The following is a 55,944-nucleotide window of genomic DNA, read 5'->3' on the forward strand; positions in this document are numbered from 1 at the left end:
ACCTGCTCCGCTCTCGCACCGAGCTTGCGTGCCGACGGAAGACCAGCCTCGCCTAGCTAGCGGAACGGCGGTAACAGCTTCTCTTCCTCTTCGCTACTGCTCGGAGTGGTAGTAGGCGGCCTAGTTCCGCAGCGGGCTCCGGCACAAGCGGCGGAAGCAGCTAGGGTTATGGTAGCGCGAGACCACCCCGGGCCTGGCCCCGGGTCACGAGGACCGGCTCCAGCTAGGAGCGTAGCCGCCGGCCAAGGTATAGGCCAAAGCGTACCTCCTGCCGTGGCTCGTGCCGTCGTGCCCTCGGAAGCTCCTCATGCTAGGCGGCGTAGCCGAACGCTACTCAACCTGGACCCTGAGCCTGGGGCTTCTTTGTAGGGCACACCTCCAGTCGAACGCGCGGTAGCTCCTGCCGTGGCTTGACTGTAAACAGGTACGGGCGGACGGGCTACTCCGCAGCGCACTGTCGGTACTCCTACCGACCTTGCCGCGTGAGCTATTCGAGCGCCGGAAGAAGCGATCCGGCGGATGATGGTGAGGCTCGTCATCGCTTCTCCTTCTCTTCGACAATGGCGGCAAGGCGATCGATCCGCTCCGACCAGAAGGCAGCCGTGCGTTCGAGCCACGCTCTCGCCTCGTCCATCGATTGCGGGGCAAGCGAGACCATGACGGTCCGCCCGGTCTTATGCCGATGGATCAGACCGGCCCTGGAGAGCACGTCGAGATGCTTCATCACCGTCGGCAGGGCGATGGGTAAGGGCGCGGCAAGCTCGGAAACGGAAAGCTCCGGGGTTTGCGCGAGCCTTTGCAGCATGGCGCGTCGGGACGGATCCGATAGCGCGGCATATGTCTGGTCGAGCGGCATAGTGACAAAACTTCGCTAAGTGGTAAAGTGTTCCGCCGCATCCTTCACAGGAGTGATGGAGGCTGGTCAAGAGCCCGCTTCAAGAGGGAAAGGGAAGACGCAATGGCAAAGAACACGATCTGCCTCTGGTACGACAAGGATGCCGAGGCCGCTGCCCGCTTCTATGCCGAAACTTTTCCCGACAGCACAGTCGGAGCCGTGCATCGTGCGCCTGGTAACTACCCATCCGGCAAAGAGGGCGACGTGCTGGTGGTCGAATTCACCGTGGCGGGGGTTGCCTGCATCGGCCTCAACGGCGGACCCGCGTTCCAGCACAACGAAGCCTTCTCGTTCCAGATCGCCACCGACGATCAGGAGGAGACCGACCGCTACTGGAACGCCATCGTCGGCAACGGCGGCCAGGAGAGCGAGTGCGGTTGGTGCAAGGACAAGTGGGGCGTGTCCTGGCAAATCACGCCGCGCGTCCTGACCGAGGCGATGGCGGCAGGAGGCGCGGAGGCCAAGCGCGCGTTCGACGCGATGATGACAATGAAGAAGATTGACGTGGCCGCGATCGAAGCGGCACGACAAGGCTGAGGCTCAGTGCAGATGGCGGCAAGATAGCCGCCAGCTTCTGTCCGGTCATGGCACTCGTGAGACGTAAGCGCTTGGTCCGCTTCCGCGCTCAAGAGCCGACGTTCGTTGAGCGTCCGGAAGGTGAAAGGTTGACCCAAAGCTGACTCTGAACGGCCTCTACCCCCAAGGACGTTTATAGGAGTTCTAAGGGACCGAAGCCTCGCGAGCCAGAATTGGTTCGGACCGAGACAGACGACAGATCCATCGAATGTAGGATGCCGTTCCAGTCGTTGCTCCGTCGCCTCGCCGTATGACCCGTGCTTGAGCTGCGCACCAGGACCGACTGGCCCCAAGACCGTACGATTTGCAGCACACGCGCACGACCTTCGAATTGATGGTCGGCGCACTAGCTCAGGATGTTGACGGCCCGTGCCGCCACGAGGGCAACGGTCAACAGCGAGATGCTGGCCTCGACCATCATCAGGAGCTTGGCGCGCTGGGAGAGCGGTAACGTGTCGGTTGGCGAGAACGCAGTCGCATTCGTGAAGGACAGAAACAGATAATCGATGAATCCGGGCGAGAAGCGGGCTCTGTCCTCCGTTCCCAGGGTCATCTGCGGGAACAGGAAATCCGCGGTCTTCGTCGAATGGAGGCCCCGCATCGACGGACCACCGCGGTCGATGCTCCAAAACCACAGCGCAAAGGCGATGACGTTCGTGCTCCAGATGTTGAGCGCATCGAGCAGCAGGGTCGGGCCGCTGTCATCCTTCCCTGCAAGCAGGTGTCTCACAAGCTCGACGAGAGCACCAAGGTTCATCAGGGTTACGACGACTGTCAGAGCCAGGGCCAGCGTCCTGACCACACGGCGGTACCGTCCGACGGCGGCCCAATGGTGTTCGCTCGACGCGCGACGGGCCTGATCCTGGTTCTAGGCCGTTGCGATCGACAATGGCACGAGCAGCGCGATCTCGACACTGGGTGCCAGCCAGCGCGGTCCCAGGGAGAGATCGTTGATGAAGAGGAGTTGCAGGCTGGCCACGAGCGCGACGGCTCCCCGGGCCAGCCAGAAGTCGAAGGCCTGGGTATGAACCACTTCAAGGTGCCGGGACATGATCTGGACCTCGTGCGGCCGGCTGCGGCAAGGGAAGCTGCCAACCCGAAGCGGAACACACCCCGTTCAGTAGCACGGCCCATAGGGATAGTAGCCGCACAGACCATCGTCGCCGTATCCAAGGCCAGGGTTCGCCGCCTCGGCGGCTCCCATGGCGGTGCCGGCGGCAATGCCAGCCGCCGTGGCACCCGCCCCATACCAGGCCCCCCGATAGACCGGGGCATGCCACTAGGTGCCGCGCACGACGTTGACGTCGCCAACCCGCGCATAGCCGAAGCGGTCACCGCCAAAGCGATCGAAGCCACCGCCGCGGAAGCCGCCGCCGGCGAACCCGCCACGGAAGCCGCCGAAGCCGCCGCCAAAGCCGCCAAAGTGGTCGATGAACAGCGCAGCCGGTCCGCTCGATCCGGCCAGGTTTCCTTCCAGCACCGCAACGTCGAAGGTGAGGTTGGAGCCCTCGAGCTTCGGCGCTTTCAGCGTCACCACGGCGTCGCTGACCTTCGAGCCATCACCGCCCAGGACAGACACGGTGGCGTTGGGCGGATCCTTGGCGAAGTTGTCCTTGCCTTCGTCCCATTGCATGATGAACTGTTCGGTCATCACGTGACCCGCCGCCCGCACGGGCCGATCGGCGAACACGATCGAATTCGGTGACACGCCGGTCAAGGTCAGCTTGCCGCCTTCCAGCTTCGCGCCCGCCGCGTTGAGGACGGCAAGCGACGGGACCGGACCCGTGGGCGTGACCCGACCGATGGCCTTCCTGATGGGCACTTGCGGGTTGGCCGTCACGTCCTGGGACAGCGCGACGCTTGGCGCGAACAAGAGGCTGACGATGAGGATGAGATCGGACGCGTGGTGCTTCACGGACATGGTTCATCTCCTTGATTAGGACCGACGTCGAACACGAAGCCGATCGGATGGGGCTCTTGCGGCATCCAGGCTCTCGGCAAGGACGCCAGGTACGCTTGGGCACGCTATACGCACGAGCAGGCACTGCTTGACCGGATGCACCATCCGCCTGATCAGCCAGGGCAATCTCGGTGCCGTCGATCCCGCATCAATCAAGCTTCTCGACCCGGGCGGCCATATTGGGGATGAGGCGCATCCGGTAGGATGCGTTGCCACATCTCAGGTTCCACACGGTCTCATTCGGCTTCGAAAGCTGGGCGTCCCGTTGCGCCGTCACAGGCTCATCGCAGCGATGACCCTGCAACCGCAGTTGTGCCGCCAGGGTTTCCGGCGGCGTCGCCTGCGCCCAAGCCATGCGACCGCCGGAGACGAGGAGTGCAACGGCAAATGCTCCGACCAGGATGCCATGCCACGCCATGAAATGACCTCATTGGTTGCCCGCGCCCTGTCGGCGGGACCCTATTCGAACGGGAAGATGCGCTTCCAGTCGTTCTTCATGCTGATCACCGACCATCCATCCTTCCTGGCCTCGCCATAGAGCGAGGCCGTGAGGGCGCCGACCCTGGTGTCGGGCAGGCCCGCGGCCGGGCCGTAGGCGTATTCGCGGGTGGCGTCGTCGTGCAGGACCAGCATCTTGAGCCGGGCGCCAGCACCCGCATCGGTCCATTCCAGCATCTCGCGGTCGCCATTCGAGTTGCCGAATGCCGCATGGGGCCGGCGGCCGATCATCAGGTGAATGCCTTCGGGCTTGCCGGCATTGTTGTCGTTGAGCAGCAGCTTCGGCTCCTTGGTCAGGAACGGCTTGCCGTCCTTGCCATAGCCGAACTTCGTGGCGCCCGCAGTGCCGACCACCTGCTCGGGCGGGATGCCGTAGACGCGCTCCGAATAGATGCGCACGAAATCCTGGCCGCCGCCGGTCACGATGTAGGTCTTGTAGCCATTGGCGCGCAGGTAGCGCAGAACTTCGAGCATCGGTTGATACACCAGCTCGGTGTAGGGACGCTGCCAACGCGGATGCCGGGCCGTTTCGAGCCACTTCATGGCTTCGGCGTTGAATTCCTCCACCGTCATGCCGGTCAGCGTCGCGGCGAGAATCTTTTCGAGGTCCCGCATCGAGAGTTTCGCCATTGCTGCCCGATTGCCCGAGAGAACGGTCTTGAAGGGCTCGGCATTCCTGAGTTCCGGCCGCTTCGCCACCACCGCCGGGACGCGATCCAGGCAGTAGACCACCTGCGAGTACATCGGCTGTTCGACCCACAGCGTTCCATCCTGGTCGAAGGTTGCGATGCGCTCCTCCGGACGGACGTAGCTCTGGCTGGACGGGTCGGTGGTGGCCCGCACGAAGTCGAGGATGGCCTGCTTCGCGGCTCCATCGTTCCACGACGGCAATGGGCCATCGGCGGCCGGTGCCTGCGCCGCCGCAGGGAAGGATTGGAGCAGCCCGGACAGGGCAGGCAGCAGGGCGAATGTCGAGAGCAAGACGCGGCGGTTGATCCCGGACGATGCGATCGGATCCATGTTCAATCCCTTTCAGATACGCGCATTATCATTGCGTCCAAGGACGGCGCCGAAACGGGGGAACCGAGAAGCCAAGGTCTTGCGTGGCCTCGGATGCAGTCAGAACCGACGTTGCTCTAGGGTCCCTCGTAGTAGGTCGCATCGTCCTGTAAAAGCTCGGTCTTTGGAGACAGTACAGCCTCCTTCTTCGTGCCCGGCAAAACTTCGAACCAATTGTCGAACTTGACCATGGTGGAACCAAGCTGCGTGAGCACCTGGGGATTGCCTTCCAGTTTGGCTTTACCCGCAGCGACTTTGTCTGCCAGCCTCGCCGTCCCTATCATCACGTCCTCGAGCTCGCGGCGATCGATTGTGATCGTGAGATCGGCATCGCTGGCCTGATAACCGGTGATCGTTGTCAGCGTGGCATTGCTCATCTCGGTTACAAACCGCTCGCCGTTATCGGGCGTCGAGATGTTGATCTTGAACTTCATGCCCTCGGCCTTGCGGCTATCCATCTGGATGCCGAGGTAATTGAGGAACAGCTCGGTGCTGGTTCCGCGCACGAAATCAGGACTGCCGGCTTTTGCAGCCTTTACGGCGATGACACCATCACGGAGTTCCTTGGCCCCTGCCAGGAAGCTGTTGCGGAGGCTCGGGCTCTCGAACTGATAGCCCATCTGCTCGTAGGTGTCCGCGAGGAGGTCTTTTGCGTCTTGGTTGCCTGGGTCCGCGTAGACCAGCTTGTTGAGAATTTCCATTGCGAGGCGATATTCGCCCTGATTGTACAGTTCCTGGCCCTTTGCCATCACCTTCCCGGCGCCGCCCATCATCTCGATGTAAAGCGGCGCAGAATCTTCCGGCGACAGCGGAACCAGTGTTGCTGGGTTCAGGTCCCAGAAGCCGAGATAGCGTTGGATCACGGCACGGCTGTTGTGCAGGTAGGAGCCGTGATAACCGCGGTCGTACCATAGCTCCTGCAAACTTTTAGGCGGCTCGTAGACATTGTGGATCTGGTTGATCGTCACGCCACTGTTGGCCAAGTGCAGCACCTGATTGTTCAGGTTCGCATACATGTCGCGTTGTCCGCGCATCACCTCGGCGATCCGCTCCTTTCCCCAACGCGGCCAACTGTGCGATGCAAACAACACTTCGGCCTGATCCCCAAACTCATAGAGCGCGACGTTAATGTAATGCGACCAGGCCAGTGCATCACGAACCGGCGCTCCCCGCAGGGTCAAGATGTTGTGCAGGCTGCTGACGATGTTCTCGGCAGCCCAGAATGCCTTGTGATCCGGAAACCAGGTATTCATCTCCGCGGGCGCTTCAGTCCCCGGAGTGTTCTGAAAAACCATCCGCACGCCGTCGATTGTCAGCTCCTCGATCGGCTGTTCGATGCTCTTGGTTGGGGGCAGGATGCCGACATCGCCACTCGCAGCGGCCTTGCCGATCGATGCATCCACCTGGCCGTAAGGGCTTGGCGGCACAAGGTCACCGTACGTATAGCTCTTGCGACGGGTCATCGCGTTGCCGGCATAGAGGTTCTCGGCGATTGCCTCGTTGAGGAACCCCTTGGGGGCAATGATTTGCACCCTCCCGGCTGCCAGTGCGGCGTCATCCACGACACCTCGGATACCGCCGAAATGGTCGGCATGGGAATGCGATATGATCACTGCCACGACGGGGCGCTCGCCGAGCCTCTCGTTGATGAACCTGAGAGCAGCACGCGATGTCTCTTTGACCGTCAGCGGATCAATCACGATCCAGCCGGTATTACCCCGGACAAACGAGATGTTTGCGAGGTCGAACCCGCGCACCTGGTAGATGCCCGGCACGACCTCGTACAGGCCATATTCCATATTGAGCAGTGCCTGACGCTGCAAGGATGGATGGATGCTGTCGTAATCCTTCCCGGCCAGGAGGAAGGCCCAGTTATCAATATCCCAGGCGACCCCGCCCTCGTCGTTCATGATCTTGCGGTAGGATGGTGCAGCGATAAAGCCACGTTTCGCTTCTTGGAAGTCCTGCTTGTCGGCAAGCGGCAAAATCCGTCGCTGCTGTTGTTGGGCCTCGACCGTGTATCGCGAGGGCATCTTTCCCTTGGGACTAAAATGTTGCGGCTCCTGCGCGACCGATGCCCCTGCGAGTGCTCCAGCGAGAAGTGCACCAAGCACAAGAGACAAACGCCTTAACGATCCAGTCATGTTCAGCCCTCCGATTCTCGATCCCCTGCGGACGCCGGGGCCGCAAGACCTCGGCGTCTTTGGTCGAAGCCGACAAGCGGCCCGTCAAACGTCCTCGGCTACTTGACGTTGACCTTGAAGCTGAGCACGGACGTGCCGGGCTTCTGGTCGATGCTCTGTCCCATCGCGTCCCGCAGGTCTAATTGATGCGACCTGCGGGTCGTCCTGGCTTGCGGCTTCGTCTCAGGTCACTGGCCCGGGGTCGCCGCCGGCCTCTTGAGCTGTTCCATCACCTGCTCGAGGTTGTAGCTCGCCGGGTCCTGCATCGGCGGGAACTTCCGGTAGGTTTCCAGTTCTCTCAGCCAGAGCGCCTGGCCGATCGGCAGGAGGTTCCAGTCATAGATGTAGGCCGTGGCCGGTCCTGCGAGGGCGCCCGCCATGCCAAAGAGCGTCTTCGCCTGCTGCCCGATCGACGTCTCGAAGGGATCGCGCTTGATGTTGACGACCTGGCTCCAGTGGTAGGGGACGACGCCGGTGAGGAACCCGGTCGGCGCATCGGACACCATCGCGAAGTAGATCTTCCAGTTCTTGTAGCGCACCGCGGATGGGTCTTTGCCGGAGTAATAGAAGAAGGTGTCGCGGGCCGACTTGTCCGATCGGCCTTCCAGGTAGGCGCGCTGATTGACGCCATCGAGCGTCGTCCTGACGATCCCGGGATACTCGCCCCGCTCGATCTGGGCCTTCAGCTCGTTGCCCTTGGCGCCGCCAGCGATGTCGACGAACGTGGGCAACCAGTCGAGGGACGCGAAGATGTCGTTCTTGACCGTTCCCGGCTCGATGTGCCCCGGCCAGCGCACGACCAGCGGGGCGCGCATGCCGCCCTCCCAGGTCGACAGCTTGCCGCCCTTGAAGGGGGTGGTGCCGCCGTCGGGGAAGGTGATCGTCTCGGCACCGTTGTCGGTGGTGAACACGACGATCGTGTTGTCGAGTTCGCCCATCTCCTCGAGCTTCTTCAACACGTAGCCGATGTTGTCATCCATCTGCTTCATGCCGGCTTCATTGACGCCCCAGTCCTTGCCGCCGGGCTCGCCCACCATGGCCATGTACTTGTCCGGCAACACGGTCGTGACGTGCATGCGCGCGGGGTTGTACCAGGCGAAGAACGGCTTCTTGGTCTTCTCGGGGTCGTTGCGGTCGAGGAAGTCGATGAGCTTGGCCGAGATCTCCTCGTCCACGGTCTTCGAGCGCTCGAGCGTCAGCGGCCCTTCATCCTTGCAGGTCTGGTTCGCCGCGGTTCCGTCGGACGACCTGCACCAGAGCACTGGACGCGGCGGCGTCAGGCACGGGGTGGTCGCGGGATCGACCGCCGCGGGATTCAGCGGCAGCCCGGGGATCGGCGTGCTGCGGCAGACCGGCGCGACCGTCTGCTCGGTCGGCGTCTTGTTGATGTCGGGGAAGCTCACCCCCTGCATGGCGTCGAGGTGGTAGAGGTAGCCCCAGTATTCCTGGAACCCGTGCGCCGTCGGCAGCGCATCGGTGTGGTCGCCGAGGTGGTTCTTGCCGAACTCGCCGGTGGTGTAGCCGAGATCGAGCAGGAACTTGGCGAGGGCGGGCGTGCCGGGCCGCAGGTAGGACGGGCTGCCGGGCAGTTGCGGCGGGATCATGCCGGTCCTGAGCGGATGCATGCCGGTGAAGAAGGCGTTGCGCCCCGCCGTGCAGCTCTGCTCGGCATAGTAGGTCATGAACTTCGCACCTTCCCGGCCGATGCGGTCGATGTTCGGCGTTTCGCCGACCATCAGGCCCTGGTGGTAGATGCTCGGCTGCATCCAGCCGATGTCGTCGCCCATGATGAACAGGATGTTGGGCTTCTGCGTCGGGGCCTGCGCGACGGCCGGAGCCGCCATCGTCGCCGAGACCAGGGCCGTGGCCCCGATCAGGGCAGCCTTGGCCCGCATGCGCCGGAGGCGGCATCGTCCGCCGGGCGCTTGTGAGGATGCACGATCACTGTTCATGGGATCTTCCTCTCTCTGATGATGCAGCGGAAGCCGACATGGCTCGTCGAGGTGTCGACCGGCTGCGGGTGACGCGCTGCCGGACGGTAGCGGCGACAGTAGTTGGGCGCGCACAGGTGCGAGCCGCCCTTGAGCACCCGGCGTGGAATTCGGATCCCGGGCTCGCAGGGCGCGTAGCTCTGGTCCTCGCGGCCGCCGCGCGGGTTCTCGGGAATGCAGCAGGCCTTCGGGGCATCGGCCGGGTGTTTCGGCGTGTAGAAGTCGCTGGTCCATTCCCAGACATTGCCGATCATGTCGTAGAGGCCGTAGCCGTTGGGCGGGAAGGCGGTGACGGGCGAGGTGCGCTCGAAGCCGTCGAGACGCGTGTTCTGGAATGGAAAGGCGCCCTGCCAGGTGTTGGCCATCTGGCGTCCGTCCGGTGTGAGCTCGTCGCCCCAGGCAAACTCCGCCTGGTCCCGTCCACCGCGCGCCGCGAATTCCCATTCGGCCTCGGTTGGCAGGTCCTTGCCCGCCCAGCGGGCATAGGCCGCCGCATCGGCATAGGCGACGTGTACGACCGGATGCTCGTCCAGGCCCTTGATCGACGAGCCCGGGCCATAGGGACGGCGCCAGTTCACCCTGGGCTTGAACGCCCACCATTGGCTGAAGTGATGGAGATCGACCGGATAATCCGGCGGGCTGAACACGAGCGAGCCGGCATGGAGTAGGTGCGGCAGGGCGCCGGGATACTCCTTCGGGTCGGGCGCGATCTCCGCGACCGTGACGTGCCCGGTGGCGCGGACGAAGTCGCGGAATTGGCGGTTCGTGACCGGTGCCCTATCGATCCGGAAGCCGTCGACGGTGACGCGATGAACCGGCGCCTCTTCGGGATAGTGCCGGTCCGAGCCCATCCGGAACGTGCCGCCGGAAATCCGGATCATGTCGGCATAGGGATGATCCGTTCGCTCGTGGCTCTGATGGTGTCGGAGTGTGGCTTGCGACATGAGCACTGCTCCCGCCTGGCGAGCCCGCAGTATCATCCAGCGCGCAGTCATCGAGCTATTAGGGTCAACCCTGAAACTGATGGATGAAGACCCTGATTCCTGCTTCCCATCGGCAATGCCGGCCGGACGCCAAACCAGGAGGGGACGGATGGTCACCTAGTGGGCTCATGCCGATGCCAAGTCGCCAGGAAGCGGCTCAGGGTTTGGCGGGCCGGGCATTGCCGCTTGCCAGGCGCTTGCGGATGCCGTGGCCGTCAGGCCCGGCCAAGGCAGATAAGGAGACCCTCTCCTGAGAATTCAGGGTCTGCCTCCGGCAGATTCAGGGTTATGCCCAGGTGGGTCCGGCTGCGGGGCGGTGTATCCTGCCGTGGCACCCGGGCATACCGGATCGGCCGCTAACCGGGCGCGCGGGAGGGAATCTCGCGATGACGCGCATCCTGATCGCCGACGATCATGACGTGGTCCGCTCCGGCGTCCGCACCATCCTGGAATCCCATGAGGGCTGGGAGGTGGTCGGCGAGGCTCGGGACGGCAAGCAGGCCATCGATCAGGCCCTGGCCATCCGGCCTGACGTCGTGATCCTCGACTATGCGCTGCCGCTGGTGAACGGGGTCGAGGCGACCCGCCAGATCCGGGGGCGTCTCCCCGGCGTCGAGGTGCTGATCTTCACCATGCACGACACCGACAGCTTGGTCAGGGATGTCCTCGAGGCGGGCGCCCGCGGCTTCCTGCTCAAGTCCGACGCCAGGCAGTTCCTGATCTCGGCGGTGGAGAGCCTGGCCGCCCACAAGCCGTTCTTCACCGGCAAGGTCTCGCAGACCCTGCTCGAGACTTATCTGGCGAAGGGCTGCACACATGAGTCGGCGCTGAGCGCGCGTGAGAAGGCCGTGGTGCAACTGATCGCCGAGGGCAAGACCAACAAGCAGATCGCGGACATTCTCAGCATCAGCACCAAGACCGTCGAGACCCACCGCGCCCTGGCCCTGCGCAAGCTCAACCTCGACACGACCGCGGCCCTGATCCGCTACGCGATCCGCAACGGACTGATTGAAGCGTGATCATGGGCGAAGGACTTCCCAGCTTCTGCTTCAGCCGCCAGCAGCAGCAGGCGAAATTAGGATTGTAAAGTCGGCCTGAATCGCAAACTCCATGCAGCCCTGTTCATAGGTCCGGATCTGGCACACTTGAGACGTTAGGCTGAGGGCAGCAATCCTCACGTAACCGGACGTTCCGAAGGAGCCAGGAATTTCAGTGCGTGACCCACAGCGGACCTTCCAAAGTGCGCGTGGGGGCAATGAATAGGAAACCTCTCGATTGGACCACAGCCGACATGCTGCTGGATCAGCCAAACTAGCTATGTAGTCCAAGCTTGATGCTGACTATCACAGGCGTGTGGATCCAACGAACTATGAAGTAAAGTATCATTATGTGACCTCGGGCAGCGGTATGGCTCGTCATTCCTGCTCGCCATAGGAGGTACTGCTGCTACGCTCGATCAAGGCATGGCAGCGATGTCTTATCCCCATGCGTGCAAACCCATCTGTGAAGGCCTTAATCGAGTCTATGGCCGTTGACACCTCGGTCGCTAAGGATAGGCTCAAGTTCATTGAACTAATCTACGAGTGGTGGGTCTAATCACAATAGCGGGCTAGTTTGGGCAGGTTTCTCGCCCAGCCGTCAACCTGAGCGAAGCGTGTCAGGAGGCATACTTGCAATGGTGACCCGACGAACTCTCCTCACGGCCGCCCTGGCGGCCGGACTTCTTCCAAAAGCGAGTTTAGCCGCGACCAGGATCCGCATGGGCGAACTCTATAATCACGACGGGTCCTTCTCCCCACGCGCAGATGCGCTGAAGGGTACACGCATCGCCATGCAGGGTTTCATGGCACCCCATCTCAAGGTCGATTCCGACTTCTTCATCTTGTCGAACACACCGGTCGAGACCTGCCCCTTCTGTGCGTCGGAGGGTGAATGGATCGACTCGATCGTGTTTGTGCGCATGCGTACTAGGCAGGAGATGGCTGCGCCTGGGACACTCATCCTTGTGCAGGGAACGCTCGAGGTTGGTCCTGCGACTGACCCGACGACTGGCTTCGTCAGTAAGGTCAGGCTGACAGACGCAGACTTCCAGAGGGTGGGTGCGTGAACCCGCATGACGCTGAGGTTGGGATTTCAGTCTTCCAGCTTGGGGTCTCCTTCTGCGACGCGACTGGCGACCGGTTCAATGCTCTGTCCGGCATCACTGCGCAGTTCAAACCCGGTCAAGTTACCGCTATCGTCGGCCCATCGGGTTCTGGAAAAACAACCCTCCTGCATTGCATCGCGGGCATTCTCGTTCCGAGTTCAGGCGAGATTCGTCATGGTGGCGTGATCGTCAGCTCCTTAGGGGAGAGCGCTCGTGACGCATGGCGCCGTCACAACTGCGGAATGGTGTTTCAGGATTTTCGCCTCATCGACGAACTCACCGTGCTCGAGAATGTCACAACGCCGGCGCTGTTCGGTCACTATCGGGTTCCTTCGATCCTGCGCGAACGGGCCCGCACGCTTATTCGCGATTTCGGATTGCTGGAGCGTTCCGTTCCGACGTCGCGTCTGTCCCGTGGCGAGCGGCAGCGGGTCGCCATTGCCCGCGCTCTCCTGATGGACCCTGCGATCATCCTCGCGGACGAACCGACCGCCAGCCTCGATCGCACAAACGCCGCCTCGGTCGCCGGGACACTCGAGGCCCTCGCCGGACAGGGGAAGGCCGTCGTATGTGTCACTCATGATGACCTGCTCGTTTCACGGGCACATGAGGTGATTTCATTGAAGGCTGGGCGGATTGGCCCGCCTGCCGTGGATCCTTTCCTTGGGCTCCGAGCGGGAGACCTCGCATGAATCCCTGGCCCATTGTACGTGCGTTCCTCGTTCGGCATCGCTGGGCCGCCCTCGCGTTCGTCTTCCTTGTTGCAGCAGGTGTCAGCCTTGCGGTAGCGCTCGTTTCGCAAGAACGGGCCTTGCGCACCGGCAGCGCCCGTGCGGCCGACCGCTTCGATCTGATCGTGGCAGCCCCTGGGAGCCAAACCGATGTCTTGCTTACCGCTGTGTTTCTGCGCCCTGGAACGACCAAACTGCTCCCGCCAGACGTAACGGTGCGACTCTTAAACGACAAACGGGCGGCGTTTGTGGCTCCAATCGGCTTCGGAGACAGCCACCGCGGCGCGCCCATTGTTGGAACAACAAGCCAGCTCGTCACTCATTTATCGAACGAATTGCAGGAAGGCCGAGTTTTCGCCGGTCGAGAGGAGGCGGTTGTAGGAGCTGCCTCGCCCGTGAAAGTTGGGGAGACTTTCCGGCCGACGCACGGCATACCACGCGACGGCAACCCGGAGGAAGACACTGATCCTCACGAGCATGGTGCAATGATCACGGTCGTAGGCCGGATGAAGCCGACAGGCTCGCCGTGGGATAGCGCCATCATGATGCCGGTAGAGCTCGTTTGGCAGCTCCATTCACTCCCCAATGGCCACGAGGAAGGCAGCGAAGCGGTCGGCCCGCCCTTCGATCCAGCCCGGACGCCCGGCGTCCCGGCGGCCGTGGTTAGACCTACTACGATCGCCGCCGCGTATCAGCTTCGCAATGCCTATACGACCAACGAGTCCATGGCATTCTTTCCCGCCGAAGCGCTGGCCCGTCTTTATTCTGTGATGGGCGACTTGCGCCAGCTCATGAGCCTGCTAGCCATCGTCACACAAGCGCTGGTCTTAATGGCCATCGTGATGGGTGTACTATTGTTGTTTCGGTTTCTCGTACCACAGCTCATCACCCTGAGGGCTCTAGGCGCTCCTCGACTCTTCATTGCTGCCATTGCTTGGGGCTTTACCGCCACGTTGGTGCTCGCCGGTGTGTTGCTCGGCCTTGGGGCCGGATATGGGCTCTCATACGGAGTAAGCCAGTGGCTTGCCGCTGATACAGGCGTGGAGCTTTCCCCGACACTCGCCTCAAGCGAGTACCTCATCGCAGCCAGCATCCTAGCCACAGGATGGGTTTTGGCTCTTCTGCCCGCATACGTTGTTCAGCGACGATCGCTCGCGATTTCCCTCGCAGAGAGCTAAACAAAGCTCCCACTCGTTTGCCTTTTTCCATCAGTGCTGATCCCAGCACTGAACAACCAGGAGGAAGTAATCGATGCATTCGACTCTAAGGAAACTGGGACACGCTCTGGTGGTCGGAACTTTGATTGCAGGCCCGGCCATTGCTCAAGACGTCGCCCCGGCGCACAGCGAGACCGTGAAGCGCATCGTGGACAGCCAGTTCTTCAAGGCGGCGGTCGACGCGCTTCAGAAGGACCATGACCGCTGGATCAGCGAAGTCATCAAGCTGACCGAAATCCCCGCTCCGCCGTTCAAGGAGCAGGAGCGCGCAAAAGCCTACATGGAGATGCTCAAGGCCCATGGCCTGAGCGACGTCGAGATCGACAAGGAGGGCAATGCCATGGGCGTGCGCAAGGGCACCGGAGGCGGTCCGCTGGTGGTCGTGTCCGCCCATCTCGACACCGTTTTCCCCGAGGGAACGGACGTCAAGGTCAAGCGGGATGGCAGCCGCCTGGCCGCTCCCGGCATCAGCGATGACAGCGCTGGTCTTGCCACCCTGCTTAGCATCGTCCGGGCGATGGACGCGGCCGGGATCAAGACGAAGAGCGACATCGTCTTCCTGGGCACCGTCGGCGAGGAGGGCCCGGGGGACCTGCGCGGCGTGCGCTACTTCTTCACGGAGGGCAAGTACAAGGACCAGGCCAAGTACTTCTTCTCGCTCGATGGCGGCGGCACGCCCACGATCACGAACTGCGGGGTCGGATCGAAGCGCTACCGGGTGACGTACAAGGGCCCAGGCGGGCACAGCTACCAAGCGTTCGGGCTCGTCAATCCCATGACCGCCATGGCCCAGACGGTGGTCGAGTTCTACAAGGTCCAGACGCCCACCCAGCCGAAGACCACATACGCCGCGAGCGTCACGGGCGGGGGGACGTCCGTCAACTCGATCCCGAACGAGGTCTGGATGGAGTTCGACATGCGCTCCGTGGACGCGAAGGAGCTGGACCGCCTCGAGAAGCGCTTCCTGACCATCGTGAATCAGTCCCTGGAGACGGAGAACTTCGCCCGGTCCACCAAGCAAGGATCGGTGTCGGCCGATATCAAGCTCATCGGTGACCGGCCAGCCGGGCAAACGGACGCAAAGCAGGACATCGTGCAGATCGCGACGGCCGCCTTCCAGGCGAATGGAATCCCGCCCGCCTATGAATGCGCCTCGACCGATTCCAACATGCCGATGAGCCTCGGCATTCCCGCGCTCACGATCCCGCGCACTGGCAAGGCGGACCGCTTCCACTCGCTCGATGAGTGGATGGATACCGACCCCCAGAGCAATCTCACGGTGAAGAAGATCGTTCTCACCACCGTGCTCGGAGTTGCCGGGGCCCAGTGAGGCAGAACGGGCCGGATCGGGCGCAGGTGCCCGGTCCGGCTCATGGCTAGTTGGCCCTCGTTGCCGGATCCTGTTCACCGCGTTGGCGAACTCGGAGCGGTTCGACATGGCAACAGGCGCGTCCAGGGTTCTGGCCATGTCGACCATCGGACACTGAGGGTTGATGTCGGTCTGGGAGTTGGACCGTGCTGACGGGGTTGAATGCCATTCCGGCCGAATAGGCCACCATCAGCGGCTTGCCGTTGTCCTGGACGGGGAAGAACAGCCAAAACGTGCCTCCGTATGCCCCGGGGCGAACACGAGCGCCACCGTCGTACCGCTGAGGGCGGCCTTCTGGCCATCACTCTGAATAACGGAAAGGTCATCTGCTTAGATTTCATGAGTTCTCAAAAGACCGGAAATGGCACGTTCCCGAAGTACAAGGAACTTCTGCAATGATGCAGCCAGCAGACCTTTACATGGCTGCGCCCAAAGGCTGTCTTTGACCCGGTCCAGATATTCGCTCTCGACCCTTCACGCGGCGGCGGGCATCAGCATGATGGGGGGCAAAGCATTCACCGTCGGGTGCCGATGACGCCTTAGTGGTGGCCCTTGGAACCGTGCCCGTGACCCTCCGATGCCTGATAGCCACGCAGTGAGGGGTGATAGTGCAGGTGCGCGAGCCGCAGGGCGCCTTGCGTGGCACCGATCTCCGCCGTGGCCGCTTGCAGGCTCGCAGGCGTAACTGATTTGCTGGCGAACTGGCGATCGGGGTCGGCTTGCGGCGTGATCAGGCGCTCGCCCAGTGGAATGGCCTCGGCCTGCATCGCGGCATGGAGCTCCTGCACGCGGTTGCGCTGTTCCTTGGTCAGCCGGAGCTGTCACCCAGCTCGAGGACATAACAGGGCCCGGGTATCCATTCGGCGGACAGGTCAGGGTTGTTCAAGCCGTGCGGGTTCACAGGGGCATGGTGGCGACGTAGATGGCCAGCATCAGCAGGACGCACACTCCCGCGGAACCGACCAGCCATGGGGCGAGCTGGTTTCTGTAGTGCTCCTCCAGGCGTCGTTGGTGCTTGCGGCGGGACATCGTCGGCTTCCTCCCGATGGAATGGCGCGTGGTGACGTGTCGACCGGATCATACCCTGTTGCTGGCTGCGCCACGACCTAAAACGGGAGCAGTCGGAAGTCGCCTGGAATTGACCGTGCCTGCCGCATTTCCGGACGGAAAGCCGGTTCTAATCCCTGCTGGCGCAGGGGCAGACCAGGGAGCAGTCCGATGGAAACTCGCATCGATGAGATCGGCGATCGCATCTACCGCCTCTCGACCTACGTGCCCGACATCGTGCCGCCGGCTGGCTTCACGTTCAATCAGTTCCTTGTCCTCGGGGAAGAGCCGCTGCTGTTCCACACGGGCCTGCGCAAGATGTTCCCGCTCGTGTCCGAAGCCGTGTCACGGATCATGCCCGTCCAGGATCTGCGCTGGATCACGTTCGGCCACTACGAGGCCGACGAATGCGGCGCCATGAACGAGTGGCTGGCCGTGGCCCCGAACGCGCAGGTTGCGCATGGCATGACGGGGTGTCTCGTATCGCTGAACGACATGGCGGATCGCCCGCCGCGCGTGCTGTCGAACGGCGAGGTGATCGACATCGGCGGCAAGCGGATCCGCTACATCGACACGCCTCATGTGCCACACGGCTGGGATGCCGGAGTGATCTACGAGGAGACCAGCCGGACGCTGTTCTGCGGCGATCTCTTCACACATCTGGGCAATGGTCCGGCGATCACGAAGAGCGACATCGTGGGCCCGGCGCTCGCGGCCGAGGACATCTTCTACGACACGAGCCTTGGCCCGAGCATTGCGCCGACGGTTCGCCGACTGGCTGATCTTGCGCCACGCACCCTGGCCCTGATGCACGGCTCCTCCTTCGCTGGGGACACGGCCGCAGCCCTGCACGATCTGGCTACTGCGTATGACAAGCGCCTGCGGGCCGCGATGGCAGAGATGCCGGACGCTCCTAATGAGATCGCCGGCACCGGCGGAGTGACCCGACATGCCAGCCCCTAGACCAATGGGCAGGCCGTGAGCGACCTGGAGAGTTGGATCATTGGTCAGGGGCTCGGTGGTGCGGATCTCGGGGCTCTGCTCTCCAGCTATAGGAGATCCTTGGAAGAATGCCTGCCTTAAAAACAAAAGAGTGCCAGCGCGGCGCTCTCCGTTGTCTTTGAATCAGGCCATGTAAGAACTAGCCGGGCTGAAATAGCGACGGCGATGGTGGAACCGCTCGCGCCTCCGCCATCGCTCGTCAGGTTTGCAAGAGAACTCAGTCAGCGGCTTCGTATTTGAAGGATAGTTTCAGCTTCACGCGGTAGAATTCCACTTTTCCCTCGTTGATGCTGATGTCTTGCTCGACGACCTCAGCAACACGAAGATCGCGCAAGGTTTCCGCCGCGCGCTCGACGGCTGCGCTGGCTGCTTTTTCCCAGGATTCAGTGCTTGTTCCTACAAGTTCGATGACCTTGTAAACACTCTCTGCCATCTGTTTCCTCCCCATCTGGAAAGCGCAAGACGCATAAGGAGTATCGTTGCCAACCCTGCTACGTTACGAATTAAATGGCGGAACGACCAGTGCAGTCCAGGGTTGAGGCTCCAAGCCAAAGGGCCGTCGTGCACTCAAGCACGAGATTGGGACCACTAGCGCAAGCTTCGTTCCATAAACGGCCTTACGCGCGAAATCTTCCTCGATAAAATTGGAGCTCAGCCTGACGGTGAATGTGAGCCTGGAAGGTCTCCTAATGGCACTTCTCGGAAGAAACGCCTTGATCAGCTCATGATGCGGCAAGCGGACCTCCATTTCATTTGCTGTTCGTTACTCTTTGACCTGGTGCAGACCTCCAGGTGATCGTATGAGGGGATCCGCTACTTAATTTGCCTGACGTCCCTGACGACATCAAGGAATGCCCGCAGTGCCGGCGGGACGGCTCGATGCCCTGGGTAGTAGACGCCCACTCGTTCCGGCTCGTGCATCCACGCGGACAGGACCCGGCGCAATCGCCCCTCCGCGATGGCGGCTTCGGCAGCCCAGTTCGGCACATACGCAATACCCAATCCCTGCACGGCCGCTTCCACCATCAGGTCCTCATCATCGAGAACCACAGGTCCGTTTGCATTGACCGTCAACTCTTGCCCAGCCCGCTCGAACTCCCATCGGTACAGCTTGCCGCTGGGCATGCGGTGGCCGATGCAGCGATGATGCTGCAAGTCCTCTGGGGTTTCCGGCTCCCCGGCGCGATCAAGATAGGCCGGTGATGCGACGCAGACGAACCGCATCGGGCTGGCTAGAGGCACCACAACCATGTCCTTGGGGATTGATCCGATAAGGCGCACGCCAGCATCAAAGCCGCCTGATACGATATCGATCAGTCGTCCCTCGACGACAACGTCTACCGTCACATCGGGAAAGCGTTCCGCCATGCGCGGGAGGATATCGCGCACGAGAACGGCCGCGGCCACACGTGGCGCGTTGATCCGGACCGTCCCTGCCACATTGCCACGAAAGGAGGCCACCGCGTCCAACGCCTCATCCAGCGAAGTGAGCGCTGCTTGCAAACGGCTCAGCAATTCGAGTCCGGCCTCGGTCGGCGAGACGCTACGGGTCGTGCGGTTGAGCAAGCGCACGCCCAGTCGATCCTCGAGGCCCCGCATCGCGTGGCTCAACGTGGATGGCGCCGTGCCGAGTTCATCCGCTGCGCGGCGAAAGCTGCGATGGGTGGCGACGGCCATAAAGGCGGTGAGATCATTGAGGGAGGGGCGTGTCATTGATGGCAATTTTGCATCAACCCATACCGATTTCAACGTCTAATCACGCAACTGGAGGTTAGGTACATAGACATACAAGACGAACATGGATGGCAGATCCCGACCGTAAATCGGGACGAGACGTCGTTCCATGGGCGTAGAGAAAGCCTCGTCTTGTCTGGAAAAGGAGAAAATGCATGTCCAAGCGCAACGCGATCTTCCCTGCTGGTCGGCAGGCGCTTTACGAGATCAACCGTTACTCCGCTGCCATCCGCTCGGGTGATCTGATCTTCATCTCTGGGCAGGTCGGAAGTCGTGAGGACGGCTCGCCCGAGCCTGCGTTCGAAAAGCAGGTTCAGCTTGCATTTGAGAATCTTGGCGAGGTTCTGAAAGCGGCCGGCTGCACGTTCGACGACATCGTCGACGTGACGACGTTCCATACCGACCCCGCCTCACAGTTCGGTGTTATCATGTCTATCAAAGACAAGGTGTTCCCCCAAGAACCTTATCCCAACTGGACCGCTGTCGGGGTGAACTGGCTCGCAGGCTTCGACTTCGAGATCAAGGTTATCGCGCGGATTCCAGAGACCGCCTGAACCGTAATCGGATCTGCGTGACAGACCGATACCAATGCCTCTCGCGCCCAGTAAGCAGTTCGAGATCGTTTGGCGGGACGGGCCATGCAAATCCTAACCTGTTTCTAGGCTTGCTGCCTAGAAACAGACTGTTTGCGGAAGAATTTGGCGTGTGGGTTACAGTGATCCCGAAGTGTCTCCTCATGGCGCTCCTGAGACGTGAACGCTTGGTCTGCTTCAGCGCTTGAGAGCTGACGTTCGTTGAGCGGTCGGAACGCGAAAGGCTGACCCCAAGCTGACCTTTGCGGGATTGCTCAGCCTAAGTGTTTGCGTTTCCAGCCCATTAACCATGAACTGAATGATTGCCTTTCAAGTGGTCCAGCGCCGTAGACGGCACCGCCCACGCTGATCAACATGGCTCCTGAACCTACGACAGGGCTGGGGATCACCGGGGGCACTGTCATGTTTCGTCCCGTATGGCTGCTCGTGGCGGCAGCTCTTTGTTTGAGCTTGGAGGGGTGCTCCAACGAGGTTCCGCACACTGTGGCGGCTGTCGGGCGGGCCAGGGACGCTGCTCCCAAGCGCGCCCCGCCTGTCTCGAAGGCAGCATCCCACCAAGCTCCGGTGCAGACACGCGAGCAGCCCCCGTTCACTTTCCTCGTGGGTGGGGATGGACACGCTGATGACCGCCTCATCGTTGATCTTGCCACCGCCCTTGCGCGCAACCGGCTCCGGCTCGGGAGGAGCCAGGGACCAGAGCAAGACCTTCGCACGCTCCTCCACAATCCCGGCATCGATGTCGCGCTCATCCCAACGGATGTCATTGAGTCCCTGCCTCGCCAGGTGCGAGCGGGCGCTCGTGAGCACCTTCGCTACCTTTTCCGGGTTCCAAGCCAGCGACTGCACATCTTGGCCCGACGCGATATCACGTCCATTCATGACCTCAACGGGCGTAAGATCAACATCGGCCCACCGGGGAGCGGCAGCTCCCTGACGGCACGGCTGATTTTCGACAAGCTTGGCATTAAAGCAGAGTTCACGAGCTACGACCCGTTCCCAGCATCACTGCGTCTCCGATCGAACGAGATCCAAGCGATGGTGCTGCTTGCCTCAGACACTTCGAAGGACGTTCTCGCCTTCGAATCCGACGGAGACTTTCACCTCGTACCCGTCTCGTTTGAGACGCTCGCCTCTCCACTGGAAGAGCTTATTGTCCATTATGCTCCAAGCCAGTTTACGGGCGAGGAATATCCTTACCTTGTCAATCAGGGGCAACAGGTCGAGACCATCGCAGTCAATCGTGTGCTCGCTCTCCGCAACTGGCCAGAGGGTAGCGCTCATTACGAGCGTATCGCGGATTTAAGTGAGGCTCTTTCGAGCTATTTGCTTGACGAGTTCCAGAAGCCCGCCGGCAGCAGAATTGATCCGGCCGAGCAAGCGCTTGGTTGGAAACGCTTCAAGCCGACCGAGATCCTGCTCGCGCGCAGAGCTCAGTTGGCTGAAGAGCATCGTGCGTTCGAGGAGTTTACGGGGGCACAAGGCGTTTGTCCTCTGCCGGACGCGGCGGCGCGCGAGCGCCTGTACAACGACTTCCTGGCGTGGCGGAAGGCCCGTGAACAAGATCCGAGCTCCGCTGGTTCTGCTTCCGACAAGAAATGACAGATGCACTCTGCTGGAGCAATCAGCCGAAGATGTGAAGGGGCGGAATCCTGCCGAACGATTGCGATGGTCTGGTTCTGGCACACATGCGACGCTAGCCTGAGGGCAGCATTTCTCACGTAACCGGACATCCCGAAAAGTGAATGGACTTCACTGCCTGACCCGCAACGGACGAGCAAGGGGCGACATGCGGATTGGGCTCAACCGGGCGGTAATGGGCGGGGACGGGAGCCGCTATCGATGGCAACGAACGCAAAGACTGCCTCAGTCACTTTGATCTGTTCGTCACCATCGCGGGATCGCCGCCAGGCCTCGACCCGGAACTTCATGGAGGTGCGCCCCGTGGAGATCAGGTCGGCGTAGACCGAGACCTCGTCGCCGACATGAACCGGGGTGTGGAACACCATGCCGTCGACCGCGACGGTCACGCAGCGCCCGCGGGCCCGCCGGGCTGCGGCGTTGCCGGCGGCCAGGTCCATCTGAGACATCAGCCAGCCGCCGAAGATATCGCCGGCCGGATTGGTGTCCGAGGGCATCGCAATGGTCCGAATGACAGGCTCTTTGTCGGTGCCGTTCGCTTCCATTGGGTTCCCTTGAATATCGGCATGTGCCTGGTTCAGGCCCTTGTCCTGCGCCGCGTTCCGGCACGGGGTTGCTGATCGACAGACGCGTCGAAGGCCATCGCCTCCGCCCTGCGTTCCCCCGCGCTTCGGATGTGCCGCCGCATCATGATCTCGGCCAACTCGGGATCCCGATCCCGGATCGCATCGAGGATGCGCTTGTGCTCGACGAGTGCGCGGCTCCGGAGAGCGATGCTGTCGCTGCGGCTGCGGTAGAGCCTCAGCAGCGGATAGAACTGATTGCAGAGATACTCGATCAGGAGCGGGTTTCCGCTCGCCCGCGCGATCCGGAAGTGGAAATCCCGATCGGCGGCGCCCAGCGCGTTGTGTACGCCGGGCTGAAGCCCGGCGATTTCCGCCTCGTGGCGGTGCACGCCCTCGGCGAGTGCCTCGATGTCGTCCGCGGTCATGTTCCGCGCCGCCTCGCGGGCAGCAAGGCCTTCGAGGACCTCGCGTACGCCATAGATCGATTGCAGCATCTCGCGCGTCGCCTCGACCACCCGCGGGCCCTGGTTCGGGACGCGGGTAATCAGGTGGCGCTCTTGCAGCCGGTGCAAGGCCTCGCGCAGGGGGCCGCGGCTGACACCGTAGCGCTGGGCGAGAACCGGCTCGCTGATCTTCGACCCGAGCGGCAGCTCACCCTGGAGGATGGCGTCCGTCAGGCGATGGAAAAGCTGCTCGGCCAGTGTCTGGCTCGCCTCCGCGGCATCACTGACAGGCGTCAAACGAGTTTCAGAGCCATCCATGACTGACGAACCTTGCCGTTCCAATGTGTTGGGCATCTTCGGCTCGAAGGCGAGACCGAACAAGCCCATTCCCGAACATCGAGCCGACTGTTCGGGGAGGCGGACGGTCAAGGACCGCCCGCCGCGAAGCGTTACTGCGTGGCGAGACCGAGTTCGGTCAGGATCTCCTTTGCCTGGCGTGTCTCGTCCGCGATGAAGGCCTGATACGGCGCCTCGGGCAGGTACAGGTCGAGCCAGCCGCGATCGTTGAGGATCTTCTTCCAGTGCGCCGACTTGACGAGCTTGGCGAACAGATCGGCCAGGGCGGTCGCCGACTTGTCATCGAGGCTCTTGTGGACGGAGACACCGCGCCAGTTGGCGAACACCACGTCATAGCCAAGTTCACGCAGGGTCGGGACATCAATGCCGGGAAGCCGCTCGGGCGAGGCGACGGCGAGCAGCCGCAGTTTCTTCGCCTCGACTTGCGTCTTGAAGTCCTGCAATCCGCCGCCGACCACGGTCGCCTGCCCGTTTAGAGCCGAGACGACAACCTCGCCCGTGTTCGGGTGCGGGATGAAGTTGACCTGCTTCGGCGACAGACCGGCGATCTTGGCGAGACGGGCAAAGAAGATGTTCTCGGTCGACCCGGGCGAGCCGCCGCCCCAGGCGACCGAGCCGGGGTTGGCCTTGAAGCGCGCCATCAGATCCTTGAAGTCCTTGACGTCGGAGTCCTGGCGGACGGCGATTACCTCGTACTCGCCCGCAAGCCGGGCGAGGGGACGGACATCGGCCAGGGTGACGGGCGTCTTGTTCGTGAGCGGGAAGAAGACCGTGCCCGCGCCCTGCACGACGACGGCATTCTTGTTGCCTTCCTTCGTGGTCACGAACTGCGAGATCGCGATCATGCCGCCGCCACCCGGCACGTTGTTGACCTTGATGTTATTGATACCTTCAGCCCGCAATGCCTCCTCGATCCCGCGCGCCGCCTGGTCAAGGCCGCTGCCCGGGCCGCCCGGCACGGTGATGTCGAGTGAGCGGATGGTCTGAGCCTGGATTGGTGCCGCCGTGAAAAGGAAACCAGCCGCAAGCGCCGTGATTGCCGTCCGTCGGGTAATGGTCATTGTGTCCTCCCAGTGAAACTGATTATCGAAGTGTCGCGCGGCAGGCCGGTCATTGGGTAAGACCTACCGCGGATTGGGCCTTCCGCCTTCGCAGGCCGGAAATGATCGGGGATGCCACGAACGCAAGCGCCACCAGCAGGAAGACCGCCGAGACCGGGTGCGTGACGAAGACGGTCCAGTCGCCCTGGCTGATGGCGAGCGAGCGGCGCAACTGCTGCTCGATGAGCGGTCCGAGGATCAGCCCCAGCACGCACGGGACGATCGGCACCCCGACGACCCGCATGACGAAGCCGACCATGCCGATAACCCACAGGATCACGAGATCGACCGCGTTGCCGTTGAGGCTGTAGACGCCCAGCGACGACAGCACGAGGATGCCGCCATAGAGCCAGGGCTTCGGCAGCGACAGGAGCCGCACCCAAACGCCGGCCATGGGCAGGTTGAGAACGAGCAGGAAGACGTTGCCGATGTAGAGACTTGCGATCAGCCCCCAAATCAGGCTCGGATTCGTATCGAACAGCAGCGGACCGGGGCGCAGCCCGTACTGCTGGAAGGCCGCAAGCATCACTGCTGCTGTGCTTGACGTGGGAAGGCCCAGTGCTAACAGCGGCGATAGAGCGCCAGCCGCCGATGCATTGTTCGCCGCCTCGGGACCGGCGACGCCCTCGATCGCGCCGAGACCGAACTCCTCCGGCTTCTTGCTGAGCTTCTTCTCGAGCGTATAGGACAGGACGGTCGGGATCTCGCTGCCACCCGCCGGGATCGCGCCAATGGGAAAGCCGATGAACGCGCCGCGCAGCCACGGCTTCCACGACCGGCTCCAATCCTCGCGGCTCATCCAGAGCGAGCCGCGCAATTTGTGCAGGCTGTCGGCCTTTCCGCCGTCGGTCGCCGCCATGTAGAGGGTTTCGCCGATGGCGAAGAGTCCGACAGCGACGACGACCGTATCGACGCCATCGAGCAGCTCCGGAACGCCGAAGGCGAAGCGGGCCTGTCCCGTCTGGGGATCGAGCCCCACCGTGCCGAGAAGCAGGCCGAAGAACAGCGAGGCGATCCCGAAGGCGATCGATCCACCTCCGGTCGGGTTGCTGAGCATGGTTGTCACGGTTGCAAGCGACAGCACCATGAGGGCGAAGTAGTCGGGTGCCGTCAGCTTGAGAGCAATCTCCACCAGGAGCGGGGCGGCGAAGGTCAGTCCGATCGTCCCGATCGTGCCGGCAACGAAGGAGCCGATCGCGGCAGTCGCCAGCGCCTGGGCGCCCCGGCCCCTGCGCGCCATGGCGTTGCCATCGACGGCCGTCATCATCGACCCGGCCTCGCCGGGCGTGTTCAACAGGATGGAGGTCGTCGAGCCGCCGTATTGTGCACCGTAGTAGATGCCCGCGAACATGATGAAGGCGGAGACGGGTGGCAGACCCACCGTCAGGGGCATCAGGATCGCGACCGTAGTCGCCGGACCGATCCCGGGCAGGACGCCGATCGCGGTCCCGAGGGTCACGCCGATGACGGACCAGATGATGTTGTCCGGCGTGAGCGCGACAGCGAATCCCTGGGCAAGCAATGCAAGTGTTTCCATCACTTGGCTCCCATCATTGGTCGCGCTGGAAGAGTGGTTCCAGCGGCCCGAGCGGCAGATCGATCCCGAGGCCGAGAGTGAAGACCAGCAGGATCACGGTGGCGAGGACGAGGCCGATGATCGCATTCGATAGGATGCGGCGATCGCCGAACGCGTAGGTGCCCGCCACGAACACGGTCGCCACGACCGGGATCCAGCCAAGGCGCGAGATCAGGGCGGCCTCCAGCAACAGCGCTGCCGAGATCAGTCCCACGGGCCAAAGGTTGAGCTTCGGCTGATCGGGCAGGTCTTCGAGCGAGGCACGCCTCGTGCTGATGATGCTCACGATGCCGGACAGGGTGAGGCCGATGCCGATCAGGTTGGAGAACATGGCCGGTCCGACGACGTCGTAGGCAAAGCCGGTCTTGATCTGTTGCGAGGCGACGACGACTGCCACGCCGAGCGCGACGACGGCAGAGCCGAATAGAGTCCCAGGTAGTCGATGTGCCGACATTGTTCTCCCTCTCACCATTCTTGATTCGTGCCGGTCGTTGAGGTCATGCCGACGTTTGCCGGGAAACTATCGAAGCGAGCATAATTGTCAACACATTATCGAACCTATCCGTGAAAACGGGCATAAATGACGCAGAAATCGAGTAATCTGTTGACATATAACCTCACCTTGAGTTTCTTGGTGCCAGACCACGGCGGTCGTTAAACGTGAGGGAGTTCGTCCATGCATCTCAGGCCCAAGGTCGTCGAAGGCCGAATGAGCGCGGAACTGCGGCGGCAGCTTCGAGAAGAGGCCCACCCGATTTGCGCGATCTCCGGCGCAACGCCGCATCACGCCCAGTTGACGGAGGCGGCCGGCTTCCGGTTGTTCTTCCACTCGGGATCGCAAGCTGCCGCGACGATCCTCGGCCTTCCGGATGCCGGCCTGATGACGCTGACGGAAGCGGTCGATAATCTCCGGCGCATCTGCCAGTCCGTCTCGATCCCGGTGGTCGCGGATTGCGAGACAGGCTTCGGGAATGTCATCAACACCACCCGGGCCGTGCACGAGTTCATCACGGCCGGCGTGGCGGGTTTCTTCCTGGAGGATCAGGTCTTCCCGAAGCGCTGCGGCTTCACGGCCGGGGTTGAGGTGGTCTCGATTCCCGAGGCCGTCGGCAAGTACCGCGCTGCCGTGGCCGAACGCGACAAACTCGATCCCGATGTGGTCGTCATCGCCCGCACCGACTCCAGGGCCGCCGTCGGTGGAAGTGTCGATGAAGTGCTTCGGCGCTGCGACGCCTATCTGACAGCCGGCGTCGATATGCTGATGGTCGTGGCACTCCAGACCCGTGAGGAGATGCGCAGGGTCATGGAGGCATTTCCAGGCACGCCCATCTACATCAATGCCGGCGCCGTGCGACCGTTGCTCACACATGCCGAGTATGCCGAAATGGGAGTCGCGACCTACAACATCTCGGTCGCCAAGGTCGCGCAGATCATGATGGAGCGCTTCCTGGACGATTGCAGGCACCGCGGTGCGGATGCGTTCAATGACTTCATGGCATCGGACACGGCGACGGGCCGCTCGACCTTGGGCTATCTGAGCCTGACCGGGTTTCCTGCCGTGGTGGAGATTGAGCGCGCCTTCCTGCCCGCCGAGGCAATGGCGAAGTACGACACGTCGATCGCGGAATACGACCCGCGAACATGACGGCTTTGCGGGAACCGCGTCGTCTTGACGTGGGGCACATGATTGGAATGGCCGGGCAGTCGGCCGGTTCGAGCACCGCTTTCTCTCGGTGGGGGAGAGCGGTTTACGGGCGCTTCACCCTCCGAAGCTGTCCAAGTCGGGAAGAGGTCGTCCTGGGATGTTGAGCGAACTTGCCAGCAGCACCACGGCCCGGGCCATCCTCGGTTTTGTCTCCGGATGCGCGGGGGGATTCCTGTTCAGGGAACTGGGCTTCCCTCTGCCGTGGACACTTGGGTCTCTGACAGCCGCTGCCGTCATCGCCATGGCTGGACTTGACTGGAAGTTGCCGGGTGCCGCCCGCAGTGCCGCCCGACCCGTCATCGGGGTCATGGCCGGAAGCGCCTTCACCGCTGAGGTAGCCCGCTCGATGGTGCATTGGTGGGAGGCGGTCCTTCCGCTGGTCGCGTTCCTCGTGCTCATCACGCTGGCTGGCCGGGCCTTCTTCACCCGCTTTTGCGGCTTCGACAAGACAACGGCCTTCTTCGCCTCGACACCCGGCGGACTGAGTGAGCTGACGCTGCTTGGGGCGCAGTATGGCGGGAATATCCGCCAACTCGTTCTTATTCATTCCACCAGGATCATCACGGTCGTCTTCCTGGTGCCGTTCGCCGTTCGCCTTCTCTTCGATCTGGAGGGGGGCGGAAAGATGGAATCCGTTCACGCATCGGAGGTGCTTTCCGCGCTCGACTGGTTGGCCCTGTTGGGTTGCGCCGGCCTTGGCTACGTCATCGGCCTCCCTCTCAAGATGGTCGGCGGTGTCATGGTCGTGCCGTTGATCCTGAGCGCGCTCGTGCATGGCACGGGCCTGACGCAACTTCCTCCGCCATCCTGGCTCGTCGCACTCGTGCAGGTGGTCATCGGCTGCGTCGCAGGCTCCCGCTTCGCCGGTGTCCAGTGGCACGAGGTGCGCACCTCCGTAGTCCAGGGCCTTGCGTGGACGGCGATCATGCTGCTGGCGGCCCTCGCTGCGGCCGCCCTGTGCTCGACATTTGTCGATGCGTCCGTGCCGGCCCTTCTTCTCGCCTTCGCCCCTGGTGGCATCGCCGAAATGACCATCGTCGCCTTTGCTATGGGCATCGAGGTCGCGTTCGTCGTCTGCTGTCACGTCTTCCGGTCCATCTTCCTCGTCGCTGCGGCGCCGGCGCTCTATCGCGGAATGCACAAGGGTTGATGGACGCAAGAGGACCTTGGCGATCGGAAGTCGCACATCGCGCAGGATTCTGGTTCGGCGCGCTGATCCTCAGCACCGCCCGAGGTCATCACACGGTATCAGCCAACTGGCAGGCTGGTTGGCTTTGAGGACGGCTGCGCGGCAAGAAGGAATCCGAGAGAGCAGAGGAAGATGATCGTTCCAAAGGTGGCTGCCGCGCTCAGGACAAGGGTGAACCCGCTCATCCCGTGAAGGAGCGCGATGAGCGGGACGGCCAAGCCGCTCGTCGTGAATCCGAGGAAGTAACGGACACTGAATGCCCTGGCCCTGTATTGGGCTGGGACGTAACGCGCGACCATTGCATCGTTGACGACCACCTGCCCGTAAATCGCTGCCATGGCCAGGACCAAGCCGGCAAGCATGGCAACTCCGCTCGTCATGGCAGCGAGCCCAAGACCGAGCGGTTGCAGGATCGACAGCCCGACGAAAATCCTTGGCAGCGTGTATCGGTCGACCAGGCGTCCCATCAGGAGCTGCGTCAGCGCCCCGAAGACAAACACGAGCGTAGCCAGGGATCCGATCAGGACAAGTGGCAGGGAGGCCCCGGCACGCTCGTCGATGATCTTGGGGAGTGCGATCGTCGTGATGTTGAAGGTCATGCCGCCCGCCACGATCGCCGCTGCGAACAGCAGGAAGAGCGTCATCGGGCGTACGACGGGGATCACGGCATGAGTGTTGCCGGACTTGCCATGACTGTCTCCGTCACCGGGGACCAGGCGGACAAAGGCGATGCCGGCAAGGAGGCAAACGAGTCCGGGAAGAATGAAGGCAGCGCGCCACCCGAGGCTTGCGGCCAGAAGGGCCGTCACTCCTGAAGCGAAGGCCGCACCGAGATTGCCCCACACCCCATTGATCCCGAGATCCCGTCCGAGTTGACTTGTGTGGCTTACCAGCATCGTCGAGCCGATCGGATGATAGATCGCGGAGAACACTCCGAGCACGAAGAGCCAGATGCCGAACATGACCGGCGCGTTCGCCGTCGACAGCCCCAGGCATGCGATTCCGCAGCCGGCGAAGAAGATCGCCAGCAGGTTTCGGCGTCCCATGCGATCCGCAAGCCAACCCATTGGCAATGAGAACAGGCCGAAGGCCACGAAGGCGCCCGTCGCGAGGCCGATGAGGCTGGCATAAGACAGGTGTCGCTCCGCCGCGATGGCGATCACGGCTGTCGGGTAGATCAGAAGGACGAAATGGTCGAGCGCATGCGCGATGTTGACGAAGGCAATGGTGCGGCGGGAAAGCAGGTCAGGCGACATTCTTGGAGTCCTCGTCAGTTTCGTGTGCGACACTCCGCGGCGGCTTGACCCTGCCGGAACTCGCTCCGGGTCGCCCGACGACTAGGCCGCGCGATCAAAGCTCGCGATGAAGTCGGCGAGGCGCTCGCCCTGGATCAGGATGTGCTCCCGGAGAAGCCGCTCGGCGAGGGCGCTGTCCCCGGCACGGATCGCATCGACGATGCCTTGGTGCTCCGCCAGTGAATTCGCCACGCGGCTGCGGGCCCGGAGCTGAAGCCTGCGATAGGGCTTGAGGCGGGCATGGAGCTGTTGCGCCTGCTCCGCCAGGAACGCGTTCTGGCAGGCCTCGTAGATGACGTGGTGGAAGCGCTCGTTGGCATAGTAGTAGGCATCCGCGTTCTCCTGCGATGCCTCCCGGGCGCAATCCTCGTGCGCCTTCTCGAGCTCCCGCTGCATGGGCTCGGTGATCCGACGCGCCGCCAGCGCCCCGCACATGCCCTCGAGGCCCGCCATCACCTCGAACCGCTCGACGACGTCCTTGAAGCTTAGGGACGCAACGAACGCGCCCCGTCGCGCCTGCAATTCCACCAGTCCGGTCGAGGCAAGCTGCATCAGGGCCTCCCTGATCGGCGTCCGCGAAACCTCGAACCGAGCGGCCAGGCTCTGCTCGTCCAGCCGGTCTCCGGGGCGGAACTTGCCCGTAACAATGTCCTGCTCAAGGGCGTCGCGTAAGGCTTGAGCGCGTCTCATCGTACTCGTCCTGCTCGAAAACATCCTAGAACGGGTACGAGTAATCTTTCAAGTTCTTTCTTGTATACAAGACAGTTGACACCTAATGCAAAGAGGTGCAAGAACCTGTTGCAAGGAAAACGAGGGATCCACCTGCGCAATCCCCGCGAGTGATCTGAGGACGCTCGTCCGCCCGACGCAGAGGAGAGGAAACAGAGGAGCGGGTGCCATGTCACCACAGCTAATCTCGATCTACGCTCTCGTTGCGATGTTCGTGGTCGCCACGATCCTGCCGATCAACATGGGCGTGCTGGCCTTCGTCGGCGCCTTCCTGGTCGGAACCTTGGTGGCGGGCCAGACCACCAGCGCCATCATAGCCGGCTTTCCCGGTGGCCTGTTCCTGACCCTGGTTGGCATCACTTTCCTCTTCGCCATCGCCCAGAATAACGGCACAATCGACTGGCTCGTTCGGCTGGCCGTTAAGGCTGTGCGGGGCAGGATTGCCGCTATCCCGTGGATCATGTTCGGGATCTCCGCCGTCTTGACGTCTGTCGGCGCGGTCAGTCCAGGCGCCGTCGCCATCATCGCCCCGGTCGCGCTCGGGTTCGCGTTAAAATACAGCATCTCTCCGCTGCTGATGGGTTTGATGGTCATCCATGGTGCGCAGGCCGGCGGCTTCTCGCCGATCAGCATCTACGGCGGCATCACCAACCGAATTGTCGCCAAGGCCGGGCTTCCGCTCAGCGAGATCACGACCTTCCTGGCGAGCTTCGGCGTCAATCTCGCCGTCGCCGTCCTGCTCTTCTTCGCGCTCGGGGGGCGCAAGCTCCTCCAGGCGAGGGACGTATCGCCGGCTACAACCAGTATCCTTCCCGTCCAGATTGCGATTCCGCAATCAGGCCCGCAAATCTTCGGCGATTCCGAAGCGGAGGCCCTTAGCGAGGAGATCCGGCTCGAAACCGGACAGAAGCCAAGCCGCTCGATCATGGAGAGTTCAGTCGAGGAGTCGGAAATGCCCGAGGGTGGTCTGTACCAGATCGTTACGCTGCTTGGCCTTGTCGCGCTTGCAGTTCTGGTCCTGGCCTTCAATCTCGACATCGGCTTTGTCGCAATCACCATTGGCTTAGGCTTGTCCTTGATGGCGCCAACTCTGCAAAAGCGCGCGATGGGCCAGGTCGCATGGCCTGAGATCATGCTGATTACCGGCGTCAGCACCTACGTCGTCGTGCTCGAGAAGATGGGCACCATCTCCTTCGTCGGCGACAGCGTGGCGGGCCTGGCATCCCCGGTGCTGGCTGCCCTGCTCCTGTGCTTCATCGGCGCGGTCGTCTCCGCCTTCGCCTCCTCGACGGCGGTGCTCGGATCCCTCATCCCTCTTGCCGTTCCATTCCTGCAATCGGGAACCGGCGTCAGCCCGATCGGCTTCATTGCCGCTATGGCTGTCGCGTCGACCATCGTCGATGTGAGCCCCTTCTCGACCAATGGTGCCCTTGTTTTGGCCAATGCCCAGGGCGTTGACCGGGAGGCGTTCTTCCGCAAGCTCCTGGCCTATGGCGCCGCCGTGACCGTGATCGCACCGGTCGTCGTCTGGCTCCTGTTCGTCGTGCTGTGAAGCTAATCGTCTGATGTGGATGAAGGAGATGAACGTGAAGCTGACCCGATCGATGGTTGGACTGGAGGCGGCGCCTGCATTCCTGAGCGACCTGATAGACACGCTGACCGAGCGGGGGCGCTCCCTGCTCGGCCAGAAAGCGGGGCAGGAGATCGTCGCCAAGGACGCTCTGCCGGCCGTGGGTGAGATGCTGATCTCACGCAGGGGCGAGGCTTCAGGTGTAGCACTCGCACAGACCTTGTTGGCCACCTACACGGCAGCGGATCCGGCCGATCGTCTGGCCTTCCTCCAGGCCCTCGCCGACCGCTTCGGACCCGATCGCCGCCGCATCGAGCTCGCCATCGAGGCCGTGCGTCAGGATCAGGGGACGGATGCCCTTGAGAGCCTGCATGCCGCGGCGGAACCCAGGCGGCAGGAGCTGATCCGGCGCCTCAACCTGGCTCCCGGTGGCACCTCGGCCTTGGTGCGCATGCGCGAGGAGTTGCTCGAATTCCTGCCCAAGCACCCGGAATTGAAATGCGTCGATGCGGACTTCTCCCATCTGCTCTCGTCCTGGTTCAATCGGGGGTTCCTAGTGCTGCGGCCGATCGACTGGACCACGCCTGCCAACATCCTGGAGAAGATCATCCGCTATGAGGCGGTGCATGCGATCCAGAACTGGGACGACCTGCGCAACCGCCTCCAGCCGGAGGACCGCCGCTGCTACGGCTTCTTCCATCCGCAGCTCGTCGACGAGCCGCTGATCTTCGTCGAGGTCGCCCTGACCAGGGAAATCCCCGGCGCTATCGGTCCACTGCTCGACCTGGGCCGCACTCCGATTGCTGCGTCCGAGGCGACGACCGCCGTGTTCTACTCGATCTCGAACACGCAGAAGGGCCTGGGCGGGGTGTCCTTCGGCAACTTCCTGATCAAGCAGGTGGTGGAGAACCTCAAGCGCGAGCTGCCAAACCTGAAGACCTTCGTTACACTCTCTCCCGTCCCGGGCTTCGCACGCTGGCTGGAGCGTGAGCGCAAGGCGGAGGAGTCGGCCTGTCTCGATGCTGCATCGAAAGAGACCCTCGGGATCCTCGATCAGCCAGCCTGGAGCGATGACCCGGAAAAGGTGGAGAAGGTTCGTGACGTCCTTCTCTCCGCTGCGGCCTATTACTTCCTGAAGGCCAAGGATCCCAAGGGCCGCCCCATCGACCCGGTCGCCCGCTTCCATCTCGGCAACGGGGCACGGCTCGAGCGCCTGAACTTCCTCGGAGATGTCTCGGCCAAAGGCCTGAAGCAGTCCCATGGGCTGATGGTGAACTACCTCTACGCCCTCGATGAGATCGAGAAGAACCATGAAGCCTTCGCCGAGAAGGGCGTAGTCGCTGCGTCGCCTGCTGTCCGCAAGGCCTTGAGGACTGATCTGCCTTCCCGCGATCTGGTACCCAACCCATGACCGCAACGTTTCCAATCAGTTTGTTCGGGTCGATCATCGACCCTCGCTTCGGAGCCATTGCCATGAACGCCAACCTGTTTGATCGGCTCGAACGCTCGATTGCCGACCTCACCAGCACTGCCATCACCACACCAGCCGGGGAAACCGTCAGCTACGCCGACCTGATCGCCCTGTCGGGCCGGCTGGCCAACGTGCTCGCCGCCCGCGGGGTCAAACCCGGCGACCGGGTCGCGGTCCAAGTCGAGAAGTCGGTGCCTGCCTTGGTCCTGTATCTTGCGACCGTCCGAGCGGGCGCTGTCTATCTTCCGCTCAACACCGCCTATACCCTCGCGGAGCTGGAGTACTTCATTGGCGACGCGGAGCCCTCACTGGTGGTCTGCGATCCCGGCAAGCGGGAAGGGGTTGAGCAGCTCGCTGCAAAGGTCGGGGCATCTGTCGAAACGCTCGACGCAAAAGGGCAGGGATCCCTTACGGAAGCCACAGCCAATGCCTCTGACGTGTTCGAGACGGTGCCGCGGGCTGGCGACGACCTGGCCGCGATCCTCTACACCTCGGGCACGACCGGCCGCTCCAAGGGCGCCATGCTCACCCACGACAATCTCGTCTCCAATGCGCTGACCCTGAAGGAGGTCTGGCGCTTCACAGCGGACGACGTGCTGATCCATGCCCTGCCGATCTACCACACCCACGGGCTGTTCGTGGCGAGCAACGTCACCCTGTTCTCCGGCGCGTCGATGATCTTCCTGTCGAAGTTCGACGCCGACGAGATCCTTGGGCTGATGTCCCGTGCCACGGCCCTGATGGGGGTACCGACCTTCTACGTCCGCCTGTTGCAGCATCCGGGCCTCAGCAAGGAGACAACGTCCGGTATGCGCCTGTTCGTGTCAGGCTCGGCTCCTCTACTGGCGGAGACCCACCGCGAGTGGAGCGCCCGCACCGGCCATGCCATCCTCGAGCGCTACGGCATGACTGAGACGAACATGAACACCTCCAATCCCTATGACGGCGACCGGGTGCCGGGCGCTGTCGGTCTGCCGCTGCCCGGCGTTTCGGCCCGCATCACCAACCCGGACAACGGCGAGGAACTGGCGACGAACGAGATCGGCATGATCGAGGTCAAAGGCCCGAACGTGTTCAAGGGCTACTGGCGCATGCCGGAGAAGACGGCTGCCGAGTTCCGCCCGGATGGCTTCTTCATCACGGGCGATCTCGGCAAGATCGATGAGCGCGGCTACGTGCACATCCTCGGGCGAGGCAAGGATCTTGTGATCACCGGTGGCTTCAACGTGTATCCGAAGGAGATCGAGGACGAGATCGATGCCATCCCCGGAGTGTTCGAAAGTGCGGTGATCGGCGTCCCGCACAAGGACTTCGGCGAGGGGGTGACGGCCGTGATCGTCCGCTCCAAGGAGGCAGAGGTCGACGAGAAGGCGATCCTGGCGGCGCTTGAGGACCGCCTGGCGAAGTTCAAGCTACCCAAGCGCGTGGTCTTTGTCGATGATCTGCCGCGCAACACCATGGGCAAGGTTCAGAAGAACGTCCTGCGTGAGACGTTCTCTGGCCTCTATGCGGGATCGGCGCAATCCTCATAGGCGGAAGTGCCGAGAACCTCCTCTTAGGGTCCGAATGACCTCACCGCTCGGAAAGAATACCGCGTGTCTAAGCGGAAGAATGGTGAGCCTGGACTGTTTCAGTGGCTGTGGGAGTTGGGCGGCCCAGACGAATAGGTTCAAGCACGCAAGGGAGATGTCGATGAGAATTGTCCTGTTGGGGCCACCGGGGGCTGGGAAGGGAACGCAGGCAGCGAGGCTGGCCGAACGGTTCGGGATTCCGCCGTTGTCGACAGGCGACATGCTTCGCGCTGCCGTCCTCGCTGGAATTCCGGTGGGTCTCAAGGCCAAGGAAACGATGGATCGCGGCGATCTCGTGTCGGATGAGTTGGTGGTTGAGATCATCTCCGACCGGATCGGGAAACCCGATGCCAAGCGGGGCTTCATTCTCGACGGGTTTCCCCGCACGGTTGCGCAGGCCGGGGCGCTCGACGCCTTGCTGGCAGGAAGCGGCCTCGAACTCGATGCGGTCATCGAATTCAAGGTGGACGAGGATGCTCTCCTGGCCCGGATACTGGGACGTGCGCGGGAAGCGGAGACGGGAGGCATGCCCATTCGGAATGACGACAATGCCGAGACCTTCCGGACCCGGTTCGATGCCTATCGGAAGCAGTCCGCACCCTTGTCCGCTTACTATGCGAACAAAGGCTCCCTGAGGACCGTTGATGGCTTGCAGCCAAGGGATGATGTAACTCGGCAGATTTTTCCGTTGCTCAACTGCTAGAATTCCTCTCTCGGAAATCGGCAATGAGAAGATGCGGCACGGAGCGGCTCCGGTACCGCATTTTGAACAGAGCACGATGAACCCACTCGGAAGCGTTCGGAAAGCGGCGAGACCGTAGCGCTGGTTGACGGGCATGGTCAGATCTGGAGGCAGCGCTTGATGGCTGGCTTGCTTCCACCAGCCTGGGCATCTCCGGGGGAGGAAATCGAGCGAACGTTCATGCGACCATGTGCCGACTGCATGACCAACATGCAGCTTTCACCGTTCTGAACCGTCGGCCGAATAGCCATATGGGAGGAGGAAACGCTCAGGGATCAACCCATCCTAGTAAGGAGTTCGTTCCTTGACGATCATTGCCCTCCTCGGTCATTCGTTGGCCAATCTACGACGCACGTCAACCCAGCTCAGCCAGCGGAAAAATCACTCCCGTATCAGCGGAAGCTACGGCCTATGGACCCCTTTGGTCGCGGCCCGTACGGCAGAGGCGGACCTCCTCGTCAGTGGGTATGTCCCGCGTCCGGACAACGCGGCCGCCGGGGGGCCTGTCCGGCAACACGGAAATTGGGCGTTCCACCGCTGACACAGGTCCCGTCCGGATCACGTTCAAGGCGGCGATCCGACCTTGGAGCGCCGTCGATCGCCGGTGGTCCAATCGGCTATCCGTTGTCGTGCTCAGGTCTGATCCTCCGGCTGGAGTGTGTATCCCGATAGTGATACGTCGCGTCCCCGGTCAGGATCTCGGCCAATCCGTTGATCTCCTGGACCGGGCGGTCGATCTGACGGTATTGCGCGCCGCCGATCGGAATGTCCGCCAACGTCCGCGTGGGGAGATGGCCCGTCGGGCGCAGGGCATATCACCCTGCGTGGGTTCCTGCGAACAGGCTATCGCGGGCACGCATCTTCGGACGCCGCATCCGGCATCGGTAACGCACCCTTCATCGAGCGTGACGCTCCGCGGATGCAGGCGAAGGATTCACGGCGTGGCGATGCTTCGGTTCCCGCCAGACACACTCCAAGGATTCCAACGCAATCGCTGGCCTCCATACGAGAAAAGGCCCGCCTTCCGTCACGGAGGGCAAGGCCTTGGGCGAATCCTTGGTCTGGGATGGCTCGAATCCCCTGGCAGATGACGCAGCTATAAAGTGTACGCCTCGGAGAGTCAGGGTTTTCGCCAATTCGAGTCAGCATACCCCCGGGTTCGAGTCAAACTTCCGCACCCGGGGACAACAAGCACCGGAAGGGCTCCCGCGCCCACACAAAACGCAGCGTGCTCCGCAACCCAGTCGCGCCGAACATCGACCAAGGTACTCATCAGGTCTCAACGAGCCGCCTAGGATTGGACGCTGATAACTTCCGAACGTCGTGAAATGGCACGAAGCCAACCTTAGCCATACTTCCGCACTGCTGGGATGAGCGGACCTTCGTTCGGACCCGTGCTACTACCGAGTTTGACCCACTCCAGATCTTCCGCATCATGCCAAGTCACCGGCGCGTGCGATCTGCCACTGATCAGAAGCGGGCGCTGATGCCTAATACCGGGCCGTGCTGGAGCATGCCGAATTCGTAGCGCTGGCGACCTTCGCCCTGGACATAGTCGACATAGAGCGCGCGATAGCCGATCACGCCAGAGAACGAGATGCCCTGATAGGTGCCGAGCTCGAACCCGTAGGCGCCGAGGGCCTGCCAGGAAAAGTCGCTGCCAACGCCAAAGCCGCCGATGTCGCCGCGCAGGAGGAGCTCGTGCCCCGGCGCCACCGTATAGCGCAGGCGCGCCCCGATCACGGGATCGAGCCAGTCGACGGACCCGGAGCGGGCGAACGCCCGCGCCCCCGCGATCTGCAAATCGCCGACGTCGACCGCGGCCGTGACATCGAGCGAGAGATCGGCCTCCTGGTACCAGTACCGGGCCCCGCCGAGGACGTCGAACGCCAGCGGGCCGAAGCGGGCGACCTCGTAGGCGGCGCCGACCTCGGCGATGGCCATCTCGATGTCGAAACCGAGGGACGTGCCGAGGGTTCCTGTCACGCCGGGGGCCAGGGCACGGCTCCTGACGTTGCCGCGCTCGACACCGATCTTGCTCCAGACCACGTTGCCCAACAGGGCGAACGGCCCGTTGCGGGCCTCGAAGTCGCCCATCAGAGCCACGAGCGTGTCGCTCTTCTCGACGATGTCCACGAAGCTCGCGTCAACCTTCACCGAGCGCCCGCGCACGGTCTGGGTGCCGTTCAATGCCGTGAGCCAGCCATAGGGCACGAAGCGGAAGCTCCACGAGGGCGGCATGGGAGGCGGCGCCTCGATGACGGGCGATGGAGGAGGAGCCCCCAAGTCTGCGGCCCATGCGGCTCCTGCCGTCCCGAGCATCACGCCAAGCGACGCGAGCACGGCACAGCGAAATCCCAAGGCGCCGGTCTGCATGATCGTCCTCCAGGGCCTGTGTCTTGACGGCCGCTGCCGTCCCCAGAATCGCAGGTGTGGGTCATCCGCGATCCTGGGGACGGATCGATCCGGTGTCATCAGGAATCGTCTGACCCGTCCCTGCACCGATAGCCGATGAAACACTGCGGGTTGTTGGAGCTCGGAACCCATGCCGGCTCGGGGAACTGGTCGACCGTGCATTCCGCGCCGCTCCTGACGAAGCGGGCATAGGTGGAGGGTCCGGTGTCGAGGACGACCGCGCCTTCCCTCAGCACGAGCTGGCGGTTGGCACCGCAGGTCCGCTGCGACGTCGGCGGCCCGACCTGTGCCATGGCCGCCGTCGTGGCCAGGGAGAGGACGGAGAATGTCAGCAAGCTTCCCATCATCGATTCCTCCTGTAGGCATGAACGGTACGACTCCTCGACGCGCATCGCGCGCGGCTACGCCCGATCGCTGACCTTCCTGACCGGCGGTATCGTCCACGTGCCGTCGATGATCGAGGGATTGCTTTCGTCCGGCCAGTACATCCGCAGCATGAGGATGAACTTGCCGGCCGGGGCGGGCAGCCAGTTCGACTCCTTGTCCGGTCCCGGCGAGTCCTTCTGGATGTAGAGGTCGACCGAGCCGTCCGGATTGGCCTTCAGGTCTTGGCGCGCGCTGATCGAGTAGCGGTTGATCGGGTTGGGCACGAAGAAGTAGCCGCCGTCGTACATCGTCAGCGACCAGAAGCCCTCGACCGGCGGCAACTGGCCCTTGGCAAAGCGCATGACGTACTTGTTGGCCCCGTCATAGGCCCGGCCGTCGCCGTCCTTCTGCGAGGTCGGATAGACCGCGTCCTGCGGGCGGTTGGCCCCGAGGCCGATCGCCGTGATGAGAGCCCGCATCAGGTAGTCGGTGCCGTAGATGCCGGTCTTCGTCGTGAAGCCCCAGCCGTCAATGTCGTGGACGTCCTTGTTGATCTTGAACTGGATCATGATCCGGTCGTTGGCGATCTCCGGGATGCGCTTGACGAAGTCGGCACGGAGCTTGCTGGCGTCGAAGTCCTGACCGGGGACGAGCCCGATCCGGGCAAACTTCGCAAGGGCGGGAGCATCGGCCGCCGCTGGCGGATTCGTCTTCATCAGCTCTGCCAGTAGGGTGAAGTACGCCACCGCGTCCATGCGGTTCACCTGGTCGCGCACGGCGGTCTTCATGTCGATTGAGGGATCGACCTTGCCGGCGGGCGGCGTGTACGGCTTGCCGTAGGCGCTGAGCGGCGTCAGCTTGACCTGGTCCTGGAGCGCGTGCACCTCGGCATAATCCTCCGGCGTGCCGGTGCAGTAGATGCGGCCGAGCAGCCAGACGATGTTGGTGGGCGACTTGTACTCCTTGACGCCCGCCGGCAGCGTGCCGGTCCAGCCGGGCCCGGTGATGGCATAGGTCTGGGCGCCGGTGCCCGTGGTGCGCTTGCCGGGAACCTGGAACACCGTCGTCCAGCCGTCCAGCATCGGCATGAGATAGTAGCGGTCCTTCATGTCCGGCAGGCTCAACACCCAGGGTTCCCGGCCGACGTCGAAGAACGCGGTCGTGTAGAGCGTGTCGGCGTTGGGCGCGGTCACGTCGCGGAACGCGGCATCGGGATAGTGCCGGAGCTTGATGATCTGGCCCATCGGCGCCCGGGTGCCCTCCGGGGCGGCCACGTTGGTGATGACCCGGCGCGTCATTTCCATGGTGACCAGCGGGTAGCCGTAGATGTAGGCGTCGGTTGCCAGCCAGAACTCCTCGAGCCCCTCGTCGATGCCCAACAGCTCGCCCAGGTGAGCCTCACTGACGGTACTCATCGTGGTCCCGGCGAGCAGGCTCAAGGCACCGATCGTCGCCTGGCGGCGGGTCAGTTTCATCGTCATGACAAATCTCCGTTGCGTGTGGGTTCTGGGAACTGCGCGACACTTACCCGGCACGGCGGACGGTCCTGACCTGCGGCTCCTCGCCCCAACGGTACCCGTGAGTGAAGTCCCCGGGGTCGCCATGCTCACTGCCCGGACGCTAGCAACGGCGGAGGATTCGCGCCTGTAGCATCGTGTAGTTTACGTGGTGGTGGCGATGGTCAGCGCTGGGGCGGCGATCCCTGTAGCGCCGCTTCCGCGGCCGTCCGGGCCGGCACCGGGAAGCCGGCCTTGCGCGCTCCCTCGGCGAAATGGGCCGCATCCTCCGGCCGGTAGTTCCGCTTGGCCATCTCGTCATCCCAGCGCTCGAAGATGGTCGGGCGCATGCGGAGGAACTGGTCACGGGCCTCGGCGGCTTCCGGCGCCTTGCCGAGCTGGGCGTAGATGACGGCGGCGACGAAGTGGTAGAGGGGGAACTTCTCCAGCGCCGCCTGCCGGATCAGGCTTTCAGCGCGGGCGTAGTCGTGCTGCATGTAGGCGTAGACCGCCAGCGTGCCGCTGTAGTAACCGGAATGGCCCGGGTTGCGGGCGAGCGCCTGCTCCAGCAGCTCGGCGCCGCGCGGCCAGGCTCCCGCCTGGCCCAGACGAGTCCCGAACTCGCCGAGCAGCTCGGTGTCGTTCGGGTTCAGCGCCACCGCCCGCTCGCCGACCTCCAGCGCCTCGTCGGGCTGCTGGGCGAAGAACAGCGCCATCATCAGGGCCTGGAGCGACCGCACGTTCTCCGGATCGAGGCGGATCGCGCGGCGGGCGGCCTCGAGCGAGCGTTGGATCGCCGCGGCGAGCCCGGTCCGCGGATTGAACCCGAACCGATCCTCGTCGAGATACAGGACGGACAGCATCGCCCAGGCGGTCGCATAATCCGGGTGGAGCGCCACGGCTCGCTCCAGGCAGGTCCGGATCGCGGCATGGCTCTCCTCCGACAGCGCGGCCCGGTAATCGTAGAACCGGAGCGTGCAGCCATAGGCTTCCAGGTCGTCGGGCGGGCGGGCGCCGGTCCGGGTCTGGTAAGCCCGTTGGATGATGCCGTAGGGCTGCGCCACCGCGGTGGCGACCTTGCGCGCGACGTCGTCCTGGATCGTGAAGAGGTCACGGTCCTGCAAATCCTCGTCGTAGGTCTGCGACCACAGGACGGCGCCGGTCTCCGCATCGAGGAGCCGACCCGTGATGCGCAGGCGGTGCACCGCGGCCCGGACGCTGCCCTCGAGCACGTAGCGGACGCCGAGGTCACGGCGGATGCGGGCGGCATCCGCACCCGGCGGAATGCGGCGCGACGTTTCCCGCCCGAGGACGGTGATCTCCTTGAAGCGGGCGAACTGGCTCAGGACCTCCTCGGTCAGGCCGTCCGCGTAGGTCCTGGCCGCCGAAGGCTCGCCCAGGGCCGTAAACGGCATCACGACGAGGGTCGGCCCGCCGGGAGGAAATGGGGCCGATGCCTGCGGCGTGCGGGACGCGCCGTCGCGCCACGGGCCCCACAGGACAAGCCCGGCAAGGAAGGCAAGGCAGGCGACCGCGACGGGAATCGCGGCGAGCCAGGGCGTCCAGCGCCGTGGCGGCGAATCGACGGGAGGCCCGGGCGCCGCAGCGGCCGGGGCAGGATGGGCTTCCGCGGCCTGCGGCGTGCGCCAGGCGAAGTGCGGGACGTAGGCCCCCTTGGGGATGGTGATGACCACCGGGTCCGACAGGCCATCGGAGAGATAGTAGCGCTCCAGCGCCCGGCGCAGCCGTCCGGCCTCGATGCGCACGACCGGGTCGCTCTGGGCATCGAAGTCCGCACTGCGCTCGAACACCTCGGTGCCGATGGCATAGGCCTTGATGCGCTCGGCGCGGCCGGCGAGCGTCTCCTCGACGACATAGCGCAGGAACCTGCGCGCCCGCGCGGGCGCGTCGAGGTCGGGGCTGGCGAGGAGAATCTCGAGCTGGGCGCGCACGTCCTCCGCCGCAGGCGACGACTGCGCCTGCGGCAAGGCACCGACAGTGCCGTCGCTTCCACCGAGCATGGATCGGTCCGTCATCCGCGGGCGCACGAGACGCCTCTTCCTGTAACCTACCGTAACATACTCCCCGCGCGTGCGGTATGGGTCGATGCTGGAAACCGTGGGACGGCGCATCCGCGCCGCCCGAACCCGGCAACGGGGTTACGCCATGCAGCACGCCGTCCAGGCCGCCATCGCCCGCTTCCCGGACCGGGGACATGCCATCGAGGAACTGGCGAGGACGGACGAAGGCTTCCAGTCGCTCTGCGAGGATTTCGCCGCGGCGCAGGCAGCCCTCGTGCACTGGGAACGATCGTCCTCACCCGTGAGGGAGGCGCGCTGCGCTGAGTACCAGGAGTTGGTGCGGGATCTCGCGGCCGAGATCGAGGCCGAGTTGGACCGCAACAAGTAGGAGGCCCATGCGAAGGCGCGCAATTGCCTGCCGGGCGCTTTACGGCGGTCCGAATCAGGGCTGCGGGCCGTGGACGAACCGTCTGGCAAGGCACACAAAAAATAAAGGCGGGCATCGGCCCGCCTGAAGGTCATCGGCTTGCGCGTCATTTCGACAGGACGATCCCTCTCTCCTTCCGCATCCTGTCGAAGACAAGCCCAATCGCCGCGATGACTTTGACGTGCGGATTGGCCTTGCAATAGACGATGACCTCGTGCTCCGCCTCCTTCGCACGCGGCAGGTTGATGAAGTGCTTTTGCGCAAGGCCGTTGTACCAGCCGCTGTACCATGTCGTGAGCAGATCGGCGTCCTCCTGGTACGTGCCGGCGAGCTGGGCACAGGTGAGCGCCTGAACGTCGAGGAAGCCGTCGGCATCGGCGTAGCTGCTCAGGGGAGCCGGGTTCTGGGCGACGGCGCCGGTGACGGACGCAAGGCACGCGACGGCGAAGAGGGCGGGTCGTTTCACGGGGCAGTCTCCTTTGACGGTGATGGGCGGAAGGTGAACCCGGACCGGATCCGTTCGGCGGCGGCTGCCGGGCGGCCGACGCCTTGCCGTCCCTAGTAGGGGCGATAGGGATAGGGCGGGTAAGCGTAGGGAGGCGGTGCGTACGGATGGTAGTAGCCGTAGGCACCGGCCGCCGCGGCGGCCGCTCCGGCGTAGAACGCACCCCGATAGGCGGTCCGGCGGGCCATGCCGGCGAACGACAGTGGCGTGAACGGCATGCCAATGATGTCGATGAACACCGAGGCGGGCCCGTCGGCATTGCCCAGGTCGCCTTCCAGCACCGCCACGTCAAAGGCGATTTGGCTGCCTTCCACCTTCGGGTTCTTCAGGGTGACGACCGCATCCCTCACCGAGGATCCGGCCTTGTCGAACACCGACACGGTCGCGTTCGGCGGGTCCTTGGCGAAGCTGTCGGAGCCGACGGCCCATTCCTCGAGGAGGTGGGCCGTCAGGGTGTGGCCCGCCGCCCGCACGGGACGGTCGGCGAAGATGATGGAATTCGGAGCGACACCCACGAGAACGAGCTTGTTTCCCTCGAGCCTCGCTCCTGCGGAATTCATGACGATCAGCGCCGGCTCGACCTCCGGCTTCACCTTGCCGATCTGCTTCTGACCCGGTTGCCGGATAGCATCCTGGGCCTGCGCGCCAGCGCACAGGAAGGTCAGGACGGCGGTCACCCGAATGGCTGGCGATGATGCTCTCTTCATAGTGATCCCTCCTGTGCGGACTTCGAGCCGACCACGGACGTCAGTCCCCGGACACGCCATGTTGCAAGGCGGCACTTCGCGGATCGGGGACTGCCGCAGGCCGCCCGTGGCGTATCTGGCCATGACGTTAGCAAGCGAACGCGATGGCCCGCCTGTAGCATCGTGTAGTTTACGGCGTGGCGATCGAGGTAAGCGCCGAGATCGAGGGCGTCCGGAAGATGTCCCCGCAGGGCTGTTCGGAATGCACCTACAGTAAGATACTTCCGTTCCGCAGCCACTCCACCGATGATGTCCGTCGTGGGACGGCGCACCTGCGCTGCCCGAACCCGGCACACGCTGCGCCGAATACCGGGAGCTGGTGAGGAGTCTCGTCGCCGAACTCGAGGCGACGCTTGATCGGAATGCCTAGGAGGTTCCCATGAGAGTACACACCACGAACCGGACGGGGATCGCATCCTGGTGAGACATCCGATCCGCACTTTCGCCGAAGGCAGGACGTGACATGGACCACATCGGCACGATTGCGGTCATACCTCTCCTGAAGGAGGCGGAACTCGAGGCGGAGCGCACCGCGGGATGGGTCCGGATCGTACTCGCGGCGGTCTTGGTCGCGAGTCTGCTGGTATCTGGCCGCCTTGCCGCCGCGGCCGGGTATGCGGAGATCTGGGCACGCCTTGGCTTGGGAGCGCTCGCCATCGGTGCCCTCCTTGCGCTCGGCATCGTGTCGCTCGTCCTCGTGCGGACCGGGGCATACGCGCCCTGGATGGCGCCCGCCTTGACGGCAGGGGACGCGATCATCGTCGTGCTGACCGTCGCTGCAACGCTCCACGAGAACCAGCTCGGGGCAAACTGGATCGTGATCGCTCCGGCCTTGTGGGCCACCCCGCTCATCCTGGCCGTTGGGGCGCTGCGATATCGTCCGGGCGTCCAGCTCTGGGCCACGGGCATCATGATCGCCGGACTGGGTCTTGTCGTCGTCGCATTCCACGGCAGCATCTTCCTGCCGCCCGCCGATGCATCGGCGTTCGCGGCGAACCCCGTGGCCTCGGACCTACTCTCACTGCCGTCCAACCTGGTCCGGGCCGTCATGCTGGCGCTCGCGGGCGCGACGACCGCACTGGTCATGCTGCGGGCCCGCCGCCTGCTTCATCGCGCCGTGACGGAGGCCAGCGAGCGCGCAAGCATCGCACGGTTCCTGCCCGCCGAGATCGCGCCCCTCATGGAGGGCGGCAACCTGGAGGTCTGGCGGCGGGGGCGGCGCCAGGAGATCACCGCCGTGTTCGTCGACCTTCGCGGCTCGACCGCCCTGGCCGAGCACATGGACCCGGCGCGGCTGTCGGTCTTCATCTCGTCCTTCCGCCGCCGGGTAATGCAGGCGGCGCAGACCCATGGCGGGGTGGTCGACAAGTTCATGGGAGACGGAGCGCTCCTGATCTTCGGCATCCCGCATCCAGAACCGGATGATGCCCGGCGCGCCATCTTGTGCGCCCGGGAGATCATCAGGCTCGTCGCGCGCTGGAATGCCAAGCGCCGCTTCGACCCGCCCGTGCGGGTCGGCATCGGCCTTCACACCGGCGAGGCGTTCTGCGGGGTGCTGGGAGCGCAGGAACGGCTGGAGTTCACGGTCCTGGGTGACGTGGTGAACGTGGCCGCCCGCATCGAGCAGATGACGAAGCGGTTCGGCATGTCCCTGGTGGCCACCGAGGCCACGGTCGTTCGCGCCGGCGAGGCCGGCGGATGGCAGGAAGTCGGCCGTGAGGCTCCGAGGGGCCGATCAGGGACGGTGCGAATGCTCGTTCCCTCCGACCTGGTCCTCGCAAGCCTGCATGAGCAAAGGTCTGGGGCGGAAAGCGGTGGCGCTCATGGCTGACTTCATCAGGCCCACGCTTCCCCAACACCGATCGCCTTGGCACGTCATCACTCGTTCCCGTTCTGAATCTGCAAAGGAGAAGTCGATGCTCGTTAGACTGCCATTCTTCCTGATCCTGTCGGCCCTGGTTTCCGGTTGCGTATCGGGCCCTTCAGGTGGCCAACCGCCAAATTATGTCGAGGCTGAGCTCACCGACAACCCGATCCCGCGAGGATCGATGGTCGCGATGCCGGATCTCCCCGGTAACGTTGGCGGTCCTGAATAGGCTGCCTCTTCAATAGGGCTGCCTATCTGAGACCCTGCATCAGCCCGCGGCCGCGCGCGTGATTTTGGCAGGATACCGGTGACCAAGGATTGCGCGGCAACTCACAGCCTCGCAAGTCACATCCGGTACTTCACGGCGCGTACTCGCTTTGGCTCCCCTAAGCTCGATATAGCCGACAATGCTCGGCTATAAGTTCGTGTTGGCTCATTGAGGTGTCGCCATCGTATCGCGGTGGACGTCACGCATGGAAACACCGGGCGTTCGCTGAGCTCCTCTCGAAGGAGCGACAGGATCGATGAACAAACTGCCGCTCGCCGCCGCATGGATCCGCGGCTCCCGTGATGCCATGAGCGACGAGATGCTGGCCACGCTGCGAGAAGGTCTGGAGAGCTATGCCGATCAAGCCTGAAGGCGATACGAATGGCCGCTAATGGGATGGTCCGGCCGTGCTCCTGCCGCGCTTGCTCGTAAGCTGTGGGGCTTTGAGTCACGCAAGGAGCACATCCCATGTCACGGTCTTCTTCTTCTGCTGCGATTGCCACCCTCGGCATTGATCTGGGCAAGAACACGTTTCATCTCGTCGGCCAGGATGAGCGCGGCGCCATCGTGCTGCGCCTCAAGCTCTCCCGCACCCAACTCACGCAGCGCCGGGCCAACATCCCACCCTGCCTGATCGGCATGGAAGCCTGTGCCGGCGCTCACCACATTGGCGGCCAGCTCCAGGCGCTGGGCCACGACGTACGCCTGATCCCGGCCCAGTACGTCAAGCCGTTCCTGACGGGGCACAAGAACGACTACCGGGATGCCGAAGCCATTGCGGAGGCGGTGCAACGACCGACCATGTCCTTCGTGGCGATCAAGACGCCCGACCAGATGGACCTCCTCGCCTTGCACCGGGTGCGTGCGCGTCTGGTCAGCCAACGCACGGGCGTGATCAACCAGATCCGCGGCTTCCTCCTTGAGCGCGGCATCACCGTGCGCCAGGGGCTTGCGCCGTTGCGACAGGCCTTGCCAGGCATTTTGGGTTCGTCCTCTGACGCCCTGTCGCTCCGCATCGTTCGCCTCATTGCCGACTTGGCTGAGGATTGGCGCCAGCTCGATGAGCGCATTGCCGATGTCTCCGCTGAGATCGAGGCCCCGGCTGCCCAGGACAAGCACTGCCAGCGCCTGATGAGTGTGCCGGGCATCGGACCGATCATCTCGTCTGCCATCGTGGCGGCCATTGGAACAGGTGCAGGCTTCAAGCAGGGGCGGGATTTCGGGGCCTGGCTCGGGCTGGTGCCGAAGCAGGAGGCGACCGGCGACCGCACCATCCTGGGCAAGATCTCCAAACGCGGCAACAAGTACCTGCGGACCCTGTTCGTGCAGGCCGCTCACATTGTGCTGGTGCGCCGCCCGCATGGGGCGAGACTTGGGCTGTGGCGCTGGATCGAGACTGCGGGACGACGGCTGCATCGCAACATGCTGGTGATCGCGCTGGCCAACAAGCTCGCCCGCATCGCCTGGGCGGTGCTGGCGCGCGGTCATGCTTATCAGCCTCGGAGCGTCTCCCATGCGGTGTGAGATGAGGAAGCTTCAGGCTCCTTCTGCAACCGATCAGCCCTGAGGAGAAGACGATGAGATCAGTTCAGTAAACAGCGATGTCCCGCCGAGGTCTGCGAGATGAAGAAGGCGATGGACGAACGGTCGGCCCGGCGCAACCCCAAGACTGGGTGCCATGATGGCCCACCGAGGTCTTTCCGCTAGTCAGTCCTGGATGCGCGCGGATGCCCATGCTGGCCCGGAGCACAAGCTCCACCACGAGGCCGAAGACATTGATGCAGCTCTCACGTTCGTCAGTCTGCCAACATCATCTTGCGACGCACGGCCGGACCATACATTGGCACAAGGTAGAAGTAGACCAAAAGTCTGCTCAAGGAGGCAATAGCAGACCATCCTGAAGGGCACGTGATCTTCAGAGTTTGACCCGTTGCTGACTTTCAGGGGGGACGAGCGAACGATCTGCTTGCTGCTTGCCGTGCGGGAGCGGAAGCTCCGGCGACACATCTCCTGGTCCAGTTCCTTCGTGAATTACGCTTGGTTCTGATGCGCCGCCCGTTCCAAGGGCGTCGCATCACCACCAAAGGCGCGGGTTGCCCGGGCCGCGGCAGTCAGCAGCGGTCGCTTCATCTGTCCAATGAAGTCTTCGCTGATGCGCATCCGCGGCCCTGCCAGCGTGATCGCTCCGACGAGAGCTGCGCTGGGTCCGAACACGGGTGCCGACAATCCGGCCGTTTCCGGATCGCGGTCCCCGAGAGACACGAAATGAAAGTCCCGGCGGATCGACTCGTAGGGCTCGCCCGCCTCACCCGAGAAGGCCGCGAGAACCCGTCCGCCCGAACCAGCATACAGCGGCAGAACGTCGCCCTCACGCACGTGATAGCGGATGGGGTGCTTGGACTCGATGCGGTAGAGGCAAGTCCGCAGGTTCCCGGCCGGAGCGTAGAACGCGACGCTCTCCCCACTCTCCTCGGCGAGATCGCGCATGATCGGCAGAAGGATGTCGGCCGTGGCGACAGACCTCTGGTAGATCGCCCCAAGCCGGAAGGCGCCTGACCCGATCCGGTAAAGGCCATCGGGCAGGCGCTCGAGCAGGTGGCCGCGGATGAGCGAACCCGCCAGCCGCAGGATGGTGCTCTTGTAGAGGCCCGTTCTGGCCGAGATCTCGGCCAGGGACAGCGATCGATCCTGCGGCGTGAAGGCATTGAGGATCGCAATGGCGCGATCCAGGGCTGCGACGCCGTCCGATGACGCCGGCAAGGATGTCTCGTGATCCCGGCTGGTTTTGGTTGCCACTTGGTCCTCCTGTCACCCCGGATCGATACCGGAACGAGGCCGCTTCGTCCAGGTCGTTCTGTCAGACAGAACCAAATTCTGTTTGACAGAACGATAAAGAGCTGGCAAAAGCACGCTCAGACAGGCCCTTGGAAGAAGAAAAAGAGCAATCAGACAGACCCGGTCCTGTCCTTGGAAGCTGCCGGCCGTCCGGCACCAAACCTCGGAGGAAACCGATGCTTACACGCCGTAAAGTCCTGCTTGCCTCGCTCGCCGCCGGAGCGGCTGTGCTGTCCCACTGGCCCCTGGACAAGGCCTTTGCCCAGACCGCCGTCCCGCTTCAGGTGTTCGTGCCGGCCGCGCCCGGCGGCGGCTGGGACCAGACCGCCCGCACGATGGAGCAGGTGCTCCGGGCTGAGAAGCTCATCACCAGCGCCCAGATCACCAATGTCGGTGGTGCCGGCGGCACCGTGGGCCTGCCGCAGTTCATCAACCAGTGGAAGGGCCGTCCGAATGCCCTGATGGTCTCCGGCATGGTCATGGTCGGCGCCATCATCGCCAACAAGGCGCCCGTGAAGCTGACCCAGACCACGCCCGTGGCCCGCCTGACCGGCGAGTTCCTCGCCCTCGTGGTGCCCGCGAACTCGCCCTTCAAGACCGCCAAGGACTTCGTCGACGCTCTCAAGGCAGATCCGGCCAAGGTTCCCGTCAGCGGTGGCTCGGCGGGCGGGTCTGACCACATCCTGCTCGGCCTGCTGGCGAAGTCGGTGGGGGTCGACCCAACCAAGCTCTCGTACGTTCCGTATGCCGGCGGCGGCCAGGCGGTCGCTTCGCTCCTCGGCAACCAAGTCGCGGCGGGCATCTCCGGCTATGGCGAGTTCTCGGAGCAGGTGAAGGCGGGCAAGCTGCGTCTCCTCGCGATCTCGGCCGACAAGCGTCAGCCCGGCATCGACGCGCCGACGCTCAAGGAGCAGGGGATCGACGTCGAGCTCTTCAACTGGCGTGGGGTCTTCGCTCCGCCCAACGTCAACAATGACCAACGGGCCGCGATGATCGCCCTGGTCGAGAAGATGGCCAACAGCCCGGCCTGGGCCGAGGAAGTGAAGAAGCGGGAGTGGACCCCCATCCTGCTCACGGGCGATGCCTATGCCAGGTTCCTCCAGGAGGAAACGGCCCGCATCGAGGCGATCCTGAAGGATCTCGGCCTGGCGACCTGACGTCGCCAGGACTCAAACCCCCTCACCATCCTCCCCAAGGAGATCCGTGATGAACGCCATTCATCAGCGGCACCGGTCACGCGCGCGCATCGCTCCGGCAGAGGCCCTGATCGGGCTAGGGCTTCTGCTCTTCGCCGGACTTGTCCTCTGGCAGACGCTCTCGATCCCGGTCTCGCCCATGTACGCCCAGGTCGGTCCGAGGGTCTTTCCCTACATCACGACCGCCGGCCTCGCCGTGTTCGCCATCCTTCTCCTCGTCCAGGCCACCCGTGGTGGCTGGCAGCCTGCTGACGAGATGGAAGTCGCCCTGGATTGGAAGGCGGTGGCGTTCGTCACCGCCGGGCTCGTCGCCAATGTCGCGCTGATCGGGCCGCTGGGCTTCTCGGCCGCATCGACCGTCATGTTCGTGCTCGTCGCCTACGGCTTCGGCAGCCGACGGCCGCTCCGCGACGCCGGCATCGGACTGGCCCTCGCGCTCGCCGCCTACTTCGGCTTCGCCAAGGCCCTCGGCGTCAACATCGGCGCGGGCGTCATCGAAAACATGCTCGGAGGTTGAGGAAATGGAAACGCTCTCCCAGCTCGGGCACGGCTTCGCCGTCGCCTTCACGCCCTACAACCTGCTCTGGTGCCTCGTCGGCACCACGCTCGGCACCGCCATCGGCGTCCTGCCGGGCCTGGGGCCGGCGCTCACCATCGCGCTCCTCCTGCCGATCACGTTCCAGGTTTCGCCGGAGGCCGCCTTCATCCTCTTCGCCGGCATCTACTACGGCGCGATGTACGGCGGCTCGACGACGTCGATCCTGCTCAACACGCCCGGCGAGAGCGCCACGATCGTGACGGCGCTCGAGGGGAACAAGATGGCCCGCTCCGGCCGGGCCGGCGCCGCGCTTGCGACCTCGGCCATCGGCTCCTTCGTGGCGGGCACGGGCGGCACCATGGGCGTGACGTTCCTGGCCCCGATCGTCGTCAGCCTCGCGTTGCTGTTCGGCCCTGCCGAGTACTTCTCGCTGATGGTCCTGGCCTTCGTCACCGTGTCGGCCGTGCTCGGTTCGTCCGCGGTGCGTGGCCTGACCAGCCTGTTCCTGGGCTTCTACCTCGGGATGATCGGCATCGATCTCCAGACCGGGCAGCCGCGGTTCACCTTCGGCCTCACCGAACTCCTCGACGGCACCAATGTCATCGTGGTGGCAGTCGGACTGTTCGCGGTCGGCGAGACCCTCTACGTCGCCGCACGCCGCTACGCGGGCAAGGACGAGATCGTTCCCCTGCGCGGGTCGCTGTACATGACCCGGCAGGAATGGGCGCGCTCCTGGAAGCCCTGGTTGCGGGGAACCGCCATCGGGTTCCCGATCGGCGCCATGCCGGCCGGCGGCGCCGAGATCCCGACGTTCCTCTCGTACGTTCTCGAGAAACGGCTGTCCAAGCATCCCGAGGAGTTCGGCACGACGGGCGCCATCGAGGGCGTGGCCGGACCCGAGGCCGCCAACAACGCCTCCGCGGCGGGTGTCCTCGTGCCGATGCTGACGCTGGGCCTGCCGACCTCGGCCACGGCTGCCATCATGCTGTCGGCCTTCCAGAGCTACGGCATCCAGCCCGGGCCGCTGCTGCTGGAAACCCAGCCTGCGCTGGTCTGGGGCCTGATCGCGAGCCTGTACGTCGCCAACGTGCTGCTGGTCGTCCTCAACCTCCCGCTCGTCGGGCTGTGGGTCCGGATCCTGAAGATTCCCGCTCCGCAGCTTTATGCCGGGATCCTCGTGTTCGCGACCGTCGGCACCTACGGCATCTCGCAATCGCCGATCGATCTCGTGCTGCTGTATGTCCTCGGCGGCGTCGGCTTCCTCATGCGGCGCTTCGACTTCCCGACCGCGCCCGTCGTGATCGGGATGATCCTGGGGCCGATGGCCGAGACCGAGTTCCGCCGCGCCATGACGATCTCGAACGGCGACTGGACGATCCTCTTCACCCACCCGCTCTCCGCGGCGCTGCTGGCTCTCGCCGTCCTCGCGCTGTTCGGGCCGCGGCTCTACGACCTCATCCGGTCCTGGCGCGGCCCGCGCCCGGAGCACGTCCCCGGCGATGCATAGACAGCGAGGAATCCCATGACCAAGCTCCTTCACGGCATCCGAGTCCTTGATCTCACCAACGTCCTGGCCGGGCCGTACTGCGGCTACCAGTTGGCGCTTCTCGGGGCCGACGTGATCAAGGTCGAGGCTCCCAATGGCGGCGATCTCGCCCGCCAGCTCGGCGCCTCGCCGGACCTCAACAAGGCGGCCATGGGCGCATCGTTCCTGGCCCAGAACGCGGGCAAGCGCTCCGTCGTCGTCGATCTCAAGAGCGAGGAGGGCAAGGCGCAGTTCCTCGATCTGGTCGCGACGGCGGACGCCCTCATCGAGAACTTCCGGCCCGGTGTCATGGACCGCCTCGGGCTCGGCTACGAACGCCTGCGATCCGTGCGCGAGGACCTGATCTACTGCGCGATCTCCGGCTTCGGCCAGACCGGGCCGATGCGCGACAATCCCGCCTACGACCAGATCATTCAGGGCCTGTCCGGGGTGATGAGCATCACGGGCACGCCGGACACCGCGCCGCTGCGGGTCGGCTATCCGGTCTGCGACACGCTCGGCGGCCTCTTCGGCGCCTTCGCGGTGGTGTCCGCACTCGTGCGCCGCTCGAGCACGGGCGAAGGGGCCCTCATCGACGTCTCGATGCTCGAATGCACGCTCAGCGCCCTGGGCTGGCCGGTGTCGAACTACCTGACGGCGGGCGTCGAGCCGCGGCCGATGGGCAACGAGAACATGACGGCGGCGCCCTCGGGTGCCTTCGAGACCGGCGACGGGCTTCTCAACATTGCGGCCAATAAGCAGGAGCAGTTCGTCACGCTGTGCGGCCTCATCGGGCGGCCGGAGCTGGCGACCGACCCGCGCTTCCACGAACGGGAGACCCGCAAGCGCAATCGCGGCGAGTTGAAGACCCTGATCGAGGAGGCGTTGGCCTCCGCATCCGCATCGGTCTGGGAGGAGACATTCAACCGGGCGGGCGTGCCGGCCGGACGCGTGCTGACGATCCCGCAGGTGCTCCAGGAACCGCAAGTAACGTCACGGAACATGACGACGCGCTTCGACGCGGTCGCAGGTGACCAGCCGCTGACGGTGATCCGGGGCGGATTCCTCGTCGACGGCGAGGCGCCCCGGCCGCTCCAGCCGCCGCCGAAGCTCGGCGAGCACACGGATGAGATCCTGGCCGACGCCCGCCGGCAGAAGGAAACGAGGAGGCAGCCATGACCGAACGGACCCGCAAGGAAGGCCGCGAGCGCGGCGAGGAATGGTGGTCGACCGAGATCATCGAGATGCGGCCCGGCCTGATCCGGCTGCGGGGATACCCGATCGAGGATCTCATCGGCCGGGTCAGCTTCCCGGCCATGATCTGGCTCATGCTCCGCGGGGAACTGCCGACTGAGGCCCAGGCCGAGCTCCTCGGCACCGCCCTCGGTGCGGCCGTCGATCATGGTCCACAGGCGCCCTCCATCGCGATCGCCCGCATGGCCGCGACCTGCGGCGTCGGCATCAACAGCGCCATGGCGTCCGCCATCAACGTGCTCGGGGACGTGCATGGCGGAGCCGGCGAGCAGGCACTCGGCTTCTTCGGCGACATCGCCGCCGCGATGGATGAGGGCCAGTCCTTGGAGAATGCCGTCGCGGACCGCGTCGACCGCTTCTTCGCCGAGAGCGGCTACGTGCCGGGTCTCGGCCACCGCTTCCATCCGGTCGACCCCCGTGCGCCTCGCTTGCTGGCGCTGGTGCGGGAGGCGGCCGAGCAGGGCACCGTGTCAGGTCGCTTTGCCGACATCGCGGAGGCGGTCGAAGCGGCTGTCGAGCGCCGGAAGGGCAAGCGGATCCCGCTCAACATCGATGGCGCCACGGCCGTGATCTATGGGGAACTCGGCTTCCCGCCGCCGCTGACGCGCGGGCTCTTCGTCCTGTCCCGCTCTGTCGGGATCCTCGCCCACGCCTGGGAGCAATCCCAGAGGCCCGACCGCAACAAGGGCCCGCTGCCACGCGAATGGCTGTGGGCCTACCAGGGCACCCCGGAGCGCAGGTTCCCGGAAGCCCAAACCTCACAATCGTCACCGGACAACGAATGACCATCACCTGATACCGAGGAGGAGACCATGACCCGCCTGACCCGCCGCTCGTTCCTGCACGCCTCGCTCGGGGCATCCGTCGCATCGCTCGGCATCGCCTGGCTGTCCGGACCCGCACAGGCCCAGGCCTACCCGTCACGCAACGTGAGGATGGTGGTCCCGTATGCGGCCGGCGGGACGACCGACTTCGTGGCACGCGTGATTGCGGAGAAGATGAGCGAACTGGCGAACGGCCACCGCTTCTTCGTCGAGAACAAGGCGGGCGCGGCCGGGGCCATCGGCATGAAGGATGTAGCCGCCTCCGAGCCTGATGGCTACACGGTCCTGCTCGGCGACTCCACGATGGCGGTGACGCCGACGCTTACGCCCGGGGCAGGGATCGATCCCTTGAAGATGTTCAAGCCGGTCAGCCTCATCGCGACCTTCCCGTCCGTCCTTGTCGTGCATCCCAGCGTGCCCGCCAAGACAGTCGATGAGCTCATCGCCTACGCGAAGCAGAACCCCGGCAAGTTGAACTTCGGCTCGGGCGGCAATGGCACGGTTCCCCATCTCCAGGGGGAGCAGTTCAAGCTGAAGACGAGCACGAACTTGCAGCATGTGCCCTACCGGGGCGCTGCCGCCGCCCTCCAGGACGTCGTCGGGGGACAGATCCAGATGCTGTTCACCGCGGCGCCCACCGCGAATGCCTTCATCGAGGGCGGCCAGTTGCGGCTGATCGCGACGACGGGCGCGGAGCGGCTGCCCATCGCGGCTCAGGTGCCGACGCTAGTCGAGGCCGGCGTGAAGGACTTCGTCTCGTCGCAGTGGTTCGGCCTGCTCGCCCCGGCCAAGACCCCGGAGCCGGTCGTCGCCCGTCTCAACGAGCTCGCCGTCCAGGCAGCCCGTGATCCCGGTGTCGCGAAGCGCATCACTGACCAGGGCGGCTTCCTGCAACCGGGCTCGCCCGGGGACTTCACCAGATTCATCGAGGGCGAGATCAAGAGCTGGGGCGACATCGTCCGGGCGGCAAAGGTGCAGTAGCTTCGAGCTGGGTTAAAGGAGGTCATGGCCATGAGTTGGTTCGCACCGCCGCAGCCGATCGAGACGGAGGTCCACACCAGCCTGCCGGACGCGTTCCGGGATCGTCGTCCAAGCGACTGGAGCATCGCCAACAAGGGCGGGCTTGCGATCGACTCCTTCCTGGAGGGTCCCTGTCTTGGTCCGGACGGAACGCTCTATGTCGTCGACATTCCGTTCGGACGCATCTTCGCGATCGACCCGTCACGCCAATGGCGCCTGGTGGTGGCTTACGACGGTTCGCCCAACGGGATGAAGGTGGCTTCGGACGGTCTGCTGATCGTTGCCGATCACCGCCTTGGCCTGCTGTCGGTCGATCCCGCGAACGGGGCGATCAAGACCGTTCTCGGATCCATCAACAGCGAGGGCTTCAAGGGGCTGAACGACCTTCAGCTTCTTCCCGACGGATCGATCCTGTTCACCGATCAGGGCCAGACAGGCATGCAGGACACCAGCGGCCGGCTCTATCGGCTGTGGCAGGACGGGCGTCTCGATCGGGTTATCGCCAACGCGCCGAGTCCGAACGGCGTTGCCGTGTCGCGAGAAGGAACCCACGCCTTTCTGGCGCTGACGCGCGCTGCACAGGTGTGGCGGGTTCCGCTTGATCCCAAAGTCCAGGCGGGAAAGACCCAGGTCTTTGCCCAGTTGCCCGGCGGACTCTCGGGGCCCGACGGGTTGGTGGTCGACGGGCACGGACGCCTGATCGTC

At 63.9% G+C, this 55,944-nt stretch carries 52 protein-coding genes and 1 pseudogene (1 of these 53 running past the window's edge); 26 read left to right on the forward strand and 27 right to left on the reverse strand.

Annotated elements, in window-relative coordinates; translation table 11 throughout:
- Nucleotides 1-535: 535 nt before the first annotated feature.
- Nucleotides 536-856: an ArsR/SmtB family transcription factor gene (locus ACS5Q1_RS09840; protein WP_473097985.1), complete on the reverse strand. Its 321-nt coding sequence runs from the start codon at nt 854-856 to the stop codon at nt 536-538.
- 102 nt (nt 857-958) lie between these two features.
- On the opposite strand from ACS5Q1_RS09840, the gene ACS5Q1_RS09845 reads away from it, so the two are divergent.
- Nucleotides 959-1,432 (forward strand): VOC family protein, encoded by a 474-nt coding sequence (locus ACS5Q1_RS09845; protein ID WP_473097986.1) that lies wholly within the window; start codon nt 959-961, stop codon nt 1,430-1,432.
- Between the two features lie 385 nt (nt 1,433-1,817).
- Here ACS5Q1_RS09845 and ACS5Q1_RS09850 read toward each other — a convergent pair whose 3' ends face one another.
- The 8 genes and pseudogenes from ACS5Q1_RS09850 to ACS5Q1_RS09885 form a co-directional block, all read right to left on the reverse strand.
- Nucleotides 1,818-2,273, reverse strand: coding sequence for a hypothetical protein (locus ACS5Q1_RS09850; RefSeq protein WP_473097987.1), 456 nt, complete (start codon nt 2,271-2,273; stop codon nt 1,818-1,820).
- Between the two features lie 66 nt (nt 2,274-2,339).
- A complete protein-coding gene (locus tag ACS5Q1_RS09855) occupies nt 2,340-2,522 on the reverse strand; it encodes a hypothetical protein (RefSeq protein WP_473097988.1) in 183 nt (60 codons plus the stop codon).
- A gap of 66 nt (nt 2,523-2,588) precedes the next feature.
- Nucleotides 2,589-3,392: pseudogene (locus ACS5Q1_RS09860) on the reverse strand (hypothetical protein).
- A gap of 187 nt (nt 3,393-3,579) precedes the next feature.
- Nucleotides 3,580-3,849, reverse strand: coding sequence for a hypothetical protein (locus ACS5Q1_RS09865; RefSeq protein WP_473097989.1), 270 nt, complete (start codon nt 3,847-3,849; stop codon nt 3,580-3,582).
- A gap of 41 nt (nt 3,850-3,890) precedes the next feature.
- Nucleotides 3,891-4,949: an HAD family hydrolase gene (locus ACS5Q1_RS09870; RefSeq protein WP_473097990.1), complete on the reverse strand. Its 1,059-nt coding sequence runs from the start codon at nt 4,947-4,949 to the stop codon at nt 3,891-3,893.
- A 116-nt stretch (nt 4,950-5,065) separates the two neighbouring features.
- Nucleotides 5,066-7,132, reverse strand: coding sequence for an alkyl/aryl-sulfatase (locus tag ACS5Q1_RS09875; RefSeq protein ID WP_473097991.1), 2,067 nt, complete (start codon nt 7,130-7,132; stop codon nt 5,066-5,068).
- 227 nt (nt 7,133-7,359) lie between these two features.
- Complete coding sequence (locus ACS5Q1_RS09880; RefSeq protein WP_473098069.1) at nt 7,360-9,015, reverse strand: arylsulfatase; 1,656 nt, start codon at nt 9,013-9,015, stop codon at nt 7,360-7,362.
- Between the two features lie 104 nt (nt 9,016-9,119).
- Nucleotides 9,120-10,043: a formylglycine-generating enzyme family protein gene (locus ACS5Q1_RS09885; RefSeq protein ID WP_473098070.1), complete on the reverse strand. Its 924-nt coding sequence runs from the start codon at nt 10,041-10,043 to the stop codon at nt 9,120-9,122.
- A 488-nt stretch (nt 10,044-10,531) separates the two neighbouring features.
- Here ACS5Q1_RS09885 and ACS5Q1_RS09890 point away from each other — a divergent pair, with 488 nt between their 5' ends.
- The 5 genes from ACS5Q1_RS09890 to ACS5Q1_RS09910 all read left to right on the forward strand — a co-directional run bounded on the left by ACS5Q1_RS09890 (nt 10,532) and on the right by ACS5Q1_RS09910 (nt 15,569).
- Nucleotides 10,532-11,164: a response regulator gene (locus tag ACS5Q1_RS09890; RefSeq protein ID WP_473097992.1), complete on the forward strand. Its 633-nt coding sequence runs from the start codon at nt 10,532-10,534 to the stop codon at nt 11,162-11,164.
- Nucleotides 11,165-11,820: 656 nt separating this feature from the next.
- Nucleotides 11,821-12,252 carry a hypothetical protein gene (locus ACS5Q1_RS09895; protein ID WP_473097993.1) on the forward strand — a complete coding sequence of 144 codons (432 nt, stop codon included), beginning with the start codon at nt 11,821-11,823 and terminating at the stop codon, nt 12,250-12,252.
- Nucleotides 12,249-12,983, forward strand: coding sequence for an ABC transporter ATP-binding protein (locus tag ACS5Q1_RS09900; protein WP_473097994.1), 735 nt, complete (start codon nt 12,249-12,251; stop codon nt 12,981-12,983). The genes ACS5Q1_RS09895 and ACS5Q1_RS09900 overlap by 4 nt, the downstream gene beginning before the upstream one ends.
- Nucleotides 12,980-14,200 carry an ABC transporter permease gene (locus ACS5Q1_RS09905; protein WP_473097995.1) on the forward strand — a complete coding sequence of 407 codons (1,221 nt, stop codon included), beginning with the start codon at nt 12,980-12,982 and terminating at the stop codon, nt 14,198-14,200. The genes ACS5Q1_RS09900 and ACS5Q1_RS09905 overlap by 4 nt, the downstream gene beginning before the upstream one ends.
- 73 nt (nt 14,201-14,273) lie before the next feature.
- Entirely contained in the window at nt 14,274-15,569 is a 1,296-nt protein-coding gene (locus ACS5Q1_RS09910; RefSeq protein WP_473097996.1) for a M20/M25/M40 family metallo-hydrolase, read from the forward strand.
- A 578-nt stretch (nt 15,570-16,147) separates the two neighbouring features.
- Here ACS5Q1_RS09910 and ACS5Q1_RS09915 read toward each other — a convergent pair.
- Together ACS5Q1_RS09915 and ACS5Q1_RS09920 are read right to left on the reverse strand one after the other, a co-directional pair.
- Nucleotides 16,148-16,375, reverse strand: a complete 228-nt coding sequence (locus tag ACS5Q1_RS09915) for a hypothetical protein (protein WP_473097997.1) — start codon at nt 16,373-16,375, stop codon at nt 16,148-16,150.
- Nucleotides 16,376-16,505: 130 nt separating this feature from the next.
- Nucleotides 16,506-16,637: a hypothetical protein gene (locus ACS5Q1_RS09920; RefSeq protein ID WP_473097998.1), complete on the reverse strand. Its 132-nt coding sequence runs from the start codon at nt 16,635-16,637 to the stop codon at nt 16,506-16,508.
- A gap of 189 nt (nt 16,638-16,826) precedes the next feature.
- On the opposite strand from ACS5Q1_RS09920, the gene ACS5Q1_RS09925 reads away from it, so the two are divergent.
- Nucleotides 16,827-17,618, forward strand: coding sequence for an oxygen-binding di-iron domain-containing protein (locus ACS5Q1_RS09925; protein WP_473097999.1), 792 nt, complete (start codon nt 16,827-16,829; stop codon nt 17,616-17,618).
- A gap of 256 nt (nt 17,619-17,874) precedes the next feature.
- Here the strand turns inward: ACS5Q1_RS09925 and ACS5Q1_RS09930 are convergent, their stop codons facing one another.
- Both ACS5Q1_RS09930 and ACS5Q1_RS09935 read right to left on the reverse strand, forming a co-directional pair.
- Nucleotides 17,875-18,090, reverse strand: coding sequence for a dodecin family protein (locus ACS5Q1_RS09930; protein WP_473098000.1), 216 nt, complete (start codon nt 18,088-18,090; stop codon nt 17,875-17,877).
- 380 nt (nt 18,091-18,470) lie between these two features.
- Complete coding sequence (locus tag ACS5Q1_RS09935; protein ID WP_473098001.1) at nt 18,471-19,370, reverse strand: LysR family transcriptional regulator; 900 nt, start codon at nt 19,368-19,370, stop codon at nt 18,471-18,473.
- A gap of 176 nt (nt 19,371-19,546) precedes the next feature.
- On the opposite strand from ACS5Q1_RS09935, the gene ACS5Q1_RS09940 reads away from it, so the two are divergent.
- Nucleotides 19,547-19,945 (forward strand): RidA family protein, encoded by a 399-nt coding sequence (locus tag ACS5Q1_RS09940; protein WP_473098002.1) that lies wholly within the window; start codon nt 19,547-19,549, stop codon nt 19,943-19,945.
- Nucleotides 19,946-20,386: 441 nt separating this feature from the next.
- Nucleotides 20,387-21,583 carry a TAXI family TRAP transporter solute-binding subunit gene (locus ACS5Q1_RS09945; RefSeq protein ID WP_473098003.1) on the forward strand — a complete coding sequence of 399 codons (1,197 nt, stop codon included), beginning with the start codon at nt 20,387-20,389 and terminating at the stop codon, nt 21,581-21,583.
- Between the two features lie 200 nt (nt 21,584-21,783).
- Here the strand turns inward: ACS5Q1_RS09945 and ACS5Q1_RS09950 are convergent, their stop codons facing one another.
- The 5 genes from ACS5Q1_RS09950 to ACS5Q1_RS09970 form a co-directional block, all read right to left on the reverse strand.
- Entirely contained in the window at nt 21,784-22,167 is a 384-nt protein-coding gene (locus tag ACS5Q1_RS09950) for an acyl-CoA thioesterase (protein ID WP_473098004.1), read from the reverse strand.
- Between the two features lie 32 nt (nt 22,168-22,199).
- Nucleotides 22,200-23,018: a GntR family transcriptional regulator gene (locus ACS5Q1_RS09955; RefSeq protein WP_473098005.1), complete on the reverse strand. Its 819-nt coding sequence runs from the start codon at nt 23,016-23,018 to the stop codon at nt 22,200-22,202.
- Between the two features lie 62 nt (nt 23,019-23,080).
- Nucleotides 23,081-24,049: a Bug family tripartite tricarboxylate transporter substrate binding protein gene (locus tag ACS5Q1_RS09960; RefSeq protein ID WP_473098006.1), complete on the reverse strand. Its 969-nt coding sequence runs from the start codon at nt 24,047-24,049 to the stop codon at nt 23,081-23,083.
- A gap of 49 nt (nt 24,050-24,098) precedes the next feature.
- Complete coding sequence (locus ACS5Q1_RS09965; RefSeq protein ID WP_473098007.1) at nt 24,099-25,625, reverse strand: tripartite tricarboxylate transporter permease; 1,527 nt, start codon at nt 25,623-25,625, stop codon at nt 24,099-24,101.
- 13 nt (nt 25,626-25,638) lie between these two features.
- Nucleotides 25,639-26,118 (reverse strand): tripartite tricarboxylate transporter TctB family protein, encoded by a 480-nt coding sequence (locus ACS5Q1_RS09970; protein ID WP_473098008.1) that lies wholly within the window; start codon nt 26,116-26,118, stop codon nt 25,639-25,641.
- Between the two features lie 222 nt (nt 26,119-26,340).
- Between ACS5Q1_RS09970 and ACS5Q1_RS09975 the strand changes: the two genes are divergently transcribed.
- Complete coding sequence (locus ACS5Q1_RS09975) at nt 26,341-27,309, forward strand: isocitrate lyase/PEP mutase family protein (RefSeq protein WP_473098009.1); 969 nt, start codon at nt 26,341-26,343, stop codon at nt 27,307-27,309.
- 157 nt (nt 27,310-27,466) lie between these two features.
- Nucleotides 27,467-28,519, forward strand: coding sequence for an AbrB family transcriptional regulator (locus ACS5Q1_RS09980; RefSeq protein ID WP_473098010.1), 1,053 nt, complete (start codon nt 27,467-27,469; stop codon nt 28,517-28,519).
- Between the two features lie 98 nt (nt 28,520-28,617).
- Here the strand turns inward: ACS5Q1_RS09980 and ACS5Q1_RS09985 are convergent, their stop codons facing one another.
- Both ACS5Q1_RS09985 and ACS5Q1_RS09990 read right to left on the reverse strand, forming a co-directional pair.
- On the reverse strand, nt 28,618-29,814 hold the full coding sequence (locus ACS5Q1_RS09985; RefSeq protein WP_473098011.1) for an MFS transporter: 1,197 nt from the start codon (nt 29,812-29,814) through the stop codon (nt 28,618-28,620).
- 81 nt (nt 29,815-29,895) lie between these two features.
- Complete coding sequence (locus ACS5Q1_RS09990; protein ID WP_099516063.1) at nt 29,896-30,543, reverse strand: GntR family transcriptional regulator; 648 nt, start codon at nt 30,541-30,543, stop codon at nt 29,896-29,898.
- Between the two features lie 208 nt (nt 30,544-30,751).
- Here ACS5Q1_RS09990 and ACS5Q1_RS09995 point away from each other — a divergent pair, with 208 nt between their 5' ends.
- The 4 genes from ACS5Q1_RS09995 (at nt 30,752) to ACS5Q1_RS10010 (ending at nt 35,897) form a co-directional block, all read left to right on the forward strand.
- Nucleotides 30,752-32,134 carry an SLC13 family permease gene (locus ACS5Q1_RS09995; RefSeq protein WP_473098012.1) on the forward strand — a complete coding sequence of 461 codons (1,383 nt, stop codon included), beginning with the start codon at nt 30,752-30,754 and terminating at the stop codon, nt 32,132-32,134.
- Nucleotides 32,135-32,186: 52 nt separating this feature from the next.
- Complete coding sequence (locus ACS5Q1_RS10000; RefSeq protein ID WP_473098071.1) at nt 32,187-33,563, forward strand: malonyl-CoA decarboxylase; 1,377 nt, start codon at nt 32,187-32,189, stop codon at nt 33,561-33,563.
- A 62-nt stretch (nt 33,564-33,625) separates the two neighbouring features.
- Nucleotides 33,626-35,155, forward strand: a complete 1,530-nt coding sequence (locus tag ACS5Q1_RS10005) for a malonate--CoA ligase (protein WP_473098013.1) — start codon at nt 33,626-33,628, stop codon at nt 35,153-35,155.
- A gap of 160 nt (nt 35,156-35,315) precedes the next feature.
- Nucleotides 35,316-35,897 carry an adenylate kinase gene (locus ACS5Q1_RS10010; protein WP_473098014.1) on the forward strand — a complete coding sequence of 194 codons (582 nt, stop codon included), beginning with the start codon at nt 35,316-35,318 and terminating at the stop codon, nt 35,895-35,897.
- Nucleotides 35,898-37,406: 1,509 nt separating this feature from the next.
- Here ACS5Q1_RS10010 and ACS5Q1_RS10015 read toward each other — a convergent pair.
- The 4 genes from ACS5Q1_RS10015 to ACS5Q1_RS10030 form a co-directional block, all read right to left on the reverse strand.
- Nucleotides 37,407-38,312: a hypothetical protein gene (locus ACS5Q1_RS10015; RefSeq protein WP_473098015.1), complete on the reverse strand. Its 906-nt coding sequence runs from the start codon at nt 38,310-38,312 to the stop codon at nt 37,407-37,409.
- Nucleotides 38,313-38,410: 98 nt separating this feature from the next.
- The gene (locus tag ACS5Q1_RS10020; protein ID WP_473098016.1) at nt 38,411-38,698 is read right to left on the reverse strand and encodes a hypothetical protein; all 288 of its coding nucleotides are present in this window, start codon (nt 38,696-38,698) and stop codon (nt 38,411-38,413) included.
- A 54-nt stretch (nt 38,699-38,752) separates the two neighbouring features.
- On the reverse strand, nt 38,753-40,192 hold the full coding sequence (locus ACS5Q1_RS10025; protein ID WP_473098072.1) for a DUF1254 domain-containing protein: 1,440 nt from the start codon (nt 40,190-40,192) through the stop codon (nt 38,753-38,755).
- Nucleotides 40,193-40,398: 206 nt separating this feature from the next.
- Nucleotides 40,399-42,234: an adenylate cyclase gene (locus ACS5Q1_RS10030; RefSeq protein WP_473098017.1), complete on the reverse strand. Its 1,836-nt coding sequence runs from the start codon at nt 42,232-42,234 to the stop codon at nt 40,399-40,401.
- Nucleotides 42,235-42,319: 85 nt separating this feature from the next.
- On the opposite strand from ACS5Q1_RS10030, the gene ACS5Q1_RS10035 reads away from it, so the two are divergent.
- On the forward strand, nt 42,320-42,622 hold the full coding sequence (locus ACS5Q1_RS10035; RefSeq protein ID WP_473098018.1) for a hypothetical protein: 303 nt from the start codon (nt 42,320-42,322) through the stop codon (nt 42,620-42,622).
- A 145-nt stretch (nt 42,623-42,767) separates the two neighbouring features.
- Here the strand turns inward: ACS5Q1_RS10035 and ACS5Q1_RS10040 are convergent, their stop codons facing one another.
- Nucleotides 42,768-43,127 carry an HdeA/HdeB family chaperone gene (locus ACS5Q1_RS10040; RefSeq protein ID WP_473098019.1) on the reverse strand — a complete coding sequence of 120 codons (360 nt, stop codon included), beginning with the start codon at nt 43,125-43,127 and terminating at the stop codon, nt 42,768-42,770.
- Between the two features lie 92 nt (nt 43,128-43,219).
- Nucleotides 43,220-43,873: a hypothetical protein gene (locus ACS5Q1_RS10045; RefSeq protein WP_473098020.1), complete on the reverse strand. Its 654-nt coding sequence runs from the start codon at nt 43,871-43,873 to the stop codon at nt 43,220-43,222.
- Nucleotides 43,874-44,375: 502 nt separating this feature from the next.
- Between ACS5Q1_RS10045 and ACS5Q1_RS10050 the strand changes: the two genes are divergently transcribed.
- The 3 genes from ACS5Q1_RS10050 to ACS5Q1_RS10060 all read left to right on the forward strand — a co-directional run bounded on the left by ACS5Q1_RS10050 (nt 44,376) and on the right by ACS5Q1_RS10060 (nt 47,571).
- Entirely contained in the window at nt 44,376-45,743 is a 1,368-nt protein-coding gene (locus ACS5Q1_RS10050; protein WP_473098021.1) for an adenylate/guanylate cyclase domain-containing protein, read from the forward strand.
- An 85-nt stretch (nt 45,744-45,828) separates the two neighbouring features.
- On the forward strand, nt 45,829-46,008 hold the full coding sequence (locus tag ACS5Q1_RS10055) for a hypothetical protein (protein WP_473098022.1): 180 nt from the start codon (nt 45,829-45,831) through the stop codon (nt 46,006-46,008).
- A 507-nt stretch (nt 46,009-46,515) separates the two neighbouring features.
- Nucleotides 46,516-47,571, forward strand: coding sequence for an IS110 family RNA-guided transposase (locus tag ACS5Q1_RS10060; protein WP_473098023.1), 1,056 nt, complete (start codon nt 46,516-46,518; stop codon nt 47,569-47,571).
- 507 nt (nt 47,572-48,078) lie between these two features.
- Here ACS5Q1_RS10060 and ACS5Q1_RS10065 read toward each other — a convergent pair.
- On the reverse strand, nt 48,079-48,843 hold the full coding sequence (locus ACS5Q1_RS10065; protein ID WP_473098024.1) for an IclR family transcriptional regulator: 765 nt from the start codon (nt 48,841-48,843) through the stop codon (nt 48,079-48,081).
- A 215-nt stretch (nt 48,844-49,058) separates the two neighbouring features.
- Between ACS5Q1_RS10065 and ACS5Q1_RS10070 the strand changes: the two genes are divergently transcribed.
- The 7 genes in view from ACS5Q1_RS10070 to ACS5Q1_RS10100 are tightly spaced (at most 49 nt apart) and all read left to right on the forward strand, a layout consistent with a single transcriptional unit that may run on beyond the window.
- Complete coding sequence (locus ACS5Q1_RS10070) at nt 49,059-50,039, forward strand: Bug family tripartite tricarboxylate transporter substrate binding protein (RefSeq protein ID WP_473098025.1); 981 nt, start codon at nt 49,059-49,061, stop codon at nt 50,037-50,039.
- A 49-nt stretch (nt 50,040-50,088) separates the two neighbouring features.
- Nucleotides 50,089-50,595 (forward strand): tripartite tricarboxylate transporter TctB family protein, encoded by a 507-nt coding sequence (locus tag ACS5Q1_RS10075; protein WP_473098026.1) that lies wholly within the window; start codon nt 50,089-50,091, stop codon nt 50,593-50,595.
- A 4-nt stretch (nt 50,596-50,599) separates the two neighbouring features.
- Nucleotides 50,600-52,123, forward strand: a complete 1,524-nt coding sequence (locus tag ACS5Q1_RS10080) for a tripartite tricarboxylate transporter permease (protein ID WP_473098027.1) — start codon at nt 50,600-50,602, stop codon at nt 52,121-52,123.
- 15 nt (nt 52,124-52,138) lie between these two features.
- A complete protein-coding gene (locus tag ACS5Q1_RS10085) occupies nt 52,139-53,320 on the forward strand; it encodes a CaiB/BaiF CoA transferase family protein (RefSeq protein ID WP_473098028.1) in 1,182 nt (393 codons plus the stop codon).
- Nucleotides 53,317-54,180, forward strand: a complete 864-nt coding sequence (locus tag ACS5Q1_RS10090) for a citryl-CoA lyase (protein ID WP_473098029.1) — start codon at nt 53,317-53,319, stop codon at nt 54,178-54,180. Before ACS5Q1_RS10085 ends, ACS5Q1_RS10090 begins: the two co-directional genes overlap by 4 nt.
- Nucleotides 54,181-54,207: 27 nt before the next feature.
- Nucleotides 54,208-55,200 carry a Bug family tripartite tricarboxylate transporter substrate binding protein gene (locus ACS5Q1_RS10095; RefSeq protein WP_473098030.1) on the forward strand — a complete coding sequence of 331 codons (993 nt, stop codon included), beginning with the start codon at nt 54,208-54,210 and terminating at the stop codon, nt 55,198-55,200.
- Nucleotides 55,201-55,230: 30 nt separating this feature from the next.
- A protein-coding gene (locus ACS5Q1_RS10100) for an SMP-30/gluconolactonase/LRE family protein (protein WP_473098031.1) crosses the window boundary here: on the forward strand, nt 55,231-55,944 show its 5' portion. It continues 183 nt past the right edge of the window; 714 of the gene's 897 nt are visible here — the first part of the coding sequence; the start codon lies at nt 55,231-55,233; its stop codon lies off the right edge, out of view.

This window comes from Microvirga sp. GN3 (assembly GCF_055792825.1).

Excerpts from the sequence above, each read along its gene's own strand:
- ACS5Q1_RS09840 (WP_473097985.1), bottom strand. The coding sequence starts at position 856 with ATGCCGCTCGACCAGACATATGCCGCGCTATCGGATCCGTCCCGACGC.
- ACS5Q1_RS09845 (WP_473097986.1), top strand. The coding sequence starts at position 959 with ATGGCAAAGAACACGATCTGCCTCTGGTACGACAAGGATGCCGAGGCC.
- ACS5Q1_RS09855 (WP_473097988.1), bottom strand. The coding sequence starts at position 2,522 with ATGTCCCGGCACCTTGAAGTGGTTCATACCCAGGCCTTCGACTTCTGG.
- ACS5Q1_RS09865 (WP_473097989.1), bottom strand. The coding sequence starts at position 3,849 with ATGGCGTGGCATGGCATCCTGGTCGGAGCATTTGCCGTTGCACTCCTC.
- ACS5Q1_RS09870 (WP_473097990.1), bottom strand. The coding sequence starts at position 4,949 with ATGGATCCGATCGCATCGTCCGGGATCAACCGCCGCGTCTTGCTCTCG.
- ACS5Q1_RS09875 (WP_473097991.1), bottom strand. The coding sequence starts at position 7,132 with ATGACTGGATCGTTAAGGCGTTTGTCTCTTGTGCTTGGTGCACTTCTC.
- ACS5Q1_RS09880 (WP_473098069.1), bottom strand. The coding sequence starts at position 9,015 with ATGGCGGCTCCGGCCGTCGCGCAGGCCCCGACGCAGAAGCCCAACATC.
- ACS5Q1_RS09885 (WP_473098070.1), bottom strand. The coding sequence starts at position 10,043 with ATGATCCGGATTTCCGGCGGCACGTTCCGGATGGGCTCGGACCGGCAC.
- ACS5Q1_RS09890 (WP_473097992.1), top strand. The coding sequence starts at position 10,532 with ATGACGCGCATCCTGATCGCCGACGATCATGACGTGGTCCGCTCCGGC.
- ACS5Q1_RS09895 (WP_473097993.1), top strand. The coding sequence starts at position 11,821 with ATGGTGACCCGACGAACTCTCCTCACGGCCGCCCTGGCGGCCGGACTT.
- ACS5Q1_RS09905 (WP_473097995.1), top strand. The coding sequence starts at position 12,980 with ATGAATCCCTGGCCCATTGTACGTGCGTTCCTCGTTCGGCATCGCTGG.
- ACS5Q1_RS09910 (WP_473097996.1), top strand. The coding sequence starts at position 14,274 with ATGCATTCGACTCTAAGGAAACTGGGACACGCTCTGGTGGTCGGAACT.
- ACS5Q1_RS09915 (WP_473097997.1), bottom strand. The coding sequence starts at position 16,375 with ATGCAGGCCGAGGCCATTCCACTGGGCGAGCGCCTGATCACGCCGCAA.
- ACS5Q1_RS09920 (WP_473097998.1), bottom strand. The coding sequence starts at position 16,637 with ATGTCCCGCCGCAAGCACCAACGACGCCTGGAGGAGCACTACAGAAAC.
- ACS5Q1_RS09925 (WP_473097999.1), top strand. The coding sequence starts at position 16,827 with ATGGAAACTCGCATCGATGAGATCGGCGATCGCATCTACCGCCTCTCG.
- ACS5Q1_RS09930 (WP_473098000.1), bottom strand. The coding sequence starts at position 18,090 with ATGGCAGAGAGTGTTTACAAGGTCATCGAACTTGTAGGAACAAGCACT.
- ACS5Q1_RS09935 (WP_473098001.1), bottom strand. The coding sequence starts at position 19,370 with ATGACACGCCCCTCCCTCAATGATCTCACCGCCTTTATGGCCGTCGCC.
- ACS5Q1_RS09940 (WP_473098002.1), top strand. The coding sequence starts at position 19,547 with ATGTCCAAGCGCAACGCGATCTTCCCTGCTGGTCGGCAGGCGCTTTAC.
- ACS5Q1_RS09945 (WP_473098003.1), top strand. The coding sequence starts at position 20,387 with ATGTTTCGTCCCGTATGGCTGCTCGTGGCGGCAGCTCTTTGTTTGAGC.
- ACS5Q1_RS09950 (WP_473098004.1), bottom strand. The coding sequence starts at position 22,167 with ATGGAAGCGAACGGCACCGACAAAGAGCCTGTCATTCGGACCATTGCG.
- ACS5Q1_RS09955 (WP_473098005.1), bottom strand. The coding sequence starts at position 23,018 with ATGGGCTTGTTCGGTCTCGCCTTCGAGCCGAAGATGCCCAACACATTG.
- ACS5Q1_RS09960 (WP_473098006.1), bottom strand. The coding sequence starts at position 24,049 with ATGACCATTACCCGACGGACGGCAATCACGGCGCTTGCGGCTGGTTTC.
- ACS5Q1_RS09965 (WP_473098007.1), bottom strand. The coding sequence starts at position 25,625 with ATGGAAACACTTGCATTGCTTGCCCAGGGATTCGCTGTCGCGCTCACG.
- ACS5Q1_RS09970 (WP_473098008.1), bottom strand. The coding sequence starts at position 26,118 with ATGTCGGCACATCGACTACCTGGGACTCTATTCGGCTCTGCCGTCGTC.
- ACS5Q1_RS09975 (WP_473098009.1), top strand. The coding sequence starts at position 26,341 with ATGCATCTCAGGCCCAAGGTCGTCGAAGGCCGAATGAGCGCGGAACTG.
- ACS5Q1_RS09980 (WP_473098010.1), top strand. The coding sequence starts at position 27,467 with ATGTTGAGCGAACTTGCCAGCAGCACCACGGCCCGGGCCATCCTCGGT.
- ACS5Q1_RS09985 (WP_473098011.1), bottom strand. The coding sequence starts at position 29,814 with ATGTCGCCTGACCTGCTTTCCCGCCGCACCATTGCCTTCGTCAACATC.
- ACS5Q1_RS09990 (WP_099516063.1), bottom strand. The coding sequence starts at position 30,543 with ATGAGACGCGCTCAAGCCTTACGCGACGCCCTTGAGCAGGACATTGTT.
- ACS5Q1_RS09995 (WP_473098012.1), top strand. The coding sequence starts at position 30,752 with ATGTCACCACAGCTAATCTCGATCTACGCTCTCGTTGCGATGTTCGTG.
- ACS5Q1_RS10000 (WP_473098071.1), top strand. The coding sequence starts at position 32,187 with ATGGTTGGACTGGAGGCGGCGCCTGCATTCCTGAGCGACCTGATAGAC.
- ACS5Q1_RS10005 (WP_473098013.1), top strand. The coding sequence starts at position 33,626 with ATGAACGCCAACCTGTTTGATCGGCTCGAACGCTCGATTGCCGACCTC.
- ACS5Q1_RS10010 (WP_473098014.1), top strand. The coding sequence starts at position 35,316 with ATGAGAATTGTCCTGTTGGGGCCACCGGGGGCTGGGAAGGGAACGCAG.
- ACS5Q1_RS10015 (WP_473098015.1), bottom strand. The coding sequence starts at position 38,312 with ATGCAGACCGGCGCCTTGGGATTTCGCTGTGCCGTGCTCGCGTCGCTT.
- ACS5Q1_RS10020 (WP_473098016.1), bottom strand. The coding sequence starts at position 38,698 with ATGATGGGAAGCTTGCTGACATTCTCCGTCCTCTCCCTGGCCACGACG.
- ACS5Q1_RS10025 (WP_473098072.1), bottom strand. The coding sequence starts at position 40,192 with ATGAAACTGACCCGCCGCCAGGCGACGATCGGTGCCTTGAGCCTGCTC.
- ACS5Q1_RS10030 (WP_473098017.1), bottom strand. The coding sequence starts at position 42,234 with ATGCTCGGTGGAAGCGACGGCACTGTCGGTGCCTTGCCGCAGGCGCAG.
- ACS5Q1_RS10035 (WP_473098018.1), top strand. The coding sequence starts at position 42,320 with ATGCTGGAAACCGTGGGACGGCGCATCCGCGCCGCCCGAACCCGGCAA.
- ACS5Q1_RS10045 (WP_473098020.1), bottom strand. The coding sequence starts at position 43,873 with ATGAAGAGAGCATCATCGCCAGCCATTCGGGTGACCGCCGTCCTGACC.
- ACS5Q1_RS10050 (WP_473098021.1), top strand. The coding sequence starts at position 44,376 with ATGGACCACATCGGCACGATTGCGGTCATACCTCTCCTGAAGGAGGCG.
- ACS5Q1_RS10055 (WP_473098022.1), top strand. The coding sequence starts at position 45,829 with ATGCTCGTTAGACTGCCATTCTTCCTGATCCTGTCGGCCCTGGTTTCC.
- ACS5Q1_RS10060 (WP_473098023.1), top strand. The coding sequence starts at position 46,516 with ATGTCACGGTCTTCTTCTTCTGCTGCGATTGCCACCCTCGGCATTGAT.
- ACS5Q1_RS10070 (WP_473098025.1), top strand. The coding sequence starts at position 49,059 with ATGCTTACACGCCGTAAAGTCCTGCTTGCCTCGCTCGCCGCCGGAGCG.
- ACS5Q1_RS10075 (WP_473098026.1), top strand. The coding sequence starts at position 50,089 with ATGAACGCCATTCATCAGCGGCACCGGTCACGCGCGCGCATCGCTCCG.
- ACS5Q1_RS10080 (WP_473098027.1), top strand. The coding sequence starts at position 50,600 with ATGGAAACGCTCTCCCAGCTCGGGCACGGCTTCGCCGTCGCCTTCACG.
- ACS5Q1_RS10085 (WP_473098028.1), top strand. The coding sequence starts at position 52,139 with ATGACCAAGCTCCTTCACGGCATCCGAGTCCTTGATCTCACCAACGTC.
- ACS5Q1_RS10090 (WP_473098029.1), top strand. The coding sequence starts at position 53,317 with ATGACCGAACGGACCCGCAAGGAAGGCCGCGAGCGCGGCGAGGAATGG.
- ACS5Q1_RS10095 (WP_473098030.1), top strand. The coding sequence starts at position 54,208 with ATGACCCGCCTGACCCGCCGCTCGTTCCTGCACGCCTCGCTCGGGGCA.